This window comes from Corynebacterium guangdongense, assembly GCF_030408915.1.
Classification (GTDB): Bacteria; Actinomycetota; Actinomycetes; order Mycobacteriales; family Mycobacteriaceae; genus Corynebacterium; species Corynebacterium guangdongense.
The window spans coordinates 1,926,568-1,983,100 of record NZ_CP047654.1; the positions used below are offsets into that span (position 1 = coordinate 1,926,568).

General features: G+C 69.1%; 51 protein-coding genes, 1 tRNA gene and 1 other RNA gene (2 of these 53 running past the window's edge). 20 read left to right on the forward strand and 33 right to left on the reverse strand.

Annotation, left to right across the window (positions count from 1 at the left end):
• Window positions 1–602 carry the beginning of a threonine synthase gene (gene thrC / locus CGUA_RS09075; protein ID WP_290194915.1) on the reverse strand. Its footprint begins 841 nt before the window's first position, so only the first 602 of its 1,443 coding nucleotides appear in the window; the start codon lies at window positions 600–602; its stop codon lies off the left edge, out of view.
• A 137-nt stretch (window positions 603–739) separates the two neighbouring features.
• On the opposite strand from thrC, the gene CGUA_RS09080 reads away from it, so the two are divergent.
• Window positions 740–2,104 (forward strand): MFS transporter, encoded by a 1,365-nt coding sequence (locus CGUA_RS09080; protein WP_290194917.1) that lies wholly within the window; start codon window positions 740–742, stop codon window positions 2,102–2,104.
• A 3-nt stretch (window positions 2,105–2,107) separates the two neighbouring features.
• Here the strand turns inward: CGUA_RS09080 and CGUA_RS09085 are convergent, their stop codons facing one another.
• From CGUA_RS09085 to CGUA_RS09100, 4 genes are read right to left on the reverse strand one after another with little or no spacing between them, the layout of a single operon-like run.
• Window positions 2,108–2,866: an AAA family ATPase gene (locus CGUA_RS09085; RefSeq protein ID WP_290194919.1), complete on the reverse strand. Its 759-nt coding sequence runs from the start codon at window positions 2,864–2,866 to the stop codon at window positions 2,108–2,110.
• Window positions 2,867–2,873: 7 nt separating this feature from the next.
• Window positions 2,874–3,353, reverse strand: a complete 480-nt coding sequence (locus CGUA_RS09090; protein WP_494337337.1) for a hypothetical protein — start codon at window positions 3,351–3,353, stop codon at window positions 2,874–2,876.
• Window positions 3,354–3,368: 15 nt separating this feature from the next.
• On the reverse strand, window positions 3,369–6,581 hold the full coding sequence (locus CGUA_RS09095) for a bifunctional [glutamine synthetase] adenylyltransferase/[glutamine synthetase]-adenylyl-L-tyrosine phosphorylase (RefSeq protein WP_290194924.1): 3,213 nt from the start codon (window positions 6,579–6,581) through the stop codon (window positions 3,369–3,371).
• A 29-nt stretch (window positions 6,582–6,610) separates the two neighbouring features.
• On the reverse strand, window positions 6,611–7,948 hold the full coding sequence (locus tag CGUA_RS09100; protein ID WP_290194926.1) for a glutamine synthetase family protein: 1,338 nt from the start codon (window positions 7,946–7,948) through the stop codon (window positions 6,611–6,613).
• Between the two features lie 274 nt (window positions 7,949–8,222).
• Between CGUA_RS09100 and CGUA_RS09105 the strand changes: the two genes are divergently transcribed.
• Window positions 8,223–9,284, forward strand: coding sequence for a DUF2786 domain-containing protein (locus tag CGUA_RS09105; RefSeq protein WP_290194927.1), 1,062 nt, complete (start codon window positions 8,223–8,225; stop codon window positions 9,282–9,284).
• 100 nt (window positions 9,285–9,384) lie between these two features.
• Window positions 9,385–11,067, forward strand: coding sequence for a CYTH and CHAD domain-containing protein (locus CGUA_RS09110; RefSeq protein WP_290194929.1), 1,683 nt, complete (start codon window positions 9,385–9,387; stop codon window positions 11,065–11,067).
• A gap of 73 nt (window positions 11,068–11,140) precedes the next feature.
• Here CGUA_RS09110 and CGUA_RS09115 read toward each other — a convergent pair whose 3' ends face one another.
• Window positions 11,141–11,359: a hypothetical protein gene (locus CGUA_RS09115; RefSeq protein ID WP_290194931.1), complete on the reverse strand. Its 219-nt coding sequence runs from the start codon at window positions 11,357–11,359 to the stop codon at window positions 11,141–11,143.
• A gap of 189 nt (window positions 11,360–11,548) precedes the next feature.
• On the opposite strand from CGUA_RS09115, the gene CGUA_RS09120 reads away from it, so the two are divergent.
• Both CGUA_RS09120 and CGUA_RS09125 read left to right on the forward strand, forming a co-directional pair.
• Complete coding sequence (locus CGUA_RS09120) at window positions 11,549–12,853, forward strand: galactokinase family protein (protein ID WP_290194933.1); 1,305 nt, start codon at window positions 11,549–11,551, stop codon at window positions 12,851–12,853.
• Window positions 12,854–13,030: 177 nt separating this feature from the next.
• Window positions 13,031–13,612 carry an NADPH-dependent FMN reductase gene (locus CGUA_RS09125; RefSeq protein WP_290194935.1) on the forward strand — a complete coding sequence of 194 codons (582 nt, stop codon included), beginning with the start codon at window positions 13,031–13,033 and terminating at the stop codon, window positions 13,610–13,612.
• 53 nt (window positions 13,613–13,665) lie between these two features.
• Here the strand turns inward: CGUA_RS09125 and CGUA_RS09130 are convergent, their stop codons facing one another.
• From CGUA_RS09130 to CGUA_RS09150, 5 genes are all read right to left on the reverse strand, one after another.
• Complete coding sequence (locus CGUA_RS09130; RefSeq protein ID WP_290194937.1) at window positions 13,666–15,063, reverse strand: RNB domain-containing ribonuclease; 1,398 nt, start codon at window positions 15,061–15,063, stop codon at window positions 13,666–13,668.
• Between the two features lie 26 nt (window positions 15,064–15,089).
• An RNA gene (rnpB, locus tag CGUA_RS09135) (RNase P RNA component class A) lies at window positions 15,090–15,484 on the reverse strand.
• Window positions 15,485–15,618: 134 nt separating this feature from the next.
• Window positions 15,619–16,818: a bifunctional RNase H/acid phosphatase gene (locus CGUA_RS09140; protein WP_290198364.1), complete on the reverse strand. Its 1,200-nt coding sequence runs from the start codon at window positions 16,816–16,818 to the stop codon at window positions 15,619–15,621.
• Window positions 16,819–16,824: 6 nt separating this feature from the next.
• A complete protein-coding gene (locus CGUA_RS09145; RefSeq protein WP_290194939.1) occupies window positions 16,825–17,559 on the reverse strand; it encodes a zinc ribbon domain-containing protein in 735 nt (244 codons plus the stop codon).
• A gap of 10 nt (window positions 17,560–17,569) precedes the next feature.
• Entirely contained in the window at window positions 17,570–18,715 is a 1,146-nt protein-coding gene (locus tag CGUA_RS09150) for a Nif3-like dinuclear metal center hexameric protein (protein WP_290194941.1), read from the reverse strand.
• Between the two features lie 40 nt (window positions 18,716–18,755).
• Here CGUA_RS09150 and CGUA_RS09155 point away from each other — a divergent pair, with 40 nt between their 5' ends.
• From CGUA_RS09155 to CGUA_RS09170, 4 genes are read left to right on the forward strand one after another with little or no spacing between them, the layout of a single operon-like run.
• Window positions 18,756–19,448 (forward strand): HAD-IA family hydrolase, encoded by a 693-nt coding sequence (locus CGUA_RS09155; RefSeq protein ID WP_290194943.1) that lies wholly within the window; start codon window positions 18,756–18,758, stop codon window positions 19,446–19,448.
• Entirely contained in the window at window positions 19,426–19,941 is a 516-nt protein-coding gene (locus CGUA_RS09160; RefSeq protein ID WP_290194945.1) for a low molecular weight protein-tyrosine-phosphatase, read from the forward strand. Before CGUA_RS09155 ends, CGUA_RS09160 begins: the two co-directional genes overlap by 23 nt.
• Window positions 19,942–19,997: 56 nt before the next feature.
• Window positions 19,998–20,996 carry an SURF1 family cytochrome oxidase biogenesis protein gene (locus tag CGUA_RS09165; RefSeq protein ID WP_290194947.1) on the forward strand — a complete coding sequence of 333 codons (999 nt, stop codon included), beginning with the start codon at window positions 19,998–20,000 and terminating at the stop codon, window positions 20,994–20,996.
• 42 nt (window positions 20,997–21,038) lie between these two features.
• Window positions 21,039–21,650: a hypothetical protein gene (locus tag CGUA_RS09170; protein WP_290194949.1), complete on the forward strand. Its 612-nt coding sequence runs from the start codon at window positions 21,039–21,041 to the stop codon at window positions 21,648–21,650.
• On the opposite strand, the gene CGUA_RS09175 is transcribed toward CGUA_RS09170, so the two are convergent.
• The 4 genes from CGUA_RS09175 to CGUA_RS09190 all read right to left on the reverse strand — a co-directional run bounded on the left by CGUA_RS09175 (window position 21,647) and on the right by CGUA_RS09190 (window position 26,426).
• Window positions 21,647–25,045, reverse strand: coding sequence for a bifunctional proline dehydrogenase/L-glutamate gamma-semialdehyde dehydrogenase (locus tag CGUA_RS09175; protein WP_290194952.1), 3,399 nt, complete (start codon window positions 25,043–25,045; stop codon window positions 21,647–21,649). The genes CGUA_RS09170 and CGUA_RS09175 overlap by 4 nt on opposite strands.
• 134 nt (window positions 25,046–25,179) lie before the next feature.
• Window positions 25,180–25,521 carry a DUF2599 domain-containing protein gene (locus tag CGUA_RS09180; protein ID WP_290194953.1) on the reverse strand — a complete coding sequence of 114 codons (342 nt, stop codon included), beginning with the start codon at window positions 25,519–25,521 and terminating at the stop codon, window positions 25,180–25,182.
• Window positions 25,522–25,813: 292 nt separating this feature from the next.
• Window positions 25,814–25,889: transfer RNA gene (locus CGUA_RS09185), tRNA-Val, on the reverse strand.
• A gap of 102 nt (window positions 25,890–25,991) precedes the next feature.
• A complete protein-coding gene (locus tag CGUA_RS09190) occupies window positions 25,992–26,426 on the reverse strand; it encodes a DUF3052 domain-containing protein (RefSeq protein WP_290194955.1) in 435 nt (144 codons plus the stop codon).
• A 613-nt stretch (window positions 26,427–27,039) separates the two neighbouring features.
• On the opposite strand from CGUA_RS09190, the gene aceE reads away from it, so the two are divergent.
• On the forward strand, window positions 27,040–29,775 hold the full coding sequence (gene aceE / locus CGUA_RS09195) for a pyruvate dehydrogenase (acetyl-transferring), homodimeric type (protein ID WP_290194957.1): 2,736 nt from the start codon (window positions 27,040–27,042) through the stop codon (window positions 29,773–29,775).
• 249 nt (window positions 29,776–30,024) lie between these two features.
• Window positions 30,025–31,245: an MFS transporter gene (locus tag CGUA_RS09200; RefSeq protein ID WP_290194959.1), complete on the forward strand. Its 1,221-nt coding sequence runs from the start codon at window positions 30,025–30,027 to the stop codon at window positions 31,243–31,245.
• Here the strand turns inward: CGUA_RS09200 and CGUA_RS09205 are convergent.
• Window positions 31,242–31,907, reverse strand: coding sequence for an arsenate reductase/protein-tyrosine-phosphatase family protein (locus tag CGUA_RS09205; protein WP_290194961.1), 666 nt, complete (start codon window positions 31,905–31,907; stop codon window positions 31,242–31,244). The two genes, CGUA_RS09200 and CGUA_RS09205, sit on opposite strands and share 4 nt — an antisense overlap.
• Window positions 31,908–31,952: 45 nt before the next feature.
• Here CGUA_RS09205 and CGUA_RS09210 point away from each other — a divergent pair, with 45 nt between their 5' ends.
• Together CGUA_RS09210 and CGUA_RS09215 are read left to right on the forward strand one after the other, a co-directional pair.
• Window positions 31,953–32,642 (forward strand): aquaporin, encoded by a 690-nt coding sequence (locus CGUA_RS09210; RefSeq protein WP_290194963.1) that lies wholly within the window; start codon window positions 31,953–31,955, stop codon window positions 32,640–32,642.
• 86 nt (window positions 32,643–32,728) lie between these two features.
• Entirely contained in the window at window positions 32,729–32,971 is a 243-nt protein-coding gene (locus CGUA_RS09215; RefSeq protein WP_290194965.1) for a hypothetical protein, read from the forward strand.
• On the opposite strand, the gene CGUA_RS09220 is transcribed toward CGUA_RS09215, so the two are convergent.
• The 8 genes from CGUA_RS09220 to CGUA_RS09255 all read right to left on the reverse strand — a co-directional run bounded on the left by CGUA_RS09220 (window position 32,968) and on the right by CGUA_RS09255 (window position 42,609).
• The gene (locus tag CGUA_RS09220; RefSeq protein WP_290194967.1) at window positions 32,968–34,266 is read right to left on the reverse strand and encodes a type III PLP-dependent enzyme domain-containing protein; all 1,299 of its coding nucleotides are present in this window, start codon (window positions 34,264–34,266) and stop codon (window positions 32,968–32,970) included. The two genes, CGUA_RS09215 and CGUA_RS09220, sit on opposite strands and share 4 nt — an antisense overlap.
• Before the next feature lie 27 nt (window positions 34,267–34,293).
• Window positions 34,294–34,806, reverse strand: a complete 513-nt coding sequence (locus CGUA_RS09225; RefSeq protein ID WP_290198365.1) for an ElyC/SanA/YdcF family protein — start codon at window positions 34,804–34,806, stop codon at window positions 34,294–34,296.
• 26 nt (window positions 34,807–34,832) lie between these two features.
• Window positions 34,833–35,945, reverse strand: a complete 1,113-nt coding sequence (locus CGUA_RS09230; protein WP_290194969.1) for an ATP-grasp domain-containing protein — start codon at window positions 35,943–35,945, stop codon at window positions 34,833–34,835.
• Window positions 35,942–37,117 carry a DegT/DnrJ/EryC1/StrS family aminotransferase gene (locus CGUA_RS09235; protein WP_290194971.1) on the reverse strand — a complete coding sequence of 392 codons (1,176 nt, stop codon included), beginning with the start codon at window positions 37,115–37,117 and terminating at the stop codon, window positions 35,942–35,944. Before CGUA_RS09235 ends, CGUA_RS09230 begins: the two co-directional genes overlap by 4 nt.
• Window positions 37,118–37,149: 32 nt before the next feature.
• Window positions 37,150–38,979 carry a nucleoside-diphosphate sugar epimerase/dehydratase gene (locus tag CGUA_RS09240; protein ID WP_290194974.1) on the reverse strand — a complete coding sequence of 610 codons (1,830 nt, stop codon included), beginning with the start codon at window positions 38,977–38,979 and terminating at the stop codon, window positions 37,150–37,152.
• A gap of 335 nt (window positions 38,980–39,314) precedes the next feature.
• Window positions 39,315–40,409, reverse strand: coding sequence for an ATP-grasp domain-containing protein (locus tag CGUA_RS09245; protein WP_290194976.1), 1,095 nt, complete (start codon window positions 40,407–40,409; stop codon window positions 39,315–39,317).
• Between the two features lie 109 nt (window positions 40,410–40,518).
• The gene (locus tag CGUA_RS09250; RefSeq protein WP_290194978.1) at window positions 40,519–41,814 is read right to left on the reverse strand and encodes a type III PLP-dependent enzyme domain-containing protein; all 1,296 of its coding nucleotides are present in this window, start codon (window positions 41,812–41,814) and stop codon (window positions 40,519–40,521) included.
• 129 nt (window positions 41,815–41,943) lie between these two features.
• On the reverse strand, window positions 41,944–42,609 hold the full coding sequence (locus tag CGUA_RS09255) for a sugar transferase (RefSeq protein WP_290194980.1): 666 nt from the start codon (window positions 42,607–42,609) through the stop codon (window positions 41,944–41,946).
• A gap of 205 nt (window positions 42,610–42,814) precedes the next feature.
• Between CGUA_RS09255 and CGUA_RS09260 the strand changes: the two genes are divergently transcribed.
• Window positions 42,815–43,399: a protoglobin domain-containing protein gene (locus CGUA_RS09260; RefSeq protein WP_290194982.1), complete on the forward strand. Its 585-nt coding sequence runs from the start codon at window positions 42,815–42,817 to the stop codon at window positions 43,397–43,399.
• Here CGUA_RS09260 and CGUA_RS09265 read toward each other — a convergent pair whose 3' ends face one another.
• Genes CGUA_RS09265 through CGUA_RS09295 form a run of 7 tightly spaced genes read right to left on the reverse strand, consistent with a single transcriptional unit; the run spans window position 43,400 to window position 50,722 of the window.
• Complete coding sequence (locus tag CGUA_RS09265) at window positions 43,400–44,218, reverse strand: serine hydrolase domain-containing protein (RefSeq protein ID WP_290194983.1); 819 nt, start codon at window positions 44,216–44,218, stop codon at window positions 43,400–43,402.
• Window positions 44,219–44,276: 58 nt separating this feature from the next.
• Window positions 44,277–45,293 (reverse strand): alpha/beta hydrolase fold domain-containing protein, encoded by a 1,017-nt coding sequence (locus CGUA_RS09270; protein WP_290194986.1) that lies wholly within the window; start codon window positions 45,291–45,293, stop codon window positions 44,277–44,279.
• A gap of 10 nt (window positions 45,294–45,303) precedes the next feature.
• Complete coding sequence (locus CGUA_RS09275; protein ID WP_290194988.1) at window positions 45,304–46,071, reverse strand: 4Fe-4S dicluster domain-containing protein; 768 nt, start codon at window positions 46,069–46,071, stop codon at window positions 45,304–45,306.
• Window positions 46,068–46,655, reverse strand: a complete 588-nt coding sequence (locus CGUA_RS09280) for a TorD/DmsD family molecular chaperone (protein ID WP_290194990.1) — start codon at window positions 46,653–46,655, stop codon at window positions 46,068–46,070. The genes CGUA_RS09275 and CGUA_RS09280 overlap by 4 nt, the downstream gene beginning before the upstream one ends.
• Window position 46,656: 1 nt before the next feature.
• Window positions 46,657–47,616 (reverse strand): dimethyl sulfoxide reductase anchor subunit family protein, encoded by a 960-nt coding sequence (locus CGUA_RS09285; RefSeq protein ID WP_290194992.1) that lies wholly within the window; start codon window positions 47,614–47,616, stop codon window positions 46,657–46,659.
• A 17-nt stretch (window positions 47,617–47,633) separates the two neighbouring features.
• Window positions 47,634–48,254 carry a DMSO/selenate family reductase complex B subunit gene (locus CGUA_RS09290; RefSeq protein ID WP_290194994.1) on the reverse strand — a complete coding sequence of 207 codons (621 nt, stop codon included), beginning with the start codon at window positions 48,252–48,254 and terminating at the stop codon, window positions 47,634–47,636.
• Between the two features lie 5 nt (window positions 48,255–48,259).
• Window positions 48,260–50,722, reverse strand: a complete 2,463-nt coding sequence (locus CGUA_RS09295; RefSeq protein ID WP_290194996.1) for a DMSO/selenate family reductase complex A subunit — start codon at window positions 50,720–50,722, stop codon at window positions 48,260–48,262.
• Window positions 50,723–51,200: 478 nt separating this feature from the next.
• On the opposite strand from CGUA_RS09295, the gene CGUA_RS09300 reads away from it, so the two are divergent.
• The 3 genes from CGUA_RS09300 (at window position 51,201) to CGUA_RS09310 (ending at window position 52,909) form a co-directional block, all read left to right on the forward strand.
• Complete coding sequence (locus tag CGUA_RS09300) at window positions 51,201–51,761, forward strand: hypothetical protein (protein ID WP_290194998.1); 561 nt, start codon at window positions 51,201–51,203, stop codon at window positions 51,759–51,761.
• Window positions 51,762–51,976: 215 nt separating this feature from the next.
• A complete protein-coding gene (locus CGUA_RS09305; protein WP_290195000.1) occupies window positions 51,977–52,471 on the forward strand; it encodes an SRPBCC domain-containing protein in 495 nt (164 codons plus the stop codon).
• Window positions 52,472–52,909 (forward strand): tautomerase family protein, encoded by a 438-nt coding sequence (locus CGUA_RS09310; RefSeq protein WP_290195002.1) that lies wholly within the window; start codon window positions 52,472–52,474, stop codon window positions 52,907–52,909.
• A gap of 18 nt (window positions 52,910–52,927) precedes the next feature.
• Here CGUA_RS09310 and CGUA_RS09315 read toward each other — a convergent pair whose 3' ends face one another.
• Entirely contained in the window at window positions 52,928–53,989 is a 1,062-nt protein-coding gene (locus CGUA_RS09315) for an alpha/beta fold hydrolase (protein WP_290195004.1), read from the reverse strand.
• A gap of 61 nt (window positions 53,990–54,050) precedes the next feature.
• Here CGUA_RS09315 and CGUA_RS09320 point away from each other — a divergent pair, with 61 nt between their 5' ends.
• Genes CGUA_RS09320 through CGUA_RS09330 form a run of 3 tightly spaced genes read left to right on the forward strand, consistent with a single transcriptional unit; the run spans window position 54,051 to window position 55,990 of the window.
• On the forward strand, window positions 54,051–54,371 hold the full coding sequence (locus CGUA_RS09320; RefSeq protein ID WP_290195005.1) for an acyl carrier protein: 321 nt from the start codon (window positions 54,051–54,053) through the stop codon (window positions 54,369–54,371).
• A gap of 25 nt (window positions 54,372–54,396) precedes the next feature.
• Window positions 54,397–55,248, forward strand: coding sequence for an HAD-IIA family hydrolase (locus CGUA_RS09325; protein WP_290195007.1), 852 nt, complete (start codon window positions 54,397–54,399; stop codon window positions 55,246–55,248).
• Between the two features lie 40 nt (window positions 55,249–55,288).
• The gene (locus tag CGUA_RS09330; protein WP_290195010.1) at window positions 55,289–55,990 is read left to right on the forward strand and encodes an alpha/beta fold hydrolase; all 702 of its coding nucleotides are present in this window, start codon (window positions 55,289–55,291) and stop codon (window positions 55,988–55,990) included.
• A gap of 122 nt (window positions 55,991–56,112) precedes the next feature.
• Here the strand turns inward: CGUA_RS09330 and CGUA_RS09335 are convergent, their stop codons facing one another.
• Window positions 56,113–56,533: the 3' portion of a hypothetical protein gene (locus tag CGUA_RS09335; protein ID WP_290195012.1), read on the reverse strand. Its footprint extends 32 nt past the window's final position; only the last 421 of its 453 coding nucleotides appear in the window; its start codon lies off the right edge, out of view; its stop codon occupies window positions 56,113–56,115.

Sequence of the window (56,533 nt, forward strand, 5' to 3'; positions counted from 1 at the left end):
TCGAAGACGCCGTCAAGGGCGATGTTGAAGATATTCGGGTCGTCCAGACCGAACATCTGCGCCTGCTGGAACGGGGTCATCCGGCCGGCCGGGGTGAGCATGAAGACGCGGATGTTGTCGCGCCCGCGCATCGCGTACTCGGCGGAGGAGCCGGTGTCCCCCGAGGTGGCGCCCAGGATGTTGATTTCGGCGCCGCGGCGGGTCAGCTCGTACTCGAAGAGCTCCCCCAGCAGCTGCATCGCCATGTCCTTGAAGGCCGCGGTCGGGCCCTGCGAGAGGTGGCCGAGGTAGAGGTTCTCGTCGATGCGCGTGACCGGGACGATCTCCTCGTGGTCGAAGACCGGGGTGCGGTAGGCGCGGGCGGTGATCGCCTCCAGCGCCGTGTCGTCGATGTCGTCGACGAAGAGCTTGAGGACCTCGGCCGCCAGGGCCGCGTAGCCCTCCTCGGCGAGCAGCTGGCGCCAGCTGGTGAGCATGGCGTCGCTGATCTGCGGGTATTCGGCCGGCAGATAGAGACCGCCGTCCGGAGCGAGTCCGGCGAGCAGGATGTCGGTGAAGCTGACCGGGGTTCGGTTCGAATCGCGCGTCGAGATGTATTTCACGGCCCCTACTCTAGTCTGAGTAGCGACACTACTCTAGTCTGAGTAGCGACACCCGCTCCCCCGGGCGTGCCCCCGTCCGAGAAAACGACTCTTCGGTCCACGTCCCCGGGTACCCAGGAAAGGCTGGATTCACCGGTATGACCACACCGAATGCGCCCGTTGGTTCCCAACCCAATCCCCGGGAGCAGCTGACCCGGCGGGCGCTGATCGTGTGGGGCGCGGCGGTGCTTTTCTACATCGTCGCCATCTTCGGGCGCACCTCCTTCGGCGTCGCCGGGGTGGCCGCCATCGAGCGCTTCGGCGTCGACGCCTCCCGCATCGCGGTGTTCACCGCCGTCCAGATCGGCGTCTACGCCCTGGCGCAGATCCCGACGGGTCTGCTCATCGACAAGTTCGGCCCCCGCCGGGTGCTCGTCATCGGCGCGCTGGTCATGGGCAGCGGCCAGGTGTTGCTGGGTCTGACCGGCAACTACTGGGTCGCCATCGCCGCGCGCGTGCTCATCGGCGCCGGCGACGCCTCCGCGTTCCTGTCCGCGATGCGCATCCTGCCCTTCTGGTTCCCGCTGCGGCTGACGCCGCTGTTCACCCAGCTGACCAGCTCGCTCGGCCAGCTGGGCCAGTTCCTCTCGGCGGTGCCGTTCCTCATGCTGCTCAACGTGCAGGGCTGGACGGTGGCCTTCGTGTCCGTCGGCGCCGTGGCCGTGCTCGTGGCGATCTTCGGCGGCATCGCCATCGCGGACCCGCCCGAGCAGTCCCCGGCGGGACCGGGGTCGGCGGAGCAGGCGTCGGCAAGCGACGGGCCGGAACCCACCTTCTGGGCGAAGCTCTCCTACGTGCTGCACCACCCCGCGTGCTGGCAGGCGTTTTTCATCCACCATTCGGCGATGCTGTGGCAGATCGTCTTCACGCTGCTGTGGGGCGCTCCCCTGATGAAGCTGGGCATGGGCCTCTCCGACGCCCAGATCGGCCTCGTCCTGACCATCAATACCGCCACCAACGTCATCGCCGGGCCGATCATCGGGGTCATCTCCCAGCGGGCGGGCCGCAACCGCGACCGCGTCGTCGTCCTGGCCGCCACCGCCATCGCGACCGCCTGGTTCTTCTTCCTGCTGCCCGACACTCCCCCGGGCCTGGGTGCGCTCATCGCGGTCAACATCGTCATGGCCTTCCTCACCGGCACCTCCAGCTACGGTTTCGACGGGGTCCGCGAAACGCTCTCGCGCACCATCGTCGCCACTGGCACCGGACTGGGAAACATGGGCGGCTTCCTCGCGGGCATGGTCACCGCGCAGACGGTCGGCCTCCTGCTCGACTATTCGTCCCACGGCCAGACCTACACCTGGGGTGACTTCCGGTTCGCCTGGATCTCCGTGTTCGTGATCTGGGGGCTGGGCATGGTCGGTATCGCGGTCTCGAAGATTCTGCTCAAGCGCAGGCTTGCCGACGCCGCGGCGGCCCCCGGTTCCGTACGCGTGGTCGATGAGGACCAGCCCGGGAAGTGAGCGCTACTCCGGCCGGGTGAGGTAGTCGACGACCCCGCGGGGATCGTCGAGGAACTCCCGCATCGCCCGGACCGATTCGACGTCGTCGTAGGCGACCGGCAGGATTCCGGCCTCGTTGACCTCGAGGATCTCTGCCCGGGGCAGCGCGGGCAGCACGGGGGAATGGGTGGCGATGATGAACTGCGCACCCCGGTCGACGGCCTGGTCGATCTCGGCCAGCAGGGCCATCTGCCTCACGGTCGACAACCCCGCCTCGGGCTCGTCGAAGAGATAGAGGCCCGCGCCGGCGACGTGCTCGGCCACCAGGCCCAGCACGGACTCCCCGTGTGAGCGGGCGTGCAGCGACTGCCCCGAGGCCAGCACGTTGCGCCCCGCCCGGGCCGGCGGCCTGTCCGCCTCGGTCAGCAGCTGGAAGCTGGTCTCCGCCCGCAGGAAGAATCCCCGCAGCAGCGGGGCGCTGGTCCGGACGACGAGGTGGTGCGCCAGCCGGGATTCCGTTCCGGTGCGCGCAGCCCACATGTCGCCGTGAAAGCCGCCGACCGGGCCGCCCATCCCGGGGAACCCGAGGGCGAGCGCGAGCGCCTCGAGCAGGGTGGACTTGCCCGCCCCGTTGTCGCCGACCAGGACCGTGACCGGGGTGCTCAGCCTGAGGGGGCCCGTCCGCGCCAGGTGACGGACGGCCGGCAGGTCGAGGACGTAGCTCTCGACGCCCGCCGCGGCCATTGCCCTCAGCTCGGGCAGGCGCAGGGCGGAGACGATCACGCGGTCTCTAGTAGCGCCGGTCGCCGCGGAGCAGCTCGGCGATCAAGCGCAGCGCGGCGTCGGAGCCCTGGTTGGCGGTCGAGCGCATGGTCTCGGCGAAATTCTTGCCGGCCTCGTAGAGGTGGTTCTCCTCACCGTCGATGACGTCGTGGGTGTAGACCGTCGACGCCGAGTTCGGGGCCTCCGGGGTCGGCCGGGAGGTGTCGACGGCGATCGAGATCTGGCCCTCGTGCAGGGTGATCTCGGTGTCGCGGGTGGCGCCGGCCTTCTTGGCGGCCTCGACGAGAGAGACCAGGTCGCCGAAGGTGGCGTCGTGGATGTTGACGGAGATGTTCATGGCCATGAGGGGTCGGGTCCTCCTGCGGTAGTGGGTGTGATGGTTCGGTGTGGACCAACGAAGCCCACGGTAGCGCCGGAACCGCGTCCTCGCCGTGGTGGCGCCCGTATTGTCAGGGTTTTGCCCGGGTCCTCCCCGACCCCGGCTCAGGGGCCCCGCCCGCGGTCAGGAGTACTCGCGGGTCGGCGCCTCCCCCCAGAAGATCTCCTCGACCACGTTGTGGGAGCGCCGCGTGGCCCGCAGGTAAGCCTCCAGGAAGTCGTTCGACTTCTCCGGCGGCCAGCCGGCGGCCGCGGCGACCTGGGTGAGCTGCTGCCCCGGCTGCGGAAGCTGGTCGGTGCGCTTGCCGCGGACAAGCACCGTCGCATTGCGCGCGTTGGTGGCCATCCGCCAGGCGTCGCGCAGGATGTTGACCTGGCGGGCGGAGATGATCTCGTCGTTGTCGAGTTCCTCCAGCACGGCGAGGCTCTCCAGCGTGGAGGTCGTGTGCAGCGCAGGAATCTCGTGGGCGTGCTGCATCGTCAGCAGCTGGACCGTCCATTCGATGTCGCTGAGCCCGCCGCGGCCCAGTTTGGTGTGGGTGGTGCGGTCGGCGCCGTGGGGCAGCCGCTCATTGTCGATGCGCGCCTTGATGCGGCGGATTTCGCGCACGTCGGCCGCGCTGGCCCCACCCTCCGGGTAACGGAACTGATCGATCATCCTGAGGAAGCGCTCCCCGATGGCGCGGTCGCCGGCCACGGTGGTGGCGCGCAACAGGGCCTGGGTCTCCCACACCTCGCCCCATTCCCGGTAGTAGCGCTCGTAGGAGGAGATGGTGCGCACGATGGCGCCGCTGCGGCCCTCGGGGCGCAGACCCAGGTCCACCTCGAGCGGCGGGTCCGAGGAGGGTCTGGCCAGGCGGGCGCGCATCGACTCGATGATCGTCGTGGCCCACGTGATCGCGTGGGTGCTCGCCTCCGAGTCCGCCTCGGCGTCAGTCTCGGCGTCAGTCTCGGCGTCGGAAGCGGCCCCGGAGCGGGTCCCGTGGTCAAGGCCGGAGCCGGGGTCGGTGCCGGGGTCGGCGGCCACCGGTTCCGCGACGATCATGACGTCCGCGTCGGAGCCGTAGCCGAGCTCGGCGCCGCCGAGCCGGCCCATGCCGATCACCGCGATCCGGGCGGGCGGCTCATCCCACCCGTGGGTCAGCAGGCTGTGGCGCACCTCCGCCCGCAGCGCCGCCTCCAGCACCGCGTCCCACACGTAGGAGAGTTCGGAGCAGACCTGGTCGACGTCCATGAACCCCAGCAGATCCGCCGAGGCGATGCGGGCGAGCTCGGCGCGGCGCAGGGCGCGCGCCACGGCGACGGCCTTGTCCGGATCCGCGTGGCGCTTCGAGGCCGCCACCAGGGAACTGTTGACCTGGTCCGGAGCCGTTTCCAGCAGCTTCGGTCCGGAGGCGCCGTCACTGAGCTGCTTGATGATGTCCGGCGCCGCGATGATCAGGTCGGCAGCGTAAGGGCTGGTGCCAAGGATGAACATCAGCCGGCTCGCGACGACGCCCTCATCCCGGAGGATGCGCAGGAACCAGGAGCGGTCCACCGCAGTTTCGGAGAGTTTGCGGTAGTTGAGCAGTCCCGCATCCGGGTCCGCGGTAGTGCCGAGCACCTCCATGAGGCTGGGCAGCAGAATCGCCTGCAGTTTCGCCCGACGCGAATTGCCGGCCGCCAGGGCCGACAGGTGCTGGAAGGCCCGGTCGGGGTGACGGTAGCCCAGGGCGGCCAGCTGCGCGGTCGCCCCCTCCTTGGAGAGCCGGAGCTCGTCGACGCTGAGCTGGACCACCGAGTTGAGCAGCGGGCGGTAGAAGAGCTTGGTGTGCAGACCCGCCACACTGCGCCGGACCCTCTTGAGCTGCGCCTTGAGCTGATCGGTGTCGGTGGAGTCCGCGTCCGGGACGAATCCGGTGGTTGTCGCCAGCCAATTCATCGCCCGGTCGTCGTCGACGGCCGGCAGCGCGTGGGTGCGGCGCAGGCGCTGCAGCTGGAGCCGGTGCTCCAGGAGGCGGAGGAACTCGTAGGCGCGGATGAGCACGCGGCCGTCCTCCCGGCCGACGTATCCCCCGTCGATGAGCCTGCGCAGGGCCTCGGTGGTGGCGGTGACCCGCAGGTTCTCGTCGGAGCGCCCGTGCACCAGCTGCAGGAGCTGGACCGCGAACTCGACGTCACGGAGGCCGCCCCGGCCGAGTTTGAGCTCGCGTTCCTTGAGATCGGCGGGCACGGTCTCCACCACGCGCACGCGCATGGCCTGGACGTCGTCGACGAAGGACTCACGCTGGGAGGCGGTCCACACCATCGGGTCGATGAGGGCGCGGTACTGCTCCCCGAGGGCGATGTCCCCGGTCATCGGCCGGGCCTTGAGCAGCGCCTGAAACTCCCAGGTGCTCGCCCAGCGGCGGTAGTACGCCCGGTGGCTGTCGAGGGTGCGGGTCAGCGCCCCGGATCGGCCTTCGGGGCGCAGGTTCGCGTCGACCTCGAAGAAGCAGGCCGAGCCGATGCGCATGAACTCGCTGGCGGTGCGGTTGATCTTCGTGGTGACCGGCTCAGCGACGAAGATGACGTCGACGTCCGAGATGTAGTTGAGCTCCCCGGCGCCGCATTTGCCCATGGCGATGACCGCCAGACGCGAGTCCACGGGCGCGGAGCCGTAGACGGTGGCCACGGCCACGGCCAGCGCGGCGGTGAGAGCGGCGTCGGCGAGCGAGGTGAGCAGGCTCGTCAGGGGCTCGAAGTCCAGCCGCGGCTGACCGGCGCCGTGACCGCGCCGGGCGGCGAAGGTGCCGGCCAGGTCGCAGGCTGCGATGCGCATGATCAGCGTCCGGTAGGTCGTGGTCAGGGTCAGTTTGGCCTCGTGGCCGGTCAGTCCGGCGCGGTAGGTGCCGGGGGTGGTCAGCTCCGGGGAGGCGGTGTCGTGTCCGGCCTCACCCGTCTCGGGATCGACGATGACGTCCGCGGGGACGGCGTGGACGGCGGAGAGCATCGAGACCATGAGCGCGTCGAAGTCCGGGACGGGCTCGGCCAGCTCCACCCAGGTCTGTGGCTGGGCGATCAGATGGTCGCCCAGTGCGGTGGAACCGCCGAGCAGGGCGAGCAGCCTGACCCGGAGGATCTCGTCGGTGCGGAGTGCATGGTCGAGCTCGGTGTAGCGCTCGCCGAGGGCGTCGGCGAGGCGCCGGAGGGCGTTGAGGGCCAGGTCAGGGTCGCCGGCACCGGCCAGCGTCCAGAGCAGGGCCTCCGAGCCGGGGGTGGTCCAGCCGAGAAATTCCAGGTCCTCGGCCACGTGCGGCCCGGAAAGTCCGAGCGCCGCCGGGGACGGGAGCACGCGGCGCGGTCGTGCTGCGGCCATGGACGCTGCCTCCGTTCAGGTGTCGCGGGTTAGTAGTCGGTCGAGTGGCGCAGCTCCCACGGGGTGATCTGCTCGGTGTAGGTGTGCCACTCCTCCCACTTGGAGCGGAGGAAGAACTCGAAGATGTGCTCTCCCAGCACCTCGGCCATGAACTCGCTCTTCTCCAGATGGCGTAGCGCCTCGTCCAGGCTGGACGGGAGATCCTTGTAGCCCATCGCCCGGCGTTCACGGCGGGTCAGTCCGGCGACGTTGTCCTCGGCGGGCTCCTCCAGCGGGTACTCCTCCTGGATTCCGCGCAGACCGGCGGCCAGGACCGCCGCGTAGGCGAGGTAGGGGTTGGCCGCCGAGTCGAGGGAACGCACCTCTATGCGGCGGGACTCGGCCTTGTGCAGGCGGTAGGTCGGTACCCGCACCAGCGCGGAGCGGTTGGAGATCCCCCAGGTCACTGCGGTGGGCGCCTCATTGCCGAACTGGAGGCGCTTGTAGGAGTTCACCCACTGGTTGGTCACCGCCGAGATCTCGTGGGCGTGGTGGAGGATGCCGGCGATGAAGTGACGTCCCGTCTTCGACAGGGAAATCTCGTCGTCCGGATCATGGAAGGCGTTGGAGTCGCCCTCGAAAAGCGAGAAGTGGGTGTGCATGGCCGAGCCGGCGTACTCCTGGAACGGCTTGGGCATGAACGTCGCCCGCACCCCCGCGTGCGCGGCCGCCTGCTTGGCCAGATAGCGGAAGGTCAGGACGTTGTCGGCCATGGTCAGCACGTCGGCGTGGCGCAGGTCGATCTCCTGCTGGCCCGGCGAGGTCTCGTGGTGGGAGAACTCGGTGACGATGCCCATTTCCTCCAGCGCCTGCATCATGCGCCGACGGAAGGAGGGCGCGTCGAGGTTGGTCGACTGGTCGAAGTACCCGCCGTAGTCCGTCGGCACCAGCGGCTCTCCCTTCGGGGTGTCCTTGACCAGGTAGAACTCTATCTCCGGACTCGCGTTGCAGGTGAAGCCGTTGTCGGCGGCGGCCAGCACCTGGCGACGCAGCACCTGCCGCGGATCCGCCAGCGAGGGTTGCCCGTCGGGCATGACGACGTCGCAGAACATGCGGGCGGCCTGCAGATCCGACAGATCGACGTCGGTGGGGATGATCTGGAACGTGGAGGGGTCCGGCAGCATCAGCGTGTCCGACTCGCTGATCCGGGAGAACCCCTCGATCGAGGAACCGTCGAAGCCCGCTCCCTCCTCGAAAGCGCCCTCCAACTCGTTGGTGCTCATCATGACCGATTTGAGCTGCCCGGTGATGTCCGTGAACCACAGCCGGATGAACCGGATGTCGCGTTCTTCTACGGCGTTCAGCACGAATTCCTGTTGGCTGTTCATGACTGCCACTGTAGAACGGCGACCGGACACCGGGGCCGGGTTCCGCCCCGGGCCCGGCTTTGCTCGCTTCCACCGCTGCTTGACGACGCCCGCATCACCGCAGGTGGCGACAGTACGGCCCGCCCCAATCCGGGGGTGATTGGGCGGTGGCGTGTCGGAGCCGGGTGATGGGATGGGTCCTGAGACCGCGACAGAGTGTCGCCGACGCCGGCCATCAGGGGGATGACCGTCCGGGCCGCGGTCCGACCACCGCCACACATTCGAGGGGAAACCGATGAACAACGACCTGCTCCAGGCCACCGTCAATGCCGCACGTCTTCAGATCCTTGACGCCGGGGCCCGTGGCTGGCTGCCCGATGATCTGCGCCATGTGCTGAGCACCGGCCCCGGCCTAGACCACCTGCTCCACACGGCCGCCGACCTGATCACCTTCCTGCCCGGCCCCGTCGCCGAGCGCTGGCGACGACAGTCCAGGCGCGGCGGTCGCCCGCCCCGGGACATGTCCCTGCTTCGGACGTGGATCGTCGAGCTGCGCCAATTGACCGACATTCCCGGCGCCGACACCGTCCTGCGTACCGATGAGGAGGCGCTGGCCGGTCTCGACGAGCCTCAGCTCAAGGCCCATCAACGGGTCCAGGCGCTGCTGGCCAAGGCGGAGTCGACCACCTACGAGGAGGAGGCGAAGGCCCTGCTGGAAAAAGCCGCCCAGCTGCGGCAACGCTACCGCCTGGCGGAGATCCTGGACGAGCTGACCTCCGGCGAGGGCCCGACCATCGCGACCGCCCGTATCCACCTTCGCGCGCCCTGGGTGCCGCACCAGGCGCAGCTGCTCGGGGCGGTCGCCCAGCCCAACGGGTGCAGGGCCATCCTGTTTCACCGGAAGGGGTTGGCGCTGATCGTCGGCGAGACGGCGGACGTCCGCCACGTCACCGCGACCTTCGCCAGCGTCAACCGCCAGCGCGATTGGTTCATGCGCAACTCCCCCGGAGCGCGGGCAGCCCGCAAATTCGACGAGACCAGCGCCTACCGCCGAAGTTTCCAGCTCTCCTACGCCACCGAGATCGGCCGCCTGCTGCGCGACGCCGCCACCGTCCCGCAGGACGCACACCGCGGTGCGCGGGAGGAGGCGGCCGGGAAGGACGCCCTGCCCGCCCTCACCCACCGCGAGGTCGCCGTCGCCGACGCATTCAACCGAATGTTCCCCCGCCGCTCCTCAATGAACCTGAGTTCGCGGCATCCGGGCGGCCACGCCGACGGCCGGGATGCCGCCCACAATTCCAAGCTCGGTCCTGATCAGGAAGCCGGCTTGCGGGGCAGGCGGGCGTTGTCCCGGTAGGCTGGGATGTCAGTGAGCACCCGTTCCGGCTGCTGTCCGCCGCCCGGGCGGCGTGCTGTTTTCACCCGGTTCAACAGATCGAGGAGAGTGACCGTCAACGATGGCCATCAATAAGTTTCATGAGGTAGAAATTAAGTTCGCGGTCGACGGCGCCACCACGGTCCCCGATCTGACCCGGCTGCCGGAGGTGGAATCCATCGGCTCCACCCGCGAACACCGTCTGTCCGCCATCTACTACGACACCCGGGACCTGCGCCTGACCCGGGAGAAGATCACGCTGCGCCGGCGCACCGGTGGAGAGGACGATGGCTGGCACATCAAGCTACCCGCCGACTCCGGACGCATCGAGTTGCACGCGGAGCTCGGTGACCCCGTCAACGGGGTCTATCACGTGCCGGACGATCTGTTGGCCCAGGTGCGGGCGATCGTCCGCAACCATGAGCTGGCCCCCGTCGCGCAGGTGGACAACCACCGCACCGAGTCCACGCTCTGCCTGGCCGACGGTACGCCGATCGGCGAGTTCTGCGATGACCGGGTCACCGCCTGGTCCCTGCTTCCCGGGGGCGCGCAGACCTCCTGGCGGGAGTGCGAGGTCGAGCTGGCCGAGCCGATGATCGGCACCGACATCGGGGCCGACTTCCTCCACTCGATCACCGAGCTTCTCATCGGCGCCGGGGCCCGCCGTTCCTCCTCCCCGTCGAAGCTGGCGGCGGCGCTGGGCGACTCCGTCGACCACGCCCCGGTGCCGGCGCACCTGCGCGATCCCGATCTGGACGAGGACTCGGCCGCCGCCGGCGTGATCACCGCTCTGCGTGCCAACCGGGACAAGCTCATCGAGTATGACCCCAAGGTCCGCCGCGATGAGTGGGATTCCGTCCATCAGATGCGCGTGGCCACCCGCGAGCTGCGCAGCCACATGGAGACCTTCGACGGCGTCCTCGCCGGCGAGGCCATCAAGCAGCTGCTCGCCGAGCTGAAGATTCTGGCCTCCATCCTGGGCCGAGCCCGCGACGCTGAGGTGGTCGAGGAGCGCTTCCACGCGCTGCTGGACGCGGAGGACTCCGACGTCATCGACGCGACCGCGCGCGAGCACATTCGCGAGGACATGGGCGCCGAATACCGCCGGGCCCACCGCCACGTCGTCGCGGCGTTGGATTCCGACCGTTACCTGGACATGCTGGACGCCATCGACGAGCTGCTCGCCGATCCCCCGTTGGCCGGGGCACACCGGCTCGACGAGGACGAGGTCACTGCCGCCACGGGCCGCCACGCCGCCACCGACGACGCAGACACGGACACCTCCGCGGCCCCCGCCGAGGAGGAACCGGAGCTGTCCCCGGAGGAGGTTCTGCTCAGCCACCTCGAGGAGGCCTACCGGAAGCTGCTCAAGCGGCACCGCCGCGCGGTCGACAACTGGGACAATCACGAACTCACGCTGCATGAGCGCGAGGACTACTTCCATGACATGCGTAAGTCAGCCAAGAAGCTGCGCTACGCCGCCGAAGCCGTCGGCGCCGCCACCCGGGTCAAGACCAAGCGGCTCTACAAGGCCTGCAAGGATCTGCAGTCCTCGCTGGGGGATTTCCAGGATTCCGTCACCTCCCGCGACAAGCTGGTCCACCTCGCGCAGGCCGCCGACCGCCGAGGGGAGAGCACTTTCGCCTACGGGCTGCTCTACCAGCGCGAACGCTTCCTCGGCTTGCAGGCACTCGAGGAGTACAAGGACGGCGTCAAGCAGATCAAGGCCTCCTTCGGACGCCTCAAGCTCACGAAGAAGAAGTAGCGCCGCTCCGCCCATGACACCGGGCCCGCACCTTCCTGTGGTGCGGGCCCGGTGAGTGTTCGCGGGGCGGGGGTTACTTCTCCCAGGAGGCGGGTTCGCCCCAGTTGTCCTCGGCCTCCGCCTCGGCGCGTTCGGCCGCGTCGGCGGCCTCGGTGCGGGCCCGGGCGATTTCCAGTGCGGAGGCGGCCTCCTGCCTGGTGTCGTAGGGGCCCATGCGGTCTGACCAGGAATCCACCTTGCCCTGTCGGACTTCGCCCGTGGCCAGGTTGTAGTACCACTTCTCGTCGGACATGATGTGTTCTCCTTACGAAAATGTCGCGTATTCATCAGACACCTGTGGGTGTCGGCTTACATGGTCAAGGCTACCGGCGTGGGCGACGCCGTGGGGCCGGCAAGTAGAGTGGGCCTCCTGATGTCTGCTGGAAGCGCGCCTTCCTCTCCCCCAATACCCACCGTGACCCCAACAAGGAGTGAGCCCATCATGCCGATGTGGACCGTCACCGACACCCCGGCCCACGAGCGGGCCCGCCGCCTGCACGAGGAAATCACCGGCACCGGGGCCGTCGCCGTCGCTGATGCGCCGGCCACCTACCCGCTGATCGGCGAGCACGTGGACCATGCCGGTGGTCTGGTCATCGTCGGGGTCGCCGATCTGCGCGCGGCCGTGGCCTACTCGCCCCGCCCGGACTCCGTGATCAGGGTCAGCTCCCAGCGCTACGGCGCGGACGGCGCCCCGGGCGAGGTCGAGACCGACACCATCGACGTCGCCGTCGTCAGTGAGCGTGCCGCCGAGCAGCAGTCGGCCATCGACCAGGAGGGTCAGCCGGTCACGCCGGACGCGCCGGTCGGCGGCGCCGCCGCGCGGGTCGGTGGCCTGGTCTGGACGTTGGTGCACCGTCAGCTGCTCTCCCGCGAGACCCAGGGCATGGACGTCACGATCGTCTCGGACATCCCGGCCGGTCTCGGGCTGGGGGCGGACACCGCCGTCGACGCCGCGCTCGCGGTGGCACTGCAGGCCGCGTCCCCGGAGCTGGGGGACGCTCCCCTGCGGGCCCGGCTGGCCGAGATCGCGTCCCAGGCGGCGGACACCTTCTCCGCGCGGCCGGCGTTGCGGGCGCGCCACACCGCGGCGCTGCGCTGCCCGGGCGACACGGTCTCGATCATCGACTACGCCGACGGGTCCGTCACCCAGGCGCCGCACCCGGTGAACCGCGAGGTCCGCGGTTTCGTCGTCGGCCTCCCGGTCGAGAAGCAGAGGGACGCCGCCGAGGCCTACGCGCTGATCCGCCGGCAGCGACTCTTCCTCGAGGAGGCCTGCCGGGCGTTCGGGACCGAGACGCTGCGCCAGCTCCCCGACGCCGCCACCCGAGTGCTCGACTGGCTGCAGGCGGTCCACAAGGTCCGCGGTCCGGAGGAGGCGGCCTCCACCGAGCAGGCCGACGCCTGGCTCAGCTTCATCGACGCGGAGACCGGTCGCGCCCAGCGTGCCGCCCGGGCGCTGCGCTCGCGGCGGGGCGAGGAGATCGGGCAGCTGCTGGCGCAATCTCAGGCCGAGCTCAACGCCCGGCTGGGTCTGCCGGCCTCCGATGAGCTGGCGGAGCTGGCCCGGGTCCGTGGCGCCCTGTCCGCGCGGGCCACGAGCGCGGGGCTGGGCGAGTCGGTGGTGGCGCTGGTCCCGGCGGCCCGGGCGGCCAATTTCGCGGCCGATCTCGTGGCGGAGGGCTTCATCGTCGTGGAACTGGCGCCGGGGGCGCGTGCGGATCTCGCCCCGGAGCCCAGCGCATAACCGGGTGGTCCCCGACGCGGCGCCGCAGCCTGGCTGCGGCGCCGCGTCACTGTTTCCGAAGGCGGCCACACCCCCGATGCTTGAAGTTTTTGTTTATTTGACAACCAAAGATGTTGACGTATCATACTCAAGCAGTGGAGCCCCTGCTCCCACAAACAACTTTCCGAGGAGAACGTCATGACCAAGATCGCCATCGTCACCGGCACCACCCGCACCGGCCGCAACAACCGTCAGGTCGCCGAGTGGGTCTACAACGCAGCCGTTGCCCGGGGCGGCGCCGAGTTTGAGCTCGTCGACATCGCCGACTACAAGCTGCCGCTGCTCGGCGAGGAGCTCTCCGCCGAGGAGCAGGAGAAGGCCAACGCCAACATCGCCGCCTTCTCCGCCAAGATGGCCGAGGCCGACGGCTACGTCTTCATCACCGCCGAGTACAACCACTCCCCGGCCCCGGCCCTGACCAACGCCCTGGCCTACCTGCGCGACGAGGTCTCCAACAAGGCCGCCGGCCTGGTCGGCTACGGCTCCGCCATGGGCGCCCGCGCCGTGGAGCACCTGCGCGGCATCCTCTCCGAGTTCCAGATCGCCCACGTCCAGAAGCAGGGCATGTTCTCCCTGTTCACCGACTTCGAGGAGTTCTCCACCTTCAAGCCGACCGAGATGCAGGCCGCCTCCGTCGAGCCGATGCTCGAGCAGACCATCGCCTGGACCGAGGCCCTCATCCCGGTTCGCCAGCGCGCCCTGGCCACCGTCAACGCCTAAGACGCGAACCGTCCCGCGGCGTCACCCCACCCGGGGTGGCGCCGCGTTCCGCGTTAATCGGCGGGCCAGGCGAACTGCACCTCACGGGTCCCGACGTCCGCGCGGATGAGCGAGACACTGGTTCGGGTCCCCTCCTCCGGGGCGCCCAGCGACTCCCCGAAGACCGGTGGCTCGTGCACGAAGAGACGGGCCCTGCGCTCCTGCCCGTCGGTGTGCAGGATGGTCGCGTCGAAGTTGTGCCCCAGCCAGGGCGCCAGCACCGTCGCTTCAGTCAACCGCAGGCAGGCCCTGTCGACGCTGTTGGCGAACTGCGAGGTGCGGTGCATGGCGTCGACGACCGCGTCGGCGCGGGCGAGCACCCACTCGGGCACCTCGTACCCGCCGGCGATGGCGAGACAGTACTCCGTCGCGAAGCGGTCGACGAGTCGGCGCAGCGGCGCGGTCACGTGCGCGTAATGCCCGCCGACGCCGGCGTGGACCTCGGCGCCGCCGTTCTCCACCCGGCCGTAGCCGGACCCGCGCAGCAGCTTCTGCGCCTCACGCATCACGGCCATGCCCGCCGCGGAGGTGGCGTCGACGCCCGCGAGAAACCGGGAAATCGAGTCGGCGTCAGCAAGCGGGAAGCCCAGGGCGCGCACCTCGAAACGGAATTCCGCCTCCCCCTCCGGGGTGGCCGGGCGCAGCGTACGCAGCAGGCCCCGGCCGTGGGCGACCATCATCTGCCCGGCGCACATGCCGGTCAGCAGCGAGATCTCCGAGTTATAGTCCATGACGTCCGGGCGCGGTTCGATGACGAGCTCGTAGCGCCCGTCGACGCCGCGCTCGACGCGCTGGGAGGGGATGCGCAGGTTGATCGCTTCTCGACGCAGGCTCGATTCCTGGCGCAGGCGCCCCACGGCCGGCAGCAGCTCGATCGAGGGATGCATCCGCCCGGCGTCGAGGTCGGCCTGCACCCCGTCATAATCCAGCTTGGCGACCGAGCGCACCGTCACCCGCTCCACCTGCACGTCCATCACCTCCCCGGCGTCGTCCAGGTCGATGCTCCACAGGACGGCGGGGCGGTCGACGTCGGGAAGCAGCGAGGCGGATCCCTCCGACAGTGGCGCCGGATGCAGGCGGGCGGGCTCATCCGGCAGGTAGATCGTCTGGCCGCGGCGCAGCGACTCGGCCTCCAGCGACGATCCCGGCTCGATGAAGGCGGCGACGTCGGCGATCGCGTAATGCACCCGGTAACCCGTCCCGCGCGCCTCGATGTGCACCGCCTGGTCCAGGTCCCGCGAACCGGCGGGATCGATGGTCACGAAGGCGATGTCGCGGGCGTCCCGGCGCTGGTCGGCGAAGCGGTCGGTGGCCTGCGCCGCGGCGTCGACCAGATCGTCCGGAAAGACCGTGGGGATGTTGAACTCCTCCGCGATCGGTCGAAAATCCAGAGCTGCCGCGTAGAGTTTCATAAGCCCCAATTGTTGCATGTAGAGGGCGGATGAGTCAGCCTATAAGCCGGATTCTGTCCCTTCAGGGGGCGATCATCCATCTGGACGCACCATCGCTGGGCGCCTCAAGCAGCTACCTTCAGGCTGGGCGGGCAGCCCGTGACGCCTGAACCGGACCGCATCGCTGCGGCCTGTCATGCCTTGCTCCCGGTGGGGTTTACCTGGCCACCGCTGTCACCAGCGATGCCGGTGCGCTCTTACCGCACCCTTTCACCCTTACCCGGGACATGCCCGGGCGGTCTACTTTCTGTTGCACTTTCCCGCAGGTCGCCCTGGGTTGCCGTTAGCAATCACCGTGCCCTGTGGAGTCCGGACTTTCCTCGACCCCCGCCTAACGGCGCCCGCCGCCGGTTCGGGAAGCCGCGATCACCCGGCCAACTCATCCGCAGGCTCCGAGTTTACGCCCGGAAGGGGGTTTTCCGGTAACCGCTCCCCGGGCAGGCCCCGCAGATCGGTGTTCGTCTCGAAAGAGACCGCGGTTTCCGGGCGCGGCCCTGCGCGACGAACGCCCGGGAATTACTTCAGCCCCTCGATATGCTGGTACTCCCCCACCGAGCGCACCACCATCGGCACCGGCGCCTGGCTGCCGAACAGGTCGACGACGCTGATCGCGGCCAGGGGCAGGAAGAGTTTGGCGTAGAAGCTCTTGCCCGCGCCGAAGGCCTGGCGCAGGAAGGACTTGATGGGGTTGACGTGGCTGACGACCAGCACCGTCTTGCCCGGATACCGCTTCTCCAGCTGGCGGCGCACGGCACGCACGCGTTTGTTGACGTCCTCGTTGGATTCGCCGTTGGGCGCGGCCAGCGCGGAGTCGGTCACCCACGCCTGGTGGTAGGCGGGGTCCATCGCGTCGGCCTCGTCGAAGGTCTTGCCTTCGTAGTCGCCGAAATCGCATTCCCGCAGGTCATTGATAATCTCGACGGTGAGGCCGAGGCGCGTGGCCACGGCGTCGGCGGTCTGCGTGCAGCGCGAGAGCGGCGAGGAGACGACGACGTCGATGCCGCGGCCGACGAGCACCTCGGCGGCCGCCTCCGCCTGGCGACGACCCAGATCGGTCAGCGGCACGTCGCGCAGTCCGGCGTAGACGCCGGCGGCCGACATCTCGGTCTGGCCGTGCCGCAGCAGGATGAGACGGGTCGGCTGGTGGGTCGCCCCGGTCCAGGCGGTGGTAGCCTGGTGCTCCTGCAGGGAGGTGTCGCCGTTGCCGTTGGTGAAGAGGGTCGTGGCTGCGGAGCCCGCCGGCGCCCCGGAATCGGCGCGGGCGAGCTCCGCCGCCGACGCCCCGCCGACGATGCCCGGCTCGTGGCCGGAGGCGGCGGCGTCCATCGCGTCGTTGGAGAGCTTGTCGGCGACGGTGTTCTGGGCGCGCGGCACCCAGGTGTAGGCGACGCGGTCGAACTGCTGGGCCAGACGGCGGGCCTCCATGGCCAGCTTCTGCATGTCCGGGTGCTTGATCTTCCAACGCCCGGACATCTGCTCGACGACGAGCTTGGAGTCCAGGAACACGTAGACCTCGGAGGCGCCCAGCTCGGCGGCGGCCTCGAGCCCGCGGAGCAGGCCGTGGTACTCGGCGACGTTGTTGGTGGACTTGCGCCCCACCACGTAGACGATCTCGCGCAGCAGGTCACCGGTGGCGGCGTCATAGACGGCGGTGCCGGAGCCGGCCACGCCCGGGTTGCCGCGGGAACCGCCGTCGGCGAAGACGTTGACTTTCAAAGACATCTAGGCGGACTCACCGACGCCGATGCTGCGCACGAGGTAGGACCCGCAGTTCGGGCACTGCGGCAGCTCGTCGGCGGGGGCGTTGTTGATGCGGGTGCGGTCGGCCGCCGGCAGCACCAGGAAGCAGGAGCCGCAGGTGCGCTTGTTGAAGAAGGCGGCGCCGACCTCGTTCTCGACGCGCTGATCCTCGTAGGCGGCGAGCACGTCCGCGGGCAGCTGGGCACGCAGCTCAGCGATACGCGCCTGCGGGTCCTGCAGGTGCGCGGAGGCACCGTTGGCCGCTTCGGCGGCGCGCTCCGCGAGCTCGATCTGGCGGGCGACGTCGTCGACGCGGGCGCCGTGGACGTCGCGGTTGTTGCGCAGGGCGGCGATCTCGTTGTGACATTCCTTGAGCTCGCTCATGAGGTCGGCGATGCGAGACTTGGTCGCGTAGAGGTCGTGGTCGAGGTCCTTGCGCTTCTCCGGGTCGGTCTCGCTCTGCAGCTTCTGCTTGTTGTCGGCTTCACGGCGGCGCAGCTTGCGTTCGTCCTCCTGGATGCGCAGGATGTCGAGCTCCATGTCGTCGACGGCCATCTGGGCCGAGGACGCGGCGGAGCGGATTTCCTTCTGCTCCTGCAGGAGTCGTTCCAGTTCCTGCTGTTCCGGGGTCACCAGGGCCTCGGGCGCGACGGTCAGCTTGCGCTGCGTGGTCGCCAGGTCCAGCAGGACGGGGTGGAGTGCGCGGTCTAGTTTCATGGAAACCACCTTATCGAGTGCGGCTCGGCGTCCGGTGCGCGGATACCGTCCACGGGTCGGTGCGGGTCGGGATGATCAGGGTTTCGGTGCCCGCGTCCCGGGAGACGATCTCGGCGACCTGGCTGGTCCAGGGGTATTCGCTGGCCCAGTGGGCGGTGTCGATGACGGCGCAGCCCCCGGCGCGGATGTGCTCGTCGACCGGGTGGTGGCGCAGATCGGAGGTGACCAAAACGTCGACGTCCATGCGGGCGACGGTGGCCAGCATCGAGTCGCCGGCTCCGGAAGAGACGGCCACGGTGCGGATGATCGCGTCCGGATCGCCGGCGGCGCGCACGCCCCAGGTCGTTTCGGGGAGACGGTCGGCGACCTGCTGGGTGAAGTCACGCAGGGTCATCGGCTCGGGGAGCTCGCCGATGCGGCCGAGGCCGTAGGCCTTGTCCAGGTCCGTATCGTCGGCCATCTCGACGATGTCGAAGGCGGGTTCCTCGTAGGGGTGCTCCTCCCGCAGCACCGTGAGGAGCCGGTGGCGCAGACGCCGGGAGGCGACGAACTCCACGCGCAGTTCCGTCGAGCGGTGCGCCAGGCCGACGGTGCCCTCGGTCGGCTCGGCGCCCTCGTGGGGCGTGAACTGGCCGACCCCGGTGATCTCGTAGGCGCAGTCGTGGTAGTTGCCGATGGTCCCGGCGCCGGCGTCGAAAAGCGCGCGCTTGAGCTTCTCGGCGTCCTTGCCCAGGACGTGGACGCCCCAGTGGTCGTAGGCGTCCAGATATTTCGGCTTGATGGGGCGGCCGGGGACAATGCCGACGAGTTCGGCGAGCCGGTCGTTGACGCCCGGACGGGCGGAGTCGGCGTTGGTGTGGGCGGCGAAGAGCGCGCAACCGCCGCGGATGAGCCGGTGGATGATGCGGCCCTTGGCCGTGTCGGCCGCCACGGTGTCGACGCCGCGCATCAGCAGCGGGTGGTGGACGACGAGCATCTCGACCTCGGCGGCGAGCGCCTCATCGACCACGGCGTCGGTCGCCTCCAGCGCGAAGGCGGTGCGGGTGACCTCGTCAGCGGGGTCCCCGCAGATCAGACCCACGGAATCCCAGTCTTCGGCCAGGGCAGGCGGGTAGGCGGTCTCAAGAACGTCGACGATGTCTGCAACGGTGGTCATGACACCCCATCCTACGGTTTCCTGGGGTAGAACTGGGCTCATGGACGATTTCCTCTCCGACCGCACCCCGCCCGAGGGCCGGTCGATTCTCTTCCTCGACATCGACGGGACGCTGCTCGACTCCTACCCCGGCATCCGGGCGGGGTTCCTGCACGCCCTGGACACGATCGATGTGGAGTACCCCGACGAGCAGTTCCTGGCCCGGCTGGCCGGCCCGCCGATGGAGCACACGCTCGCCGCCCTGGGGCTTGACGACGCCACCGTCCGCCGCGGCTTCGACGCCTACATGGACTTCACCTCCGGGGGCGGCTGGGCCCAGGCGGAGGTTTTCCCGGGCATGACGGACTTCCTCGCCGGGGCGCGCTCCGCGGGCTACTACCTGGCCACGGCCTCCTCCAAGGGCGAGGGTTTCGCGCGCCGGATCCTTCAGCGCACCGGGCTGATCGAGGACCTCGACTTCCTCGGCGCCGCGCAGGAGTACGGTCCCCGCAGGACGAAGGAGAAGGTCATCGCGCACGTCCTCGACTCCCTCGGCCTGCACGAGCGCCGCCACGAGATCCTCATGGTCGGCGACCGCTCCTACGACATCCAGGGCGCCGCACACTTCAGCATCGACGCCGTCGCCACGGAATGGGGCTACGGCCACGAGGGGGAATGGCAGTCCGCCCGCTTCCGCGTCACCGACGCGGACCAACTCAAGGAGGTCGTCCATGACTGGACCATCGACGGATAACCGGGATTTCAGCGCCGAGCCGCTGCACGTGACTTTCGTCTGCCTGGGCAACATCTGCCGCTCCCCCATGGCGGAGGTCATCTTCACCGAGGCCGTCGCCCGGGCCGGACTTGAGGGGCTGATCAGGGTCTCCTCCTCGGGCACGGGCGACTGGCACGTCGGCGAGGGCGCCGACGAACGGGCACTGCGGGAGCTGGCCGACAACGGCTACGACGGCTCCGATCACCGCGCCAGCCAGGTCGGACCCGAGACCCTGGCCGCCGACCTCATCATCGCGTTGGACACCAACCACCGCTCCTCCCTCATCGTCGCCTCGGGCGCCGCGGAGGAGAAGGTGCGGATGCTGCGCGACTTCGATCCCGCCGCCGGACCCGACGCCTCCGTCGCCGACCCCTACTTCGGCGGCCCGGCGGGCTTCATCACCACCCGTGAGCAGATTGAAGCCGCCGTCCCGGGCATCCTCGACTGGGCCCGCGCGCAACTGAACCGGTGACTCCCCCGGCCCGCGGGGCTTAGGGAATCATTCTTTTGATGGGTAGACTGCGCGGTGTGAGTAGCTCGACGAGGTCCCGGTACGCAGGCAGACGCGGTCAGCAGCAAAAAAGCTGGTGGCGGCGGCTGCTCACACCCGGATGGCTCATCACCGCCGTCCTGGTGGTGGCGTTCTCCTATTTGGCCTTCGCCTTCCTCGCCCCGTGGCAGCTGAACAAGGACGACGCCCTCGTCGCGCGCAACGAGCAGATCGAGGCGGCCTACGCCACCGACCCGGTCCCGGTGACCGAGGTGGTCGACGAGAACGGCTCGATCACGCCGGAGCAGGAATGGACGCGGGTGACCGCGACCGGCCGCTACCTCACCCAGGACGAGGTGCTCCTGCGCCTGCGGCCGGTGGAGAAGACGCCGGCCTTCCAGTCACTGGTGCCTTTCCAGCTCGACTCCGGCGAGACCCTGCTGGTTCACCGTGGCTGGGTGGCCTCCGGTGACGGCGTGACCGTCCCGGAGTTCGCGGACCCGCCGGGCGGCGCCGTCACGCTGGAGGGCATGCTGCGTCTCGGCGAGCCGACGGGGACGAAGGCCCCGCTCCAGGAACAGGGCTTCACGCAGGTCTACACCGTCAGCACCGAGGAAATCGGCGACCTGACCGGAACCGACCTGGGCAACGACTACATCCAGCTCAGCCCGGACCAGCCCGGCGGCCTCAACCCGATGCCGGTGCCGATGCTCGACCGCGGCAACCACCTCTCCTACGGGCTGCAGTGGCTGGCCTTCGGCGTCATGGCCCCCCTGGGACTGATCTACTTCGTGTGGGCCGAGTTCAAGGAGCGTCGCCGCGCCCGTGACGAGCAGGACGAGATGGCCGAGGTGCTCGACGCCGCCGACGCCGGAGACGACGCCGGGGAGGCCCCGGAGCGCGACTCGGACGCCTGGCTGGAATCCGACCCGGACGTGCACACCGTCGTCCGTTCCCGCAACGTCCGCGACCGTTACGGCGACGCCAAGCGCGACCATTATGAGGGTTTCGCCAAGCGCGAGCGCGAGCGTTACTGACGCCACCCTCCCGCTGCCCGTCCGCTTGATTACCCTGGACGCATGGCTCTCATGAAGAAGATGTCCGGTGACGCGGTGGAGGCGGATTACCGCCTCTTCGAGGCCGCCCTGGCGACGCTGGAGTCCGCCGGCTTCATCCCCCGCCACGAGCCCTCGCTCGCCGACGTCACGCAGAAGGGCAACTCGGTTCTCCTCCGCTGGCTGCGGGCCCGGCCGTTGACGGTGCTGCTGTCCCTGCGCGACGTCGACGACGAGCAGTTCTTCGATCACGTCTGGGTCGACCCGGTCGAGTACACGCGCCTGTCGGCAGGGGAACTGGTGGAGCTGGTCCGCGACGTGGCGGCGGCCACCGGCCGCGAGGATGAGCTCGGCGGCGTCCGGGTGATCTTCGATCCGGGCTCGGCGTGCTCGGGTTCGCTGAGCTACCGCCTCGGTCAGGACGTCGTCGACGTGTCCTTCGACATGGATCCGGATTTCGGCGACGAGGACGCCGAGGCGCAGATCGTCCGTGCCCTCGCCCCCGAGGGCACGGTGCCGCATCTGCTCTTCGACCGGGCGTCGGCGCGCTGCACCGTGGTGTGGGCACCGGTGGACAACGGGTCCTTCTTCGACGCCCTCGACGCCGAGAATCAGACCGCCGTCGAGGAGGCCTAGCCTCCGAAGCCCCCGACCCGGCGCAGCACGCCGAAGCGGTGGGTGGTCACGGTGAGGGCCTGTTCCAGCAGCATCGACAGCAGCTCGCGACGCCCCTCGGCCAGCACCGGAGCGTCCAGGACGACTGAGCCGGAGCGCACCGCCGCGGCGTAGACCCTCTCCTCCGCGCCGCCCAGCAGGCGGATTCGTCGGCCCCGGCCGGCGTCGAGTTCCCGGGCGAATCCGGTGTCACTGACCTCCCGGGCCGCCGGGGCGACGCGGGCGACCTCCGCGTGGACCTCGGGGGCCGTAGAAATCTCCAGCTCGGTGCCCACCGCCTGCGCGCCGAGAATGAGCCGGTGCAGGTCGCGGAGGCGCCAGCCCTCCCCCACGCGCACGATCAGCGGGTCGAGCAACGGTCGGTAGCGGAAGACGTTGGCCTCCGAGCGCAATGCGGAACGGTCGTGTCGGCGACCGAACTCCGCGTCGACGGCGCGGGCGTCGGATTCCGCCGCCCGGCGCAGCCAGGCCGCGTCCTCGGCCGGAAGATCCCGCTCGAGGACGCGCAGCCGGCGCTCGATCGCCGGATCCAGGGTCACGTCGCGCAGGGTCAGCTCCCCGTCGGTCCAGGTGCCCTGCTGCGCGACGTAGTTGGGGCCGCCGGCCTTGGCGCCCGCACCGATGACGGAGTCCTTCCAGCCGCCGAAGGACTGGCGCCGCACGATCGCCCCGGTGATGCCGCGGTTGACGTAGGCGTTGCCCACTTCGACCTGCTCGACCCAGTGGGCGATCTCCTCGTCGTCGAGCGAGTGAATCCCGCCGGTCAGGCCGAAGCCGGTGGAGTTCTGCCAGGCGATGGCCTCGTCCAGGTCACGGGCGCGCATCACACCGAGCACCGGGCCGAAGCACTCGTGGGTGTGGAACCAGGACCCGGGGGTGACCCCGTCGCGGATGCCCGGGTGCCAGAACCGGCCCTCCTCGTCGAGCTGGCGCGGCTCGAGCAGCCAGGATTCGCCGGCGTCAAGCGTGGTCAGGCCGCGGGCCAGCTTCTCCCCCGGCGGCTCGATGAGACCGTTGACGCGCACGGAGATGTCCGTGCCGGGGCCGACGTGGAGGGATCGGGTGGCGTCGACGAGCTGGTTGAGGAAACGCTCCGAGCGGCCCATGGACCCGACGAGGATGAGCAGCGAGGCGGCGGAGCACTTCTGGCCGGCGTGGCCGAACGCGGAGTCGACGACGTCGGCGACGGCCAGATCGGGGTCGGCGGCCGGGGTGACGATGATGGCGTTCTTGCCGGAGGTCTCCGCCGACAGCGTCATGCGCGGCGACCAGGAGCGGAACAGGGCGGCGGTGTCGGAGCCGCCCGTGAGGATGACGTTGTCGACGTGGGTGATGAGGTGTTTTCCGGCTTCGCCCTCGTCGGCGCGCAGCAGCTGCAGCAGGTCAGTGTCGACGCCGTGGGCGGCCAGGCCGCGGTGGATGGCGGCGACGGCGACCTCCGAGCATGCGACGACCTGGGGCGCCGGTTTGACGATCACCGCCGAACCGGCCGCCAGTGCGGCCAGCATGCCGCCGACGGGGATGGCGACGGGGAAATTCCACGGCGGGATAACCGCGGTGACCTGGTGCGGGGTGAAGACGGACTGGTAGTCCTCCAGCGCCCGCGCCGAGGCCGCGTAGTAGGTGGCGAAGTCGATCGCCTCGGAGACCTCCGGGTCGGACTGCGCGATGGTCTTGCCGGCCTCGTGGGCCATGACCGCGATGAGCTCACCGCGGGCGTCGGCGAGCTCGTCGGCGACGGTCTCGAGCACCTTCGCGCGCTCGTGACCGCTGAGCGCGGCCCAGTCGGGCTGCACCCGCCGGGCGGTCTCGAGGGCGTCGTCGACCAGGCGCAGGTCGGCGATTTCCGGGGAGGTGACCTCCTGGCCCGGAGCGGCGAGCGTAGCCACGGCCCAGTCACGGTTGACCTCCAGGGCCGGGTCGGTGTCCGGTTCATTGTGGAAGCCGCGCCCCGGCGCCTGGCGGCCGGACTCCTGGGTGCGGTCCTGCCCGCGGCGGGGTTCGGCGGGGACGTCGTGGGCGTCGGCGAGCGCGCGGCGGAACCGCTCCCGCTGCGCCTCCATCGCTTCCTGGTCGTCGGCGAAGAGGGCGTAGATGAAGTTGTGCGGCTCGGCGTTCTCCTCGAGCCGGCGCACCAGGTAGCTGACGGCGACGTCGAAGTCCTCGCGGGCCACCACCGGGGTGTAGAGGATCAGGGTGCCGAAAGCCTCGTGAATGACCTGCGACTGCGCCGGGCTCATGCCCTGCAGCATCTCCGCGTCGACCTGATCGAGAACTCCCCGGCCGACGGCCAGCTCGTGGGCCGCGGCGAGGGTGTAGGTGTTGTGGCTGGCCACCCCGATGCGCAGGGCACCGGCGTGCTCGGGGCGCAGGGCGACGTCGAGCAGACGCAGGTAGTTCGCGTCCACCTCGTGTTTGGTGGCGTAGGGGGTCTGCTCCCAGCCGTGGATCTCGGCGTCGACGCGTTCCATGGAGAGGTTGGCTCCCTTGACCAGGCGCACCTTGATCGGGGCGCCGCCCGCGTCGACGCGGGTGTGGGCGAAGTCGATGAGCGCGTCCAGCGCGCCGACCGAGTCCGGAAGGTAGGCCTGCAGCACGATACCGGCCTCGTAGTCGAGGAACTCCTCCTCCATGAGCAGCTCCATGAACAGGCGCAGCGTCACGTCGAAGTCCTTGTACTCCTCCATGTCGAGATTGATGAAGGTCCCGTTGGCCTGGGCTTTCCGGTAGAGCGGGCGCAGCTGCTCCTTGAGCCGGGCGACGGAGCCGTCCTCGTCCCAGTGGTTGAGCTGCGCACACAGGCTGGAAGCCTTGACCGAGACGTAGGTGACGCGGGGGTTCTCGATGAGCTCGGCGGTGCGGCGGGCCCGACTCTCGGCCTCGGCGTGACCGAGCACCGCCTCGCCGAGCAGGTTGAGGTTGAGCTGCACGCCCCTGTCCGCCGCCTTATCGAGCAGCGTGTCCAGGTTCGAGCCGCCGGAGTCGAAGATGAGGTGCGAGACCATCTGCCGCAGCCGGCCGCGCGCCAACGGCATGACCACGTCCGGGGCCAGCTTCGACACCGCCGAGCCCAGACTGAACATGGCGCGGTTGAGCAGGCCCAGAAAGGCCGGCGCCTCCGTCATTTTCCGCATCTCCGCGGCAGCCACGCGGTTGTCCTCGGGGCGGGCGACGCGATCGACGAAATCCATCGTGAAGGCCACGCCGTCGGGATGCCGCAGGAGCTCCGCCAGCAGCTCGGAGTTGCGGGCGTCATCGCTTGCCGACGCCGCGTCCTCCGTCGCCTGCAGCCACTGTCCGGCTCGCGCGAGGATGCGCTCCTCAAGATCGACAAGTCGGTTGTTCGGGCTCGTCATGGCGGTTCTCCTTGGGGTCGTCGGCGCTACCCCGGCGCCACAAGGGTGCGTGGCGCCGGGCAGCGATCCTGTCGCGTACCCCACATGATAGGTATGAAAACCCTTTCCGTCGACGACCCTTTATGGGGGAATTCTCAGGGATTGCAGCCGGAGGACATCTCCCCGGACATGGTCCGCGTCGGCCGGGCCTCCTCCAGCTGCCACTCCGTCTTGTCGGGAACGAAGAGTGCGTGGCACCGCAGCTGGTTGACCATCGTGTCGGTGGCCGGTATTCCGTGGAGCTCCATTTCCCCCGTGGGGTCGTAGGACCAGGCCGAGGAGCCGAGTTCCCGGCCTTCCGGGGTCGGGGTCACGTGCCAGACGTTGCCGTTTTTGGTGGCCGTGACGGTGGCGTGGTCGATGATGTCCGTCCCGGCCCCCGCCATGGCTCCCGTCATGGCCAGGCTGATCAGTAGTGCCGTGGCTACTGCGCCCATGATTTTTTCCGTTCTTCTCTTCCGGTCGACGCCGGCGACGACCGGGTGCGATCGAGTGTCAGCATGCCGATGAAGGCTGCCCGGCAGTCGACTGCGGGCACGGGTGGGGCGTGGGGTGTCGGGCACGGATTCGGGTGCGCTTCCCCTGCAGTTGGCTACCTCAATCATAAGGTGCGCGGGTGTCGTTCCACGCCGACAATGACAAGAACTCCGACCCCAGTGTGACGCACCCCCTAACGGACGGAAAGCAAAGACACCGGTCCACACTTTCCGTGTGGACCGGTGTCTGTACTGGTGCGTCCTGACGGGCTCGAACCGCCGACCTACTGGGTGTAAACCAGTTGCTCTTCCAGCTGAGCTAAGGACGCCTAGGGCTTGTCCGCGCTACCGGCGAACAAAAAAAGATCCTAGCACGGGACCCGCCGGACCCCCGTACCGGCTGCTCAGCGACAGTGTTCCGGCGCGCCGTCCTACTTCTTGGAGCTGCCGCGGGCCACCAGCGCGCCCGCCTGCCACTGTCCGATCCGCTCGGAGGTGGTGGAGACCAGGCCGGCCAACTGCGAGGACTCGTTGATCTCGCCCGGCTCGACCGCGCCCGGCTTGCCCGGCGCCGGGGTCAGCAGCCAGATGGTGCCGTTGTCGGCGAGGTTGCGGGTGGCGTCGACGAGCGCGTCCACCAGGTCACCGTCGTCTTCACGCCACCACAGCAGAACGATGTCGCACAGCTCGTCGGTCTCGTAGTCGAGAAGCTCCTCGCCGATGGCCTCCTCAATTGCTTCGGAGACGTTGGAATCAGCGTCCTCATCCCAACCGAGCTCCTGGACGATCATGTCGGCCTTCACTCCTAGCCTGTTCACGATCTCCTGGGCATCGCCGTCATTGACGACGCTCGGGGCGTCCACCACGGTGTCTCTTCCTCCTGCTGTCAGCTCCCCGGCCACGGTCACCTGTCGGCGCGTGCACACGGGGTGAAATACTGGTTAATGAAGGGTCAGATGTGACCCACGCGTAATACCGTACTCGCAGCGAAGTGGGATTTCTGCGTTTGGGTGGGGATAGCGCCCGAAAATCCGACGGACGTACACCCCCGCCTGCGCCAGGCGGAGGGCGGACGCGCCCGGGCGTCGGCGGGTCTCCCCCGCAGGCACCGACCCCGACGGGGCCCCTTAAGCTTTGCCCCCCAAAATGATCAGACCACCCCCGCCCGGGTTCAACCGCGCCCTGCCGACGAGCCGTTCTCCTGGCGAACAGAAAAGCGCTGTTGGTGGCCCTAATAGCGCGCACGCCCGTCAAACGCGGGCCGTTTTTCGGCCAGCCGTGGGCCGCGAAAGTTGCCCCGGATCGGACAGCTCGGTACACACACGGACCCGGATAGGACGTACTCTTGGGGGTTAACAGCGCCCGCCCGAGCTTCTGCGCACCTGAAATCCCTGGGTCGAGCGGGCGAGGCGACCGGAACCCGGGGCCTCATTGGACGCTGAATTACTGAAATTCCCACCACCTAGGAGGAATGAGAACATGGCTGACGCCCAGGCCAAGGACGCCTACTCCAACCACCCGCTGATCCGCGACGGTGTCGCTTCCTACCTGCATGACGCAGACCCGGAGGAGACCCGCGAGTGGATGGACTCCCTCGACGGACTCCTGGAGGAGTCCTCCCCGGAACGCGCCCGCTACCTCATGCTGCGCCTGCTCGAGCGCGCGTCGGCGAAGCGTGTCCCGCTGCCGGCGCTGAACTCGACCGACTTCGTCAACACGATCCCGACCACCCAGGAACCGGAGTTCCCGGGCGACGAGGAGATCGAGAAGCGTTACCGTCGCTGGATCCGCTGGAACGCCGCCATCATGGTGCACCGCCAGCAGCGCCCGGGCATCGAGGTCGGCGGCCACATCTCCACCTACGCGTCGGCGGCCGCCCTCTACGAGGTCGGCATGAACCACTTCTTCCGCGGCAAGGACCACCCGGGCGGTGGCGACCAGATCTTCTTCCAGGGCCACGCCTCGCCGGGCATGTACGCCCGCGCCTTCCTCGAGGGTCGTCTCGACGAGAACGACATGGACGGCTTCCGCCAGGAGGTGTCGAGGGGCCCGGGTCAGGGCATGCCCTCCTACCCGCACCCGAAGGGGATGCCGGACTTCTGGGAGTTCCCGACCGTGTCCATGGGCATCGGCCCGATGAACGCGATCTACCAGGCACGCTTCAACAAGTACCTGCACGACCGCGGCATCAAGGACACCTCCGACCAGCACGTCTGGGCCTTCCTCGGTGACGGCGAGATGGACGAGGCGGAGTCCCGCGGCCTGCTGCAGATGGGTCCGCTCTACAACCTCGACAACCTGACCTTCGTGGTCAACTGCAACCTGCAGCGCCTCGACGGCCCGGTCCGCGGCAACGGCCAGATCATCCAGGAGCTGGAGTCCTTCTTCAAGGGCGCCGGCTGGAACGTCATCAAGGTCGTCTGGGCCCGTGACTGGGACAAGCTCATCGAGAAGGACCAGGACGGCGCCCTCGTCGAGGTCATGAACACCACCGTCGACGGCGACTACCAGACCTACAAGGCCAACGACGGCGCCTACGTCCGCGAGCACTTCTTCGGCAAGGATCCCCGCACCCTCAAGCTCGTCGAGGACCTCTCCGACGAGGAGATCTGGGAGCTGCGCCGCGGCGGCCACGACTACCGCAAGGTCTACGCCGCCTACAAGCGCGCCCTGGAGACCAAGAACGGCGCGCCGACCGTCATCCTCGCCCACACCATCAAGGGCTACGGCCTGGGACACAACTTCGAGGGCCGCAACGCGACCCACCAGATGAAGAAGCTGACCCTGGACGATCTGAAGCAGTTCCGCACCAAGCAGGACATCCCCTTCTCCGACGAGGACCTGGAGAAGGATCCCTACCTGCCGCCGTACTACCACCCGGGAAAGGACGCCCCGGAAATCAAGTACATGCTCGAGCGTCGCGAGGAGCTGGGCGGCTTCCTGCCGGAACGCCGCTCCGTCTACACCCCGCTCGAGGTTCCGGAGCTGGACAAGCTCAAGTCCATCCGCAAGGGTTCGGGCAAGCAGCAGGTCGCCACCACCATGGCGCTCGTGCGCACCTTCAAGGAGCTCATGCGCGACAAGGAGCTGGGCAAGCGAATCGTCCCGATCATCCCGGACGAGGCCCGCACCTTCGGCATGGACTCCTGGTTCCCGACGCTGAAGATCTACAACCCGGACGGCCAGAACTACGTCCCGGTCGACCATGACCTGATGCTGTCCTACCGTGAGGCCACCGACGGCCAGATCCTCCACGAGGGCATCAACGAGGACGGCGCGACCGCCTCCTTCACCGCCGCGGCCACCTCCTACGCCACCCACGGCGAGCCGATGGTTCCGCTCTACATCTTCTACTCGATGTTCGGCTTCCAGCGCACCGGCGACGTCTTCTGGGCGGCCGCCGACCAGATGGCCCGCGGCTTCGTCATCGGCGCCACCGCCGGCCGCACCACCCTGGCCGGCGAGGGCCTGCAGCACATGGACGGCCACTCCCAGATCCTGGCGTCGACCAACCCGGCCGTCGTCTCCTACGACCCGGCGTTCTCCTACGAGATCGCGCACCTCATCCGCGAGGGCATCGACCGGATGTACGGCCCGGACCGCGGCGAGGACGTCATGTACTACCTCACCGTGTACAACGAGCCGGTCTCCCAGCCGGCCGAGCCGGAGGACCTCGACGTCGAGGGCCTGCACAAGGGCATCTACCTCTACTCCCGCGGCGAGATCGGCGACAACGAGGTCTCCCTGCTGGCCTCCGGCATCGGCATGCAGCAGGCGCTGCGTGCGCAGGCGCTGCTGGCCGACGAGCACAACGTCAAGGCCAACGTCTACTCCGTCACCTCCTGGACCGAGCTGTCCCGCGACGCCCAGCACGTCGCGGACGCCGACCTGCGCAACCCGTCGGTGGAAAAGACCGAGCCCTTCCTGACCAAGCAGCTCAAGCAGACCTCCGGCCCGTACATCGCCACCAGTGATTTCGCCTCCGACCTGCACGAGTCCATCCGCAAGGCTGTCCCGGGCCAGTACATCACCCTGGGCGCCGACGGCTTCGGCTTCGCGGACACCCGCCCGGCGGCCCGCCGCTTCTTCAACATCGACGCCGAGTCGATGGTGGTCGCGGCCCTGACCGGCCTGGCCCGCGAGGGCAAGATCGACATCACCTACGCCCAGGCGGCCGCGGCGAAGTACCACGTCGACGACCCGACCAAGGCCTAGCCCGCCCGTCGACGCCCGGTCCCCTCGTGGGGCCGGGCGTTCCGGTTTTCCGGGGTCAGGGGGGCCGGCGGAAGGGCGCGGGTGGCGGCCTTGCCGTGGCAACGGTGTGGCCGGCGGAACGTTCCGACAATGTTTGGTCGACTGTCGACCAACCATTGTCGGGATGGCACACCCCGCCCGCGCCCACCGATAGCAAAGGAGTATGGTGTCCCACTGATAAATCGATAGGCACACTCAGCAGGGAGACAATTGGTAGCGGAACGTACGACCCGGGAGAACAGACTGGTCACCCCGACCTTCCTCATCGTCTGGCTGGTCAATTTCATCCAATACCTGCTCTTCTACCTGCTGGTCACCACGATCGCGCTCTACGCGGTCAAGGAGTTCGCGGTCGGTGAGGCCGCCAGTGGCCTGGCCGCGAGCTCCTTCGTCATCGGGGCCACGGTCGCGCGCGTCTTCTGCGGTTACGTCACCGACGTCGTCGGCCGTCGCCCGGTGCTGGTGACCGCGTCCGTGCTCGTGGCCGTCGCCTGCCTGCTGTATCTGCCCGTCGACGACTTCGCGCTGCTCGTCGTGGTCCGCGCACTCCACGGCTTCGCCTACGCCTTCGCCACCACCGCGGTGATGGCGATGGCCCAGTCCGTCATTCCCGCTTCCCGACGCGCGGAAGGCACCGGCTACTTCGCGCTCAGCTCCACCCTGGCCACCGCCGTGGGTCCGGCACTGGGTCTGTTCCTGGTCGAGTCCTTCGATTACCGCACCCTGTTCCTGGTCACCTTCGCCACCTCGGTGCTGGCGCTGGCCGCCGCGCTGGTGCTGCGTACTCCCGAGCTCCGACAGCCAGTGAGCCGGTTCAACCTCGCCGACGTCGCCCACCCCGCCGTCATCCCGATCGGGGTGTTCATGATGCTGATCGGCCTGTGTTACGCGGGCGTCATCACCTACCTCAACGCCTATGCCGTGGAACGTGACCTCACGGTCGGCGCCAGTCTCTTCTTCATCGGTTATGCCGCGGTCATGCTGGTGATGCGCTTCATCCTCGGCCGAGTCCAGGACCGCCGCGGCGACAACGTCGTCATCGCCCTGGGCGTGGCCTCCTTCGTGATCGCGCTGGTGACCCTTTCCCTCGCAACGGAAAACTGGATGGTCGTCACTGCCGGCATGCTCACCGGCCTGGGCTACGGCACGCTCATGCCGGCCTGTCAAGTGATCACGGTGCGCCTGGTCGAGCCCGAGCGAATGGGCACGGGCATCTCCACGATGTTCCTGTTCATGGATCTCGGCCTCGGCATCGGGCCGATCTTCCTGGGCATGCTCGTCGCCGCCACCAGTTACGGGACGATGTACGCGTTCCTCGCGGTCATCTGCGTGCTCGCCGGATTCCTCTACGTCCTGGTGCATGGCCGCCACGTGTCGGGTTCGCGGCTGCGCAGCGTCGACACCGGCGGCGCTGCGCAGCCCCGGGCCTAGCCGACCCGGCGGACCCGTGGCGCCAGGCGCCGGACCCGGTGGGCCAGGTCTTCGTAGGCGGCGTCGAAGGCCTCCTCGGTGCCGACCGCGACCGGGTCCGGGATCGACCAGTGCAGCGCACCGCCGAGTTCCTCGTGGGCGGAGTCGCAGACGGTGACGATGACGTCGCTGTCGCCGATCACCTCCCCCACCGACCGCGGCCGGTCGTCGAGAAGCAGCCCGTGGCGGGCCGCGACCTCCTGGGCCCCGGGGGCTATGCGGTCGGCGGGCTCGGTACCGGCCGATGCGCCCGGGATGTCGCTGGCTTCGCGCCACAGGGCGGTGGCCAGCTGGGAACGGGCCGAGTTGCCGGTGCAGACGAACACGAGACGGGTCGCCGTCAGTTCCGGGGCGGGCAGCAACCCGTCGACCGCCCCGGGGGCCAGGCGGAGGTAGGAGCGGCGACCGTCGGCCTGGGACCGGTGCCGCGTGAGGAAGCCCGCCTTCTCCAGGATGCGCACGTGGTGCGCGAGCAGGCTGGAGGAGACGCCCAGCGCGTGCTGGAGCTCGACGGGGGCGGCGTCGCCGAGCGTGAGGGTGTCGACGATCCCCAGGCGCACCGGGTCCGCGAGCGCCGCCAAGCGGGCCACCCGATCGCCGAGGCCAATTCGCTCAAGGTTCATTGACTCAATATTGACTTAGGTATCTGCATGAGTCAAGGTAAACGGGTGGATCACACTCTTCTTCTCTGGCGACGCAGCTTCGCCGAATTCCTCGGAACCGCCCTGCTCGTGACGACGGTGGTCGGTTCCGGCATCGCCGCCCAGCAGCTCTCCCCCGACGACGTCGGACTCCAGCTCCTCGAAAACTCCCTGGCCACCACCTTCGGCCTGGCGGTCCTCATCCTGGTGTTCCAGCCGGTCTCCGGCGCCTCCTTCAACCCGGTGGTCACGCTGGTCGACCGGGCTCTCGGCGGCGGCGCCCGGTCCGGGGACATGCTGGCCTATATCGCGGCCCAGTTCGCCGGCGGCATCGTCGGCGCCGTGCTGGCCAACGTGATGTTCGCCGTGCCCACGGAGCTGTCGACCAAGGACCGCGTGAGCATGGGAACCCTGGTGGCGGAGGTGGTCGCCACCGCGGGCCTGGTGCTGGTCATTTTCGCCCTGGTGAGGACCCAGCGCGCAGCCATCGTGGGGCCGGCCGTCGGCGCCTACATCGGTGCGGCCTACTGGTTCACCTCCTCGACCTCGGTCGCCAACCCCGCCGTCAACCTGGGGCGCATGTTCAGCGACACCTTCGCCGGCATCTCCCCGGCCACCCAGCTGCCGTTCATCGGCGCCCAGCTGCTCGGCGGGCTGGTGGCCTACGCCCTGGTCCGGCTCTTCTTCCCGCCCCGGCCCGCGACGGTCACCGGCTAGATCCCCGGCCAGGATTCGGTCCTGGGGCACCGTGTTTTCCGCTAGCCTCGGTGGCAACGACCATTTCCGAGGCACAGGAGAGGACCATGGCCACACCCCAGCCCGATCCGAACAACCCGCCCCCGTCCAACCCGCCGACCACGCCTTTCGACGATCAGCCACCCCAGCGCAAGGCCCGCGACCGTCCCGAAGGCTGTGGCATCTGGGTCGCCATCCTCGTGGCTGTCATGCTGATCATCGCTATTCTCGCGCGCCCGGACGACACCCCGGTCGAGTCGACCGAGTCGCGGGCGGCCCCGGCCGTCGTGGCCGGGTACGTGCCGGACTAAGTCGCGTTCGGCCGAGCATCGGGAAGCTCCTCGGCCGGGAACACGGGCAGTTCTGTGGCCGTGTCGGCGTCGACGAGCTGGTCTCCCTCCAGCCAGGAGTTGCCCTGGAGAACGTCGCGGACGTCCCAGGGCCGACGGACCCGGACATAGCCGCCGTTGCTGCGGACGTGGACGGCGGGCAGGAACTCGATGAAGTTGGTCTGCAGGCACATGGTGTAACCGCCGACTCTGAGGAATTCGAGCCGGTCGCCCACCTGGAGTTCCGGGGTGTCCGCCAGGACGGTGATGCGGTCGTCCTCCATGAGGGTGAACCCCCCGACGACCTGGGCGGGCAGGATGCGGGTGGACTCGGTGTCGATCTCCACCGCAAAGGCGCGCTGTCGCCGGAACAGCGGATCGATGTCGGTGCGGCTGACGTCGGTGACCAGGAAGGTGGTGTCGTTGATCTTCTTGGTGTCCAGGACGCTGGCGTGGAATTCGAAGGGGACGGCCACCAGTGAGGCGCCGGGTTCCACGATGAGCCGGGTGCGCGTGGCGTCGACGAACGGGTCCAGGGCCTGACGGATGGTGGCGACGTAGTCGTCGAAGGTGGGGTGCCCCTCCTCCCGCCCGAAGAAGCCGCCGCCGACGTCGACCCACTCGGGGGTCAGTCCGCGCGATTCGATGATCTCCCCCGCCATCTCCGCCGAAGCCCGGAAAACCTCGGCACTCTGGGTCAGCGAGTTGCGGTGCATGTGGAGTCCGGCCACCCGCACCCCGGCGGCCGTCAGATCGGCGATGGCCCGGTCGAACTCCCCGTTGCCCAGATCAAACCCGAACCTGCCCTCGCGCAGGCCGCCCACGACGGTGTCGCCGGGGCTGCGCGCCAGCAGATCCCAATTCGCGCGGAGGCCGACGGTGAACTCCCGGTCCGGGTGCTCCGCAGCCAGCTCAGCCGCCCAGACCACCTCCCGCTTGGAGTCGATGTTGACGATCGACCCCTTCTGCAGCGCGAAGCGGAAGCGGTCCCGCCCCTTGATCGGGCCGTTGAAGACGATGCGGTCCGGGGCGAAGCCGAGCGCGAGTGCCAGGTCGTACTCGGAGTTGGAGACGGTCTCGGCCCACGCCCCGTGCGCACGCATGTAGGAAATGAGCCAGGGCAGCGAGTTGGTCTTGAAGGAGTAGCCGAGGATCGAATTGGGCCAGTGGGTGGCCAGCGCCCGCTGGAAATTGCCGAGGTAGCGCCCGAGCACCTCCTCGTCGATGACCCAGGTCGGGGTGGGCGGTTTTCCCGCCTCCGGTCGTGAATTAGCCATTGCGGTGTCTCCTCGAAAGGGTGGACGTTAACAGGGGTTGGTGGCGAAGAACTTCAGGTAGCCGCCGGCCTCCCAGAGCGCCAGCCGGGCGAAGTGGTCGCGGGTGAGATTGGGAACGTGGACCACCTGGACGGCCACGTCCGTGCACCGGTTGAAGTTCAGTGCGACCCGGCGGTGGTGGAGGCGGCTGGTGACGAGAACCGCGGACTCCCAGCCCTGCTCGTCCGCCAGGGTCTGGAAGGTCTGCGCCTCGCCGGTGGTCGAGCTCGGCACCGGGTTCAGGCACCAGGTTCCGGTGCCTTCCGGGACGCCCTCGCCGTGGCACAGCCGGTAGCCGATCCGGTCTCGGGGCCCGTGCGGGTTGGACACGACCAGAGAGTCGGACACCCCCGAGTGGATGAGGTTCGCTCCGATGTCGTGCCGGCCGTCACTCGCGCCAGCGATCACCACCACCACGTCCGCCGCCTGCGGGTCGGTTTTCGGGGGATTGGCGATCACGACGAGGAAGAGCGCCGCCGCCAGCAGTGCCCCGATGAACATGATTTCCACGGTCCGCAGAACCCGCCTCATTGCCCTGGACATTCGCCCCGCCCTCCGGAGTTCGCCCGCTGCTCGAGGTTCTGATGTTGCGACGTGCACCGGCCCGTGATCGCCACGGCGTCGACGTATTTGCCTCCGATGACGCCGGCGTCGCTGAGCAGCCACTCCCCGGGCGCCGGGAGTCCCGCGGCCCACGCGACGTAGGCGTGCGGCACCCGGGCACCCGCCAGGTGCGAGAACGGGTAGCCGCCGCCGAAGCGGGGGTTGACGTCGATGACCCGGGCGACCCGGTCGGGGTCGGCGTCGTCGATCATCACGTCGACGTCGACGCTGCCGACGTGCCCGACCGCCTGGGCGACGCGCTCGGCCACCGCATGGAACCGCTCGGCGGGGACGGTCTCCGCCCGGTCGGTCTCCCCGGCGCGCATGGCGATCTTGCGCCGGGCCAGGACGGCGGCGAAGTTTCCGTCAAGGTCGTTGACCACGTCGAGGCCGAATTCGGTCCCGTTGATGCGCTCCTGGACGATGACGAGGTCGTGGGGGTTGATCTCGTCCTGCTCCAGGGCCGGGCGGCCCTGGCGGGTGGTGACCTCGGTGACCGCCGAGGCGACGGCGGCCGCCAACCCGTCGGCGTCGGTGAAGCGCAGGCCCCGGGAGGCGCTGCCGAAGCGCCCCTTGACGACGAAACCCGGTTCCTTCCCGGCGGACCGGGACTCCGCGCGGGCGGCATCGACCGCCCCGCCCAGCCAGGTCCGTGGCGCCGGCGGCCCGGAGGCGAGGAACGTGGTGCTCATGACGTACTTGTCTTCCACCAGGCGCTGGCTGTCGGCGCTGAGCCGGACCAGCGGCGCCCACTCCGGGGAGGGCGGCAGTTGGGACCATTCGGACAGTTCGAAGTCGTTGATGGACACGGCCAGGGAAATGTCGCGCCCGGACAGCAGGTCGCCGAGCCAGTGACGATAACCGGGGTCCGCCACCGGCGGCGCGGGGAGGAACTCGTCGGCGAAGGCCCGCGACGGGGACAGCGGGTCGAGGTCGGCCGCGATCACCCGGCCCTCGAGCCCGTTGGCCGCCAGCGCGTCCCGGAACCAGGTCACCAAGTAGGGCCGGCGACCGACCGAGCACAGGAGGATGTTCATGCGCCCCCCTGCCTCGCCCCGGAGAGGAACCGGGTTATGTCCGACTCGATGCGGTCGACGTCGGCCTCGGTCAGGGCCGAGCTGCTGGGCAGGGAGAGCCCGGTCTCGAAGAGTCGTTGCGCCGTGCCGTTGACGAAGGCGCGGCGGCCGCGGTGCACCGGCTGCAGGTGCATGGGCTTCCACAGGGGCCGCGCCTCGATCCCGGCGGCGGCGAGATGGCGCTGCAGATCGGCGGCGCCGAAGCCCGCGGTCGCTGGGTTGATGAGGACGGAGGTCAGCCAGAAGTTGTCCCTGGTGGCGGAGTCCGGGTCGTCGGCGCCGGAGGGTTCGCCGAAGACGTCGACGCCGCGGATGTTGGCGAACAGGGTCCGGTAGTCGAGGCGGTGTCGCCGCCGGGCCTCGATCATGTCGTCGAGGCGGGAGAGCTGGGCGCGCCCCAGGGCGGCGAGGATGTTCGACATCCGGTAGTTGTAGCCGATCTCGGTGTGCTCGTAGTGGATTACGGGCTGGCGGGCCTGGGTGGCCAGGTAGCGGACGTGATCGGCGGTGGCGGCGTCGTCGACGAGCAGTGCTCCCCCGCCCGAGGTGGTCATGATCTTGTTCCCGTTGAAGGACACCGCGGCCGCGACGCCGAAGGCACCGGCGCGTTTGCCGGCACGCCGGGCGCCCAGGGATTCCGCGGCGTCCGCGATGACCGGGACGCCGTAGGTGGCGGCGGCGGCGCCGATGCGCTCATAGTCGGCGACCTTGCCGAGCATGTCGACGGCGATGATCGCGGCGACCGGCGTTCCCTCGGAGTGGAGCGTCGCCAGGGCCTCCGCCAGCAGGTCGGGGTCCATGTTGCCGGAGTCGTCGGCGTCGACGAAGACGGGTTCTGCGCCGACGTAGAGGATGGCGTTGGCGGTGGCGGCGAAGGTCAGGGAGGACGCGAGGACCACGTCACCGGGGCCGACGCCGAGGGTCAGCAGGGCGAGGTGCAGCGCCGCCGTGCCCGAGGACAGGGCGACGGCGTGGGGGCGGCCGCAGTAGGCGGCCAGCTCCGCCTCGAAGGCATCGACCTCCGGCCCGAGCGGTGCGATCCACCCGGAGCGGACGGCGCGGACGACGGCGTCCTCCTCCAGCCTGGTCACGTCGGGCGAGGAGAGGTAGATCTTCGGGATGGTCTGGGTCACGGGGGCCTCCCTGGTCTCGGGTGGGGTTGAGGCTAGAACGCTTCGTGCAGGCTGGCCTTCTGCTGTGCCGGGTTGCGTGCCAGGTCCCGGAGGGTGACGTAGGGGTCCTGGCCGCAGTCGGGCACCTGCTCGAGAGGATCGACGCGGACCTCCGTGACCATGGGGTGACGGTCGGCGCGAACGGGCCGCTCGCGGTCGTCGATGAGCTCCTCGGTGAGCTTTTCACCGGGGCGCAGGCCGGTGTAGACGATGTCGATGTCGTCCCTGCCCGCCACGCGCATGAGCCCGCGGGCGAGTTCGAGGATGGATTTGGGCTCACCCATGTCGAGGACGAGGGTTTCCCCGGACGCACCGACCACGGCGGCCTGGAGCACGAGTTCCGAGGCCTCCGGGATGGTCATGAAGTAGCGGGTGATGTCCGGATGGGTGATGGTGATGGGTCCGCCGGCTTCGATCTGGCCGCGGAAGGTCTCGATGACGGAGCCACGGGAGCCGAGGACGTTGCCGAAGCGGACCGACACCCAGGTCCCCTCGTGGGTTTCGCCGTAGGCGGCGGTCAGGCGTTCGGCGATGCGCTTGGAGTCGCCGAGCACGCAGCAGGGGTTGGCCGCCTTGTCGGTGGAGATGTTGACGACGACGCTGGCCCCGCAGGCGGCCGCGGCGTCCAGGACGTTCCTCGTGCCGAGGACGTTGGTCAGCCAGGCCTCGCGCGGGTACATCTCCAGCAGCGGCTGGTGTTTGAGGGCGGCGGCGTGGAGGACGACCTCGGGGGCGTGCTCGAGGAAGATCTGCCGGGTGCTTTCCGCGTCGCGGATGTCGGCCAGGACGATGTTGCGGGAGTCGAGCAGCGCCTGCCCGGACAGGGAGAGCTGGGTGTGGTGCAGGCCGCCCTCGTCGCGGTCCAGGAGGACCAGTTCCGCGGGGCCGTAGCGGTTGATCTGGCGTGCCAGTTCGGAGCCGATCGAACCGCCGGCGCCGGTGACCAGGACCCGCTTGCCACTGATCAGCTGGGCGATGCTGGCTTCATCGAGGACGACCTGTTCACGGCCCATGAGGGTTGCCAGGTCAAGCTCCTTCAGCTGGATGGCGCCGATCTTGCTGATCTCCTCCAGGGTGGGGACGGTCATCAGCTTGAGGTCGAGTTCGGCGGCCAGCCTGGTGATCTTCGTCTTCGTGGTCGGGCCGATGCCGTTGATCGCGACGACCGCGGTGGTGGCGCCGGTGGCCGCGGTGACGGCCTCCAGCTCGTCCAGGCCGCCGCGGACCTTCACCCCGTGAATGCGGGCGCCCCGGAGGCGGATGTCGTCGTCGACGACGGCTTTGACCACCATGTCGTAGTCGCTGGCCGGGTCGGAGAGCTCGGCGATGATGCGCCGCCCGAGGGAACCTCCCCCGATGACGATGACGGGTTCGCGGTTGCGGGCGCGGTGGGTTCGCCAGGCCAGGACGCCGGCTCTCATGCCGAACGCCGCGAGGATGACGAAGAAGGCCGCGAACAGCGGAACCGAGCGGGGCATCGCCACAGGCGGGATGACGGTGGCGGTGATGCTGCCGACGACGCCCGCGACCAGCGCCGCGAAGGCCACGACGCCCAGGCTCTGACGGCCCAGGGAGTCCAGCCTGGTACGCGGCGGGTAAACGCCGAGCAGGGCCCCGACCAGCAGGTGCGTCGCTGTGGTGACGACGAAGATGAGGACCGCCCACGACGCGGGTCCGGGGATGGCCAGCGAGGAGAAGTCGAGTCGCGCCCAGATCGCGAGGATGCCGGCGGGGATCCACAGCAGGAGGTCGACGAGGACCCAGGACACTCCTCCCGTTGTCCTCGGCTGGTCGGTTTCAGGGGAGGGATAGGGAGACATCATGCCACTCTCCTTGAGGTGGGCACAGAATCGGAGGTATAGTCCGATGCTGTGAGGCTAACGGCCGTGGTGTCGGTCGACATGGCTTTCAACGTCCAATCGTTCTGGGGCTTAGGGGCCCTGGAGGTCTGAGTTCGGGTACTGGGCCGGTGAGGCCCGTCCTGCCAGGGAGTGTCCGCTCCCGGTGGGAGGACCGGTGGAGAAATCAAGCCGTGGAATCGGTGCGTGTCGGTGCTGGCTGGTGGGTCACGTCCTTTCTGAGTCGGCCAGGGCCGCCGGAGGCGTTGTCGGCGGAGAAGTCCTCCGCGGGTCCGGCGGCTCGGGGGCGGTGGCGCCGATCATCCCTCACCCCCGGCGGCGACCGGTTCGGGTTCGGGACGCTGCGCCTCCCGCGCCCGCCCGATCACGGTGAATTCTTCGTGGCGGACGGAGGTCACCCCGTGCTCGTAGTCCAGCAGGGACGGGTCGTGCGGGAGGCCGCGGAGCATCCGGATCAGCGCGGAGGGCATGTCCGCCCCGGCCCGGTGGCAGTACGGGTACCCGCCGCCCATGCGGGGGTTGATGTCGATGACGCGGGCCACTCCCGCCGCGTCCTCGCGGACGTCGAGGTTGATCGGACCGGTGGGTTCCAGGAGCGCCCCGACCTGGGAGACCAGCTTCCGGAAACCCTCCGGGTCGGCGGAGGTGGCCACGTCCGGGTCCCCGGCACGCATCTGGCCGACGCGGCGGGCCATCACCCCGACCAGCTCCGAGCGTCCGTCGAGGGTGAAGATCCCGTCGACGCCGTACTCGTCGCCGGGCAGGAAGTCCTGGATGATGACGGCCTCGGTACCGTCCTCGGCCGGCCGGCCGTCCGCCCCCAGCGCGGTGCGCGCCGAGCGCTCGACGGCGTTGCGGAGACCGTCGACGTCGGGGAACTCCAGTCCGGAGGAACCCGCCCCGAAGCGGTGCTTGACCACGAATTTCGCGTCCGCCGGCGCCTTCCCGGTGACGGCCTCCGCCTCGGATCCCAGGTGGGTGGTGGGCGTCGGGATTCCCGCTGCCGCCAGTTCGAGCGCCATGGTGTACTTGTCGAGCACCATGGCCTGCTTCTCGGGGGCGAGGACGGTGACGATCGCGCCGGTCTCGCGGAGGGCGTCGGCGAGCTCGCCGGAGAGCACCTGGATTTCGTAGTCGTTCATGCACAGGAAGAGGTCCGGGCGTTCGGCGGCGAACCACCGACGCAGCTCCTCCCCGTACTCCGCGCTGTTGTAGGCGGGCATCTGCTGGGCGCGGTCCGCGATACCGAAGCCGGGGCTGGTCGCGCGGTATTCCAGCGCGATGACCTCGCCGGGGATTCCCTGGCGGCGGAGCGCGTCCCGGAACCATTGGAGGTAGTGGGCACGGCGCCCGGCGGAGGCGATGATGATCTTCAAGGGGGTCTGGCTCGCCATGGGGTGGCTCCTCATGTTCTGCCGGTCGGTCCCGGCGCTGCTGGATGAATCTCGTGGTGCGTCAAGGTGTTTTCGGGGCGGTCACGCCGCCGACGGGACGTCCGCTCCTTCAGGCGATCACCGCCGAGGGGTCGGTCAGCGGCTCGGGGGTGACCGTGTCGTCGTACCCGTCGGGTCCGCGAAGCTGACCGTCTCCGCGGGACCACAGGTTGTTCTGCAGGAACTGGGTCACGCCCCATTTGCGGCGGACCTGGGTCAGGCCCCCGTCGGCGGCGCGGACGTAGACGTTGGGCAGGTAGTCGATGAACAGGCCCTTGAAGGGCAGCGTGTAGGCGCCGAGCTTGTGGAAGGTGAGCCGGTCACCGACCCGCAGTTCGGGTTCGTCGTGCAGGGTGGTCACCCGGTCGAATTCCGTCAGCGTGGCGCCGACCAGCTTCTGGGCGGGCAGCGTGTGCGTCGACGCCGACTCGATCGTCATCTCGTAGGGCCTGGTCCGGCGGAACAGCGGATCGGTGTCGGTCCGGCTGCCGTCGATGACGACGAAGCGGGTGTCGTCGACGTTTTTCACGTCGACGACCGTCGCGTGGTACTCGAAGGGCACCGCCACCAGGCAGCCGCCGGGTTCGACGACCAGGGTGGTCTCCTCCGGGTCGACGGCTTTGACCAGTTCTTCGCGGATGACCCGGAAGTAGTCGTCGAAGCTGGGCTCGGCGTTCACGCCGCCGAAGAAGCCGCCGCCGATGTCGATCCAGTCGGGGGTGAGGTTCCGGCCGGCGACGATCTCGGCGGCCACCCGGGCGGCGGCCCGGTAGACGTCCAGGCTCTTGGACTTCGAGTTGTTGTGCATGTGCAGCCCGGCGATGCGCACCCCCGCCTCCGTGAGCTCGGCGGCGGCGGCGTCGAACTCGCCGTTGTCGAGGTTGAAGCCGAAGCGGGCGACATTGTCCTCGGAGATGAGCTCACCGGGGACCATGCGCGCCAGGTCGTAGTTGACGCGGAGGCCGACGCGGAATTCGCGATCCGGATTCTCCCTGGCGATCTCGGCGGCCCAGGTGACCTCACGCTTGGAGTCGAGGTTGACCAGGGAGCCGCACGTCAGGGCGAAGCGCAGAAGGTCACGGCTCTTGGCCGGGCCATTGAAGACGATTCGGTCCGGGGCGAAGCTGAGGGCGACGGCGAGTTCGTACTCGGTGTCGGAGACGACCTCCGCCCACGCGCCGTGGTCGCGGTAGTAGGCGACCAGCCACGGCAGGGCGTTGGTCTTGAACGAGTAGCCGAGAATGGAGTTGGGCCAGTGGGCCGCCATCGCGGACTGGAAGCTGATGCGCAGGTCATCGAGCAGGGGCTTGTCGACGACGAATGCGGGAGTCTGTGGATGAGCCGGGGAGTTGGTGGGAAAGGACAAGGCTTGCCCTCCTTGGGGAGTGGTCCGGAGGACCCTTCGGTGGGTTGATTCACGCTTTTTTCAAGGTCCTGTGTTCTTTCCTTGATTAAAGGTGATTCAGCTCTCAACCACTAGCCCCAAAAAATAGGGCTAGTCCCGGTCACCTCGGGTAATGGGGTCGTTCTCCCCCGCCGATGTCGACCCGCTGCCCACGAACATGGGCATGGTCCGGCCCTCCTCGGGCGTGATCCCCTCCCGCGCGAGGACGACCCCGACGGTCCGGATGAGGATCTTGACGTCCAACAGCAGGCTGCGGGTGTCGACGTACTCGACGTCGAGGTCGAAGCGCTCCTCCCAGGTCAGGCGGTTGCGGCCGGAGACCTGGGCCAGGCCGGTCAGTCCGGGCCGCACCTCGTGCCGACGCGCCTGGTGGGGCGAGTAGTGCTCAAGGTAACTGGTGTTGAGCGGGCGCGGCCCGACCAGGCTGAGATCACCGCGCAGGACGTTAATCAGCGAGGGCAGCTCGTCAAGGCTGGTGTGCCGGATGAAATCACCGAATCTGGTCATCCGGTAGGACTCGTCGTGGTCGTTCTCCCAGGTCCGCTCCGGATCCCGGGCCAGCATGGAACGGAATTTCAGCAGCGTGAAGGGCTCGGCGTTCAGCCCGGGCCGTTCCTGGGTGAACAGGACGGGGCTACCCATCGTCAGCCGGACGCCGACGGCAGTGGCCAGCATGACGGGCGAGAGCACGACGAGCGCGGGGACGGCCACCGCGACGTCCATCAGCCTCTTTGCACGCATACTTTTCACAGCCATGTCGGATACCTCGCTCAGGTCGGTGGGGCCACAAATCAGGTACGTGAGGACGGGTTTCCCCGCCGTCTCTCAAGCTACTCCAAGGATGCGGACCCCGTCTACGACCCGTGGGGGCCACCGCCGGTTCGGGGAGAACGCTTGCCCCGGGGCTGACAGCTACCTATGGTCTAAGTCACAGCCATCTCCAAACCTCGAGGAGAACCCCATGTCCACGACTCCCCCCGGCTACGACTACGAGGCGGACCTGCCGCCCTCCCCCGTCAGTGAGGACCAATTCGCGCAGCTGCTCACCGACGTCATGTGGACCGACGCCGATCAGGTGGCGCTGCGCCGGGCCGGCGCGATCCTCGAGCCCCGCGTCCCCGAGCTTCTCGACGCCTGGTACGACTTCATCGGCTCCACCCCGCACCTGGCGGCGACCTTCCGCAGCTCCCGCGGCAACCCCGACACGGAGTACCTCGCCCGGGTCCGGGCCCGTTTCGAGCGGTGGGTCGTCGACCTGTGCACCCGCGACTTCGACGCGCGCTGGCTGGCGTACCAGGAGGAGATCGGCAAGCGGCATCACCCCCAGCGCAAGAACGTCACCGACCACGTCGATTCCGGGATCGGGCACGTGCCGATGAAGGACATGATGGCGTTGATCGTCCCGGTCACCCTCACCGTCCGCGGCTTCCTCGAGCAGGGCGAGACCGACCGTGCCCAGGTCGACGACATGCAGGTGGCCTGGTTCAAGGCGCTGACGGTCACGCTCGTGCTCTGGGCCCGCCCCTACGCCGGAGACCTCTGGTAGCTAGCCCTCGAGCTCGGCCCAGACCGCGTCGTTGGTCTCGGCCCACAGCGGGTTGGCCCACGCGCCAAAGTCCCGGTCGGTCAGGGCGACCATGCCCCGGCCGGTCGGGCGGTGCACCCACAGGTAGGTGCCGCTCTGGCCGAAGTGGCCGGCCACGTCCGCCGGCATCCCCTTCCCGAGCCAGTGCGGTGACTTGGTGCCGTGCAGCTCAAAGCCCAGCCCCCAGGGGTTGGGCTTGTGCATGCCGTAACCGGGCACGGTGCCACGCAGACCCGGGAACTGATCCGTGACAATCTCCGCCACGGTCGACTCGTGCAGCAGACTCGGCTCGAGCACTTCGAGGATGAACCTGCTCATGTCCTCGACGGTGGAGCTCATGTCGTGGCCGGCGGAGCCGTGCAGCCGCGTGTCCCCCATGCCCAGGGGGGCGAGGACGGCCTCCGCCAGATACTCCGGAAAGGGCAGGCCGCTGAGCTTCTCGACGCCCTCCGCCAGGATCTCGAACCCCGCGGAGGAGTAGATTCGCCGGTCCCCGGCCGGGCGCTCCGGTGCGCGGTCCCGGAAGCCCACGCCCGAGGCGTGGGCGAGCAGGTGCCGGACGGTGGCGCCCTCCGGCCCCATCGGCTGGTCGAGTTCGAGAACGCCCTCCTCCACGGCCACGAGGAATCCCCAGGCGGCGACGGGTTTGGTCACGCTGGCCAGGGCGAAGACCCGCCCGGTGTCCCCGGTGCGCCAGAGACGGCCGTCGGCGATCACCGCCGCCGCGGCGTGATCGACGGGCCAGTGTCCTACCTGCTGCAGTGCCTCAAGTGTGTCCATACCGTCTCATCCTATCGACGCCGCCGATCCCCGGGGCCGCGCTTTCCCGTGTCCCGGGTCAGGAGATCCCCAGCCCAGCCCCGAGCTTCTCGACGATGGTGCGGTGGAAGAGGTTCATCTGCGGGCCGACCACGTGATCGAAACCGTGGTACGCGCCGGTGGGCTGGAACCAGTCGAGGTGGACGCCGGCGTCGATGAGCGCCCTGGCGTAGTCACGGTCCTCGGCGAAGAAGAGGTCGAGGGAGCCCACCCCGATGAAGGTCGGCGGGGAGCCGGCGAGATCGGTGCGCCGGGCGGGGGCGGCGTAGTCCGGCAGCGACTCCGCGCCGGGGCCGCCGACCTCGGCGAGGTAGAGCTCCCAGGCCGCCCTGTTCAGCGCGGGGGTCCACACGAAGCGGCCGACCGCGCCCTGAGGTTCGGTGACCCGCACAGCTGTGCGGTCGTCGAGCTTCGGGTAGACCAGCAGCTGGTAGTCGATCCGGACGTTCTCGTCGATGGCGCGCTGGGTGACGCCGGCGGCCAGCCCGCCGCCGGCGGAGGCGCCACCGACCGCGATGCGGGAGTGGCCCTGCTGACGCAGCCAGGCCAGGGCGGTCCAGGCGTCGTCCAGCCCGGCGGGAAAGGGCGCCAGCGAGTAGCGCGGGGCCACGACGGTGATGCCCAGCTCGGCGGCGATGTAGGTGAGCAGCCGGTCGTCCTGGGCGGGGGTGCCCAGGGCGTGGCCGCCGCCGTGGAACCAGAGCAGCGCGGCGGTGTCGGACTGGCGCGGGCCGTCGACGGGGCGGTGGACGCGCATGCGCAGGCCGGCGTGGCGCTCGACGGTGGTGGCCACGCCCTCCCGGGACTTGCCGGGGACCGGAAGGAGGCGGGTGACCCGGCCGACCGCGCGCAGCACCGCCGGGCTGGAGGTCTCCACCGGGTAGTTGATCAGACGGGTCTGCAGATGCGGGTGCACGGCCTTCTGGTGGCGGGCGCGCTCCCGGGCGGCGTCGGTGGCGAGCCAGGCCTGCAGGGCGCCGGTGGTGAGCACGGCGGCGCCGGCGAGGTTGCCGAGCATGTGGAGGGGGTTGCGCATGCGTCCGAGTCTAGTGCGGTCGGGCGGCGCCGAAGGGGTGCTCGCGTCGAAAAGCGCAGGTCCGGCACAGTTCCTCGCCCTCGGCGGGTCGAAAACGCTGGTGACAGCGGGTGCAGCGGGCGGTCTCGACGGTCTCGAGGACGACCTGCGGCTGGTTGGCCAGCGTCCGCAGGGAAACCGCTCCGGCGGAGCCGAGCGCCGAGGAGGGGCAGAGCCGGACGCAGCGCTGGCAGGAATCGCAGGAGGTGCGGTCGTGGATCAGCTCGGTGCTCCCCTCCCCGGCCAGGGAAAGCGCGTCATTGGGGCAGGCCAGGACGCAGACGCTGCAGGCGGTGCAGCCCTGGGAGTGCAGGGCGGTGGCGGTGGTCGGGCGGTCGTAGGCGACGCCGAGGGCGCGCAGCGCGGTGGCCAGGCGGACGTCGGCGGCGGCGCCGGTGTCGATCGGCGCGTGTGCGGTGGCCCCGAGCAGGGCGCGGCGCGGCAGGGGCGCCTGGTCCACGGGAACCTCGGCGGCGGTGAGCATGACCAGGCCGGTGGGCACGGCGGCCAGGGGCAGCGCCTCGAGGACCTCGGTGCGCTCGGGACAGGCCAGGGCGAGGGAGGTCGCGCCGGCGAGCAGGAGCTCGGGGACCATGTAGTCGGGCAGCTGGCGCACGCAGGTGCGCAGTCGCAGCGGCGTGTGGGTGCGGGGCAGGCGCGGGGCCTGGCTGTGGTCGCAGAGCAGGACGATCTCGGGGTGGGTGGTCGCCACCCAGGCCAGGAGCCGTCGGTAGCTCATGAGACCAGGTCGTAGGCGGAGGCGATGAGTCCCTCGGTCAGATCCGGCAGGGCGCGGTAGATCGCGGTGCTCGCGTGGCTCCGGGTGGCGGCGCAGACCTGCGGGGCGAAGGTGGCCAGGTGATCGTCGAGGAATTCGCGCAGCAGCGGCGCGGCATCCTGCCCGTTGTTGATCGCGCGGGCGCATTCGGCGAGAAACGCGATCTCCAGGCCGATGTGGTCGTCGGGGTAGCGCGGGTCCGGGGCCCTGAAGCCGAGACGGGCGTAGGCGGCGCGCACCTGGGCGGCGCGTTCGTCCATGACCAGGCCGTCGCCGGAGAAGTAGGGCGACTCATAGGGCTGGGCCAGGGGCGCGGACACCCCGGTGTAGAGGTAGAGGTGGTCGTGGGCCAGCTGCTCCGCGGTGTCCGCTCCCCCGTTCAGCGCGGCCAGGCCGCGGGCGGAGGAGGCGTCGGCGAGCGGCCAGGCCTCGAGCATGGTCGGGTTCTGCAGGTTCTCGCGCAGGCCGCGTGAGGGGGCGGCCAGGTACAGCGGGCTGATCACCAGGGCGGCGGTGAGGACGCGCTGGGCTGATTCTTTGCTCATGTCAGATTCCAATCCGGTCGTTGGCGCCGTAGAAGATGAAGCGGCCGATGAGGGCGCTGAGGCTGACGAGTAGGTAGGCGGCGGTGACCAGGACGAGCAGGGTGCGTTGGGCCCGGACCTGCTGGATGGAGCCGTCCTCGGCCCGGGCGGCCAGCTGGACCAGGGACAGGCCCATGAGTCCGGCGCCGGCGATGAGCAGGGCCACTCGGAGGATGAACCAGAGCATGGGGAAGGCGTACTCGGCGGGGTTGACGGAGTCGGGGCGGCCGTAGAAGAACATGAGCACGACCAGCTCGAGCGGCAGGAGCACGACGACGGTGACGCCGATCCAGCGCAGCGCGGTGGCGACGAGCGCGAGCACCTCGTTCTCGTCGACGTCCTCCTGGTCCCGGTGGGCCGGCATGAGGCGGTTGAGCCACCCGGCGTGGCGCAGGAAGGGCCAGGAGGCGAAGGCGACGCCGATGGCCAGCGCGCCGGTGGACAGCGCGGTGAGATAGAACTGCGCCGGGGTGGTCCAGTGGTCCCAGGCCGGGATGGTCGGCAGCATGTAGAGCCGGGCCATCGTCCAGATGAACACCACGCCGACGACGGCGGTGAGCACGGCGAGCACCGTGCGGACCCGGGCGCTGAACCAGCGGAAGTACTGGGCCAGGGCGAAGAGGAAGCCGGCGGCGGCGAAGACGACGCCCGCGAGCACCTCCTGCGTCAGCGCGGAGCTGTTCCACCCGCGCAGCGCGTTGAGCGCGTGGAGGGGGTTGCCGAGGTGGAAGAAGGCGGCGAGGAAGCCGGCGACCATGATGGGACCGATCGCGTAGAGGGCGGGCGTGGCGACGCGGTCGATGACCCGGGTGGAATGGGTGCGCCGGCCCAGGACCTGGATGAGGCCGAGGACGATGAAGGCGCCGACGGCCATCTGACCGAAGACCGTGAACAGCGTCAACGGCCACTCGTGGGTGTTCACAAGCGATACCTTTCTGGCTAGATTTCTGCGCGGTTGGCGATGTCACCGTCGGAGGACTGCCACGGCTGGGCGTCCCGGTGCGGGGTGATGACGAGATTGGGTTCGGTCAGCGTCGGATCCGGCAGCGGGGCGACGGCGCTGACGTCGCCGTACTTCGCCCGCAGCTCGTCGATCGGGCCCCAGTCCAGGGCCCGGGAGGGGCAGGCGGTGACGCAGGCGGGTTCCTCACCTTGCGAGCGGTAGTCGCGGCACATGTCGCACTTGCTCATCATCCCGGTCTCCGGGTTGAACTGCGGCGCGGAGTAGGAGCAGGCCCATTCGCAGTAGCGGCAGCCGACGCACTTGCTCTGGTCGACGTGGACGATGCCGTCCTCGCCCTTGGTCATCGCGGTGGTCGGGCAGACCTCCACGCACATGGGCACGTCGCAGTGATTGCAGCTGATCGAGGTGTAGTAGGTGTAGGTGTCGTGGTTGAAGGTGCCGTCGCTGCCCACCTGCCACGTGCCGCCGGAGTACTCGACGACGCGGCGCCAGTTGGTGCCCAGCGGGGTGTCGTGCTTGTCCTTGCAGGCGACCTGGCAGGCCTTGCAGCCGTTGCACAGTTCCTGGTTGAAATAGAAGCCGAGCTGAGTGGTCATGGGTTCTAGGCCTTCTCTACCTGGACGATGGTGGTGTGCTGGGCGTTGCCCTTGGCGATCGGCGAGGGACGCCAGCTGGTCAGCGTGTTGACCGAGGAACCGACGTCGACGCCCTCCTTGTTGAGGTCGAACCAGGAGCCCTGCGGAATGGAGATCACGCCCGGCGCGATGCGCGGGGTCACCCGCGCGATGGAGCGCACCCGGCCCCGGTCGTTGTAGGCGTAGACGGCGTCCTCGTTCTCGATGCCGCGGGCGTGCGCGTCGAGGGTGTTGATCCACAGGATCTGCGGGTGGGCGTCGTCGCAGAGCCAGTCGACGTTGCCGTAGGTGGAGTGGGTGCGGCCCTTGAAGTGGTGGCCGATGCACTGCAGCGGATACTTGTCGCTGGTCCGCGCCTCCATGGCCCCCTCCCAGGTGTCGACGTGCTCGGGCAGCGCGGTGATGCGGTCCCCCGGGATGTTGGCGTCGAACTCCCATTCCTCGGCCAGGTCGGCGAGCGCCTGCGAGTAGATCTCGATCTTGCCGGAGGGCGTCGGCAGCGGGTTGGCCGCCGGGTCCTCGCGGAACTCCTTGAGCGGGATGACCGATTCACCCTCGCGGCGCCAGATGCCCATCTCCTTGAGCTCCCCGTAGTCCGGCAGCTCGCCGATCTCCTTGCGGGACTCGTCGAGGGTGTGCTGGACCCACTCCTGCTGGGTGCGGCCCTCGGTGAACTTCTCGCGCACCCCGAAGCGCTCGGCCAGATCGGCGAGCACGTCGTAGATCGGGCGGCAGTTGTACAGCGGGGTCAGTGCCTGGGAGGCGAGGATGGTGTACTCCATGTTGCCCGAGGACCCCTGCGCGATGACGTCCTCCTGCTCCGCGGTGGAGGCGTCGGGAAGCACGTAGTCGGCCATCCGCGCCGAGGTCGTCATCTGGATGTCGGAGACGACGATGAGCTCGGCCTTGTCCTCGTCCCTGAGGAGGTTCATGGTGCGGTTGATGTCGCCGTGCTGGTTGGTCAGGGCGTTTCCGCCGTACTGCCAGATCATCTTGATCGGCACGTCGAGCCGGTCCCGGCCGCGCACGCCGTCGCGGGTGGCGGTCATCTCGGCGCCGCGGTCGACGGCGTCGGTCCAGGTCGCCACGGAGATGGCGGTCTCCACCGGGTTCTCGTACTGCGTGTTGAAGGGGCTGGCCATGGGCAGGCTTGCCGACGCCTCCCGTCCGCCCGTGCCGCCGCCGGGGATGCCGGGCTGTCCCAGCAGGCAGGCCAGGGTGAACACGGCGCGGGCCTGGTTCTCGCCGTTGGCGTGACGCTGCGGTCCCCAGCCCTGGGTGATGGCGACCGGCTTGGCGCCGCCCATTTCGCGGGCGAGCTGGCGGATGCGGGTGGCCGGCACCCCGGTGACGCCGGCGGCCCATTCCGGGGTCTTCGCCGTCCGGTCGGGGCCGCGGCCTTCGATGTAGGAGCGGTAGTCGGAGTTGGGCGCGGCCTCCTTCGGCAGCGTTTTCTCGTCGAAGCCGACGCAGTAGGTGTCCAGGAATTCCTGGTCGTGCAGGTTTTCCTCGATGAGTACATGGGCGATGCCGGCGACCAGGGCGGCGTCCGTGCCGGGGCGCAGCGCAACCCATTCGTCGCCGAGGCCGACGGCGGTCTCGGAGTAGCGCGGGTCAATGACGATGGTCTTGACGCCGTGGTCCTGCTTGATCTTCTGGGTGACCATGGTTTCGCCGCCGCCGGACATGCGGGTCTCGAGCGGGTTGTTGCCGAACATGACCTGCAGCTTGGCGTTTTTCACGTCGTCGAAGCTGTTGGACGGGGTCCACTCGCCGTAGAAGTAGGGGTAGGCGCCGGCGATCTGCGCCGAGGAGTAGTCGCCGTAGTGGTTGAGGTAGCCGCCGATGAGGTTCATCAGGCGGGCGAAGGGGGTCTGGATCGGCGGCCACGAACGCGCGATCGTCGCGCCGATAGTGCCGGTGCCGTACTGCAGGTAGATGGACTCGTTGCCGTAGTCGGCCAGCAGCTGCTTCATCTTGTCGGCGATCTCATCAAGGGCCTGCTCCCAGGAAATCTCCTCCCACTGCCCCGCCCCGCGTTCGGTGCCGGCGACGCGCTTGAGCGGGGTCTTCAGGCGATCCGGGTTGTAGATGCGGTGGCGGATGGAGCGGCCACGCACGCACGCCCGGATCTGCTGGGAGCCGACCTCGTCGGTGCCCGTGTTGTCCGGCAGCACCCGGGTGACGCGCCCGTCCTCCACCACCAGGCGCAACGGACAACGGGAGCCGCAGTTGACGGTGCAGGCGGACCAGACGATCTTCTGCCCTTCCGGTGCGTTGTCTGACTCCTGCGCGAATGCGGCGTTGTGCTTGCCGACGCCCGGCGTCGCCCCGAACTGCGTCGCGCTCACCAGCGCGGTGGTGGCGCCGACCGCACCCGTCCACGCGAGAAATGACCGGCGTGACACCCCATTGACGGCATTGCCCATTCCTGCCCACACTCCCCAATTCAATGTATGACCTATTGACGTATCCGCAGGTTAATGAAATGAATCGGATTCGGCTACCAGTTAAATAGGTAATGGGAATGTGGCCTAAATGCCCGTTCGGACACTTGAAAATCCAAGGAAGGGCCTGACCACAGGAAAGGGGGAGGCGGGCATTTCGGGCCCGCACACTGCGACAACGGAACATCCGTACGGTTTGTGGCAAAATTCACTCAGGAGAATGGGATTCAAACGGTCACCAAACAAAAATAACCAGACTTTTTCTGTCGTTTGATCGGCCTCTCCGGGATGTGAAGAGTGTCCCTCGGCTCTGAAACGGGCCCTCAGGAGCGGGGCCGTGGGCGATCACCTTCCCGAGACCGCAGGGAAGGCGTTCGGAACGTCGTCGCCTCCCCGCCGGTTGCGCAAATATTGTCTCCTCGACTTTCGCCCGACCGATAAGCGTGTCACCATGTGCGCCATGAAGACTCGCATCTCCCTTCTGTCCATTGCCGCCGCCGCCGTCGTGACCATGTCCCCCACCATCGCCGCCGCCGACCCCATCGACGACGCCCTCGCCAAACTGCCGGCCGGCGAGATCACCTGTGAGCAGGCCGAGTCCTACTGGACCACCGAATCCGAGTACGAGGCCATCCGCGCCCAGGCCCAGATCGTCGCCACGTTCCATGACCGCGGCGATGACATCGTCGCGGCGCTGGCCCGTGTCGACGAGGCCGCCGACCGGTGCGGCCTGAAGGAGGAAGCCGACGGCAAGCCGGGCACCCCGGCCACCCCGGCTCAGCCGGCGAAGCCCGCCACCCCGGCGCAGCCGGCCACCCCGGGACCGAAGGGCACACCGGGCAAGCCGGAGCACGCCGCCACCCCGGCCACCCCGGCGATTGCCGCCGCCCCGGCCACCCCGGCCGAGGAGGACACTGCGGACAACTACATCGACGAGCTCCTGCCCACGGTCCTGGAGTACTTCGAGGAGAACCGCGACGCCATCCTGGCCGCTCTGCCGGAGCTCAGCTCCGAGGCCTAAACGCCACCTTTTCACTTCCCGCCGTAGCCTCGACTGGTCCCGGTCGAGGCTACTTTTCTGCCGTTTTACGTGCCCTGCCCGAATACCTGCCGGGCGTGGGGATCTCGGCACGCCGGGGCGGCACAGTACCGTCGCCGAGTGTCGCCGCCTGAACGCCACCGAACAGGTCGCTGAACCGCCCCCACGACCACCGCGCCCGGACTACCCTCGGGCACATGAGCACTTCCTTCGAATATTCCACCGTCATTTTCAGGACCACCCCGGCCGCGGTCTACGACGCCCTCATCGACCGTGACGCCATCGACTTCTACATGGGCGGCACCGGCCCGAAGATGGCCGACGGTGGCAGCTGGCGGGTCGGCGACAGGATCCTCTGGGCCGGCGAACCCGACAGGTTCAACGACTGGGGCCAGGTGGTCACCATCGCCGAGCCGGGCAAGAAGCTCTCCTACACCTGGCACACCCTTTCCGACGTCTACCCCGAGCGCTACAACGAGAGCAACGACCATGAACGCACGGAGGTGACCTGGATCGTCAACGGCATCGAGGGCTTCGAGGAACACGGCGGCGCCGTTCACCTGCGGCTGGTGCACTCCGGTTTCAGCTCCGTGCAGTCCGAGATGTACCACGGGGTCTCGGAAGGCTGGGTCTACATCGTCTCCGCGCTGAAGACCTATCTGGAGAAGCCGCTCGACGATCGAGCCAGGTAGATGCCCACCTACACGGTTGCTTCTCGACGCGGGCTCATCGACCAGGAGCACCGCCGGGACGTCGCCACGCTGCTGACGGATCTCCACGCCGAGATCGCGCGGGCGCCGCGCTACCTCGTGCAGGTCATCTTCCACGAGCTCGAGCCCGGGGCGCTGTTCCTCGCCGGAACCGAGGCCCCGGAGGGTCACGTGTGGGTCCGCGCCGACATCCGCTCCGGTCGAAGCGGGGCCCGGAAAACCGCGCTGCTGGAACAGGTCACCGCGAAGGTGGCCGAACTGTTGGGGCTGCCGCCGACGAATGTGTGGGTCTACCTCAACGAGATCCCCGGCGCGCACATGACCGAGTACGGATCCCCGCTTCCCGAACCCGGGCGGGAGGAGGACTGGTTCAGCGCCCTGCCTGAGGAAGTGCGGGCCCGGCTGGACCGGTTTCCTTGAGCTCCGGGTGAACCGCTCCTAGGGTCGCTCCCCCAGCTCCACCCCGAGGAGGCGGTCCAGGGCCATGTTGATCTGCTCCGGCACCTCCAGCGGGATCATGTGCCCGGCACCGTGGGCGATCTGCAGGTAGGACTTCGGCCAGAGTTCCACCAGCCGCTCCGACTGGGACAGCGGAACCACGTGGTCCAGTTCGCCGACGATGACGTAGCCCGGGGTGTCCCGGAGTCTGCGGGCGGCCTCCACCTCCTGGTGGGACTGCAGGTCGTCGATGAACCCGAGGATGGTCGCGGTCGGGGTCTCGTTGATCAGCTGCGCGTGGAAGTCGATGATGTCCGCGTCGGTCGAACGCATGAACACACCCACCGCCAGGATCGGGGCGATCAGGCCCGCGATGCGTTCGCGCCCGGGGAAGGCGCTGGCGGGTCTGTTCTCGAAGTGTTCGACGAGGCGGTCGACCAGGGCGGTGTTGAGCAGCTGAGCGATCCCGGCGCCGGCCATCTCCTCGACGGACGCGGACACCTCGATGACGCCGGCGAGACGCTCCGCGACGGCGGGTTCCGCCCGGCGGACGGCGGCCAGCGACACCGGCCCGCCGAGGGAGTGCCCGAGCAGGACCAGCCGCCCCGAGGCGGCCCGGGAGCGGATGACGGCCAGCACGTCCTCGGCGGCCAGGTCGACGGTGCACTTCTCGACGCTGACCCGCTCACTGCGCCCGTGCCCGCGCAGGTCCAGGAGCAGCAGCCGCACCCCGGGCCAGTGCTCGCGGAGGTGGCGGACCTGAAAGAAGAAGGACTCCGACGAGAGCGTGAAGCCGTGGACGAAGACGACGGTGGTCTCGGCGTCGAGTGGCCCGTACTCGGTCCAGAAGATGCTCGCGCCGGAGGCGGCGACGTGGCCGGAGCGGTCGGCGTCGGCAAGCTTGCTGACGCGGTTGCGGGGATCCGGCGGGTGCTGGCGCGGGCCGCGGCGGCGCAGGCGGCTCAACGCGCGGGTCTGCGGGAGAAGGCGGGCCGGGGCCGTCGCCACCTCGGTCAGGCGGGCGAGCGCTCCCGTCGGATTCTTCCTCTTGCGCAGACTCACAGTCAACGACCTTAAGTGAGCGCTCAGCCCGCCGCCGAATCCCGCCAGCTAGGATGGGCGCATGCAGTTCGCAGACTCGGGATCGCTCCAGGACCAGCTCGCCGCCAAGTTCGGCGGGCGTGACGACGCCACGGAAGACAAGGACGCGCCCACCACGACGGCGGGTCGGCTGGCGAAGCTGATCGAGAAGGTCGCCGGCGTCGAGGCGCAGGCCGTCACCGAGGACAGGCGGCTGGCGGACCTCGGCGTCGATTCGCTCGACCGCATCGAGATGACGGTGCGCGCCGAGGAGGAATTCGGTCGCCGGATCGACGAGGAGGACGTCAACGAGTGGGAAACGGTGGCCGACGTGGTCGCGTTTCTCGATTCCGACGACAAGTGACGACCACTGGGTGCACAATGGTCGTATGAGTGAAACGATCTCCTACCTCACCGACATGGACGGAGTCCTCATCCGCGAGGGCGACATGATCCCCGGCGCCGACGTCTTCCTGCAGACGCTGCGCGACCACGACGTCCGCTTCATGGTCCTGACCAACAACTCCATCCAGACCCCGCGCGACCTCTCCGCGAAACTCCAGGCCCAGGGCCTCCGGGTCGAACCGGAGCGCATCTGGACCTCGGCCACCGCGACCGCGAAGTTCCTCACCACCCAGGCGAAGGCGGCCAGCGCCTACGTCATCGGCGAGGCGGGACTGACGACCGCGCTTCACGACGCGGGCCTCATCCTCACCGACTACTCCCCCGACGTCGTCGTCCTCGGCGAGACGCGCACCTACTCTTTCGAGGCGATCACCACCGCCATCAACCTCATCCGCGAGGGGGCGCGCTTCATCGCCACCAACCCGGACGTCACCGGCCCCGCCCCGCACGGCATCCTCCCGGCGACCGGCTCGGTGGCGGCGCTGATCACGGCGGCCACGGGCCGCGCCCCCTACTACGTGGGCAAACCGAACCCGGTGATGATGCGCACCGCGCTGAACAAGATCGGGGCTCACTCCGAGCGCACCGTCATGATCGGCGACCGCATGGACACCGACGTGCGCTCCGGCCTCGAGGCCGGCATGCGCACCATCCTCGTGCGCACCGGCATCTCCGACGACGAGGAGATCGCGAAGTACCCCTACCGCCCGTGGAAGATCGTCGACGGCGTCGTCGACCTGGCCGAGCACTGGGACGACCCATTCGGCGACGGCTACTACCACGGCCTGGTCGAGGGCGAGCGGGAGCGGGCGGCGGAGGGCGCCGGCGAGGAGTGACACCCGGCCGGCGCCGCCGACCTGTGCCACTCTTGACGCCATGACCACACACACCGTTGTCCTCGTCCCCGGTTTCTGGCTCGGTTCCTGGGCCTGGGATCAGGTTAAGGAACGACTCCAGGAACTCGACGTCCCCGCCACCGCCCTGACCCTGCCCGGCCTCGACCCCGACGACCCTCAGCGCAGTACCCGCACCCCCTCCGATCAGGCCGAAGCGGTCCTGGCCGCCCTGGACGGCCCCTCCGTCGTCGTCGCGCACAGCGGCGCCAACATCCCGGTGACCATGGCCATGGACAAGCGCCCCGATCTCGTCGCGCGGGTGATCTGGGTCGACAGCGGCCCGGTCGCCGACGGATTCCGCATGAACAAGGACGCGCCGCAGGACCTGCCGGAGTTTCCGCTGCCGGATTTCGACGTGCTGGGGGCCGACGCCAGCCTCGAGGGCCTGGATGGGGACGCCCTGGCCACGTTCCGGGAACGGTCGGTCCCCGAGCCGGGGGCCGTGCTCACCACCCCGGTGCACCTGCGCAACGACGCCCGCTACTCCATCCCGACGACGCTGGTCTGCAACTCCCTGTCCAGCCAGCAGCTGACCGCCCTGGCCGAGGCGGGCCACCCGATGACGGCCGAGCTGGCGAAGTACGCCGACGTCCGCCTCGTCGACCTGCCCACCGGCCACTGGCCGATGTGGAGCCGGCCGCAGGAACTGGCGCTCATCATCGCCGCCACCCTGGAAAACTAGAACAACCGCCGGCGCACCATGCGTCGGCGGATTGTGGCGTGGGTGGATTTCCGCCTTCCCCAGCGGAAATCCCTCGACCACCCGCCTGCATCGAGGGGTGGTCAAAGATGCAGTTATGTGTGTTAGTCGACCATGCGGACGGTGACGCTGGCGACCGAATTCTCGGCGCCGGCGTGATGCGCGATGACCAAGGCGGACAGCTCGCGCTCAAGTGCGGCCAGCTCGTCCTCGCTGCCGGTGATGACCTGGCGGCAGGTCACGGCTCGGTACCCGGAGACCTCGCGGTCGCGCTGCCAGGCGGTGCACCAATCGGCGGTGAGCGGGTCCGCGCACGGCGTGTAGAGCTCGGATTCGCTCGGCATCGCCTCGACCATCGCGGTCTCAACGGCCCAGCGCAGCTCGCACGGCAGGCCGGAAATCGACAGCACGGCGGTGCGTGCGGTCGTCGGCAGCGGCACCCCGAGGGTGTCGCTGAAAGTGGCGTCGTCTCGAAGCCAGTTGTCGAGCCAATCGTCACAGTCACCCGTCGCGCGCTGCGGCTCC

Coding starts and splice junctions, on each gene's coding strand:
- CGUA_RS09215 (WP_290194965.1), top strand. CDS start 32,729: ATGGCCACACCCCAGCCCGATCCGAACAACCCGCCCCCGTCCAACCCG.
- CGUA_RS09300 (WP_290194998.1), top strand. CDS start 51,201: ATGAAGACTCGCATCTCCCTTCTGTCCATTGCCGCCGCCGCCGTCGTG.
- CGUA_RS09305 (WP_290195000.1), top strand. CDS start 51,977: ATGAGCACTTCCTTCGAATATTCCACCGTCATTTTCAGGACCACCCCG.
- CGUA_RS09175 (WP_290194952.1), bottom strand. CDS start 25,045: ATGACGAGCCCGAACAACCGACTTGTCGATCTTGAGGAGCGCATCCTC.
- CGUA_RS09330 (WP_290195010.1), top strand. CDS start 55,289: ATGACCACACACACCGTTGTCCTCGTCCCCGGTTTCTGGCTCGGTTCC.
- CGUA_RS09280 (WP_290194990.1), bottom strand. CDS start 46,655: ATGAGCAAAGAATCAGCCCAGCGCGTCCTCACCGCCGCCCTGGTGATC.
- CGUA_RS09080 (WP_290194917.1), top strand. CDS start 740: ATGACCACACCGAATGCGCCCGTTGGTTCCCAACCCAATCCCCGGGAG.
- aceE (WP_290194957.1), top strand. CDS start 27,040: ATGGCTGACGCCCAGGCCAAGGACGCCTACTCCAACCACCCGCTGATC.
- CGUA_RS09320 (WP_290195005.1), top strand. CDS start 54,051: ATGCAGTTCGCAGACTCGGGATCGCTCCAGGACCAGCTCGCCGCCAAG.
- CGUA_RS09245 (WP_290194976.1), bottom strand. CDS start 40,409: ATGGCGAGCCAGACCCCCTTGAAGATCATCATCGCCTCCGCCGGGCGC.
- CGUA_RS09095 (WP_290194924.1), bottom strand. CDS start 6,581: ATGGCCGCAGCACGACCGCGCCGCGTGCTCCCGTCCCCGGCGGCGCTC.
- CGUA_RS09155 (WP_290194943.1), top strand. CDS start 18,756: ATGGACGATTTCCTCTCCGACCGCACCCCGCCCGAGGGCCGGTCGATT.
- CGUA_RS09260 (WP_290194982.1), top strand. CDS start 42,815: ATGTCCACGACTCCCCCCGGCTACGACTACGAGGCGGACCTGCCGCCC.
- CGUA_RS09225 (WP_290198365.1), bottom strand. CDS start 34,806: ATGTTCATCGGGGCACTGCTGGCGGCGGCGCTCTTCCTCGTCGTGATC.
- CGUA_RS09105 (WP_290194927.1), top strand. CDS start 8,223: ATGAACAACGACCTGCTCCAGGCCACCGTCAATGCCGCACGTCTTCAG.
- CGUA_RS09145 (WP_290194939.1), bottom strand. CDS start 17,559: ATGAAACTAGACCGCGCACTCCACCCCGTCCTGCTGGACCTGGCGACC.
- CGUA_RS09150 (WP_290194941.1), bottom strand. CDS start 18,715: ATGACCACCGTTGCAGACATCGTCGACGTTCTTGAGACCGCCTACCCG.
- CGUA_RS09290 (WP_290194994.1), bottom strand. CDS start 48,254: ATGACCACTCAGCTCGGCTTCTATTTCAACCAGGAACTGTGCAACGGC.
- CGUA_RS09275 (WP_290194988.1), bottom strand. CDS start 46,071: ATGAGCTACCGACGGCTCCTGGCCTGGGTGGCGACCACCCACCCCGAG.
- CGUA_RS09265 (WP_290194983.1), bottom strand. CDS start 44,218: ATGGACACACTTGAGGCACTGCAGCAGGTAGGACACTGGCCCGTCGAT.
- CGUA_RS09230 (WP_290194969.1), bottom strand. CDS start 35,945: ATGAACATCCTCCTGTGCTCGGTCGGTCGCCGGCCCTACTTGGTGACC.
- CGUA_RS09160 (WP_290194945.1), top strand. CDS start 19,426: ATGACTGGACCATCGACGGATAACCGGGATTTCAGCGCCGAGCCGCTG.
- CGUA_RS09130 (WP_290194937.1), bottom strand. CDS start 15,063: ATGAAACTCTACGCGGCAGCTCTGGATTTTCGACCGATCGCGGAGGAG.
- CGUA_RS09270 (WP_290194986.1), bottom strand. CDS start 45,293: ATGCGCAACCCCCTCCACATGCTCGGCAACCTCGCCGGCGCCGCCGTG.
- CGUA_RS09310 (WP_290195002.1), top strand. CDS start 52,472: ATGCCCACCTACACGGTTGCTTCTCGACGCGGGCTCATCGACCAGGAG.
- CGUA_RS09100 (WP_290194926.1), bottom strand. CDS start 7,948: ATGAACAGCCAACAGGAATTCGTGCTGAACGCCGTAGAAGAACGCGAC.
- CGUA_RS09115 (WP_290194931.1), bottom strand. CDS start 11,359: ATGTCCGACGAGAAGTGGTACTACAACCTGGCCACGGGCGAAGTCCGA.
- CGUA_RS09255 (WP_290194980.1), bottom strand. CDS start 42,609: ATGGCTGTGAAAAGTATGCGTGCAAAGAGGCTGATGGACGTCGCGGTG.
- CGUA_RS09180 (WP_290194953.1), bottom strand. CDS start 25,521: ATGGGCGCAGTAGCCACGGCACTACTGATCAGCCTGGCCATGACGGGA.
- CGUA_RS09325 (WP_290195007.1), top strand. CDS start 54,397: ATGAGTGAAACGATCTCCTACCTCACCGACATGGACGGAGTCCTCATC.
- CGUA_RS09170 (WP_290194949.1), top strand. CDS start 21,039: ATGGCTCTCATGAAGAAGATGTCCGGTGACGCGGTGGAGGCGGATTAC.
- CGUA_RS09240 (WP_290194974.1), bottom strand. CDS start 38,979: ATGATGTCTCCCTATCCCTCCCCTGAAACCGACCAGCCGAGGACAACG.
- CGUA_RS09120 (WP_290194933.1), top strand. CDS start 11,549: ATGCCGATGTGGACCGTCACCGACACCCCGGCCCACGAGCGGGCCCGC.
- CGUA_RS09295 (WP_290194996.1), bottom strand. CDS start 50,722: ATGGGCAATGCCGTCAATGGGGTGTCACGCCGGTCATTTCTCGCGTGG.
- CGUA_RS09125 (WP_290194935.1), top strand. CDS start 13,031: ATGACCAAGATCGCCATCGTCACCGGCACCACCCGCACCGGCCGCAAC.
- CGUA_RS09220 (WP_290194967.1), bottom strand. CDS start 34,266: ATGGCTAATTCACGACCGGAGGCGGGAAAACCGCCCACCCCGACCTGG.
- CGUA_RS09205 (WP_290194961.1), bottom strand. CDS start 31,907: ATGAACCTTGAGCGAATTGGCCTCGGCGATCGGGTGGCCCGCTTGGCG.
- CGUA_RS09110 (WP_290194929.1), top strand. CDS start 9,385: ATGGCCATCAATAAGTTTCATGAGGTAGAAATTAAGTTCGCGGTCGAC.